At 70.0% G+C, this 57,671-nt stretch carries 48 protein-coding genes (1 of these 48 running past the window's edge); 30 read left to right on the top strand and 18 right to left on the bottom strand.

Features of this window, described 5'->3' with window-relative positions:
- The 7 genes in view from JDV09_RS13110 to JDV09_RS13080 are tightly spaced (at most 3 nt apart) and all read left to right on the top strand, a layout consistent with a single transcriptional unit that may run on beyond the window.
- A protein-coding gene (locus JDV09_RS13110) for a polyprenyl synthetase family protein (protein WP_221369568.1) crosses the window boundary here: on the top strand, positions 1-470 show its end. The gene continues 619 nt to the left of window position 1, outside the view; only the last 470 of its 1,089 coding nucleotides appear in the window; its start codon lies off the left edge, out of view; it ends in the stop codon at positions 468-470.
- On the top strand, positions 470-1,978 hold the full coding sequence (crtI, locus tag JDV09_RS13105; protein WP_221369567.1) for a phytoene desaturase family protein: 1,509 nt from the start codon (positions 470-472) through the stop codon (positions 1,976-1,978). The genes JDV09_RS13110 and crtI overlap by 1 nt, the downstream gene beginning before the upstream one ends.
- Positions 1,975-2,919 (top strand): phytoene/squalene synthase family protein, encoded by a 945-nt coding sequence (locus JDV09_RS13100; RefSeq protein WP_221369566.1) that lies wholly within the window; start codon positions 1,975-1,977, stop codon positions 2,917-2,919. Before crtI ends, JDV09_RS13100 begins: the two co-directional genes overlap by 4 nt.
- A gap of 3 nt (positions 2,920-2,922) precedes the next feature.
- A complete protein-coding gene (locus JDV09_RS13095) occupies positions 2,923-3,288 on the top strand; it encodes a lycopene cyclase domain-containing protein (protein WP_221369565.1) in 366 nt (121 codons plus the stop codon).
- Positions 3,285-3,632, top strand: coding sequence for a lycopene cyclase domain-containing protein (locus tag JDV09_RS13090; RefSeq protein WP_221369564.1), 348 nt, complete (start codon positions 3,285-3,287; stop codon positions 3,630-3,632). The genes JDV09_RS13095 and JDV09_RS13090 overlap by 4 nt, the downstream gene beginning before the upstream one ends.
- Entirely contained in the window at positions 3,629-5,158 is a 1,530-nt protein-coding gene (locus tag JDV09_RS13085; RefSeq protein WP_221369563.1) for an FAD-dependent oxidoreductase, read from the top strand. Before JDV09_RS13090 ends, JDV09_RS13085 begins: the two co-directional genes overlap by 4 nt.
- Positions 5,155-6,168, top strand: a complete 1,014-nt coding sequence (locus JDV09_RS13080) for a DUF5914 domain-containing protein (protein WP_308124115.1) — start codon at positions 5,155-5,157, stop codon at positions 6,166-6,168. The genes JDV09_RS13085 and JDV09_RS13080 overlap by 4 nt, the downstream gene beginning before the upstream one ends.
- On the opposite strand, the gene idi is transcribed toward JDV09_RS13080, so the two are convergent.
- On the bottom strand, positions 6,150-6,710 hold the full coding sequence (gene idi / locus JDV09_RS13075; RefSeq protein WP_221369562.1) for an isopentenyl-diphosphate Delta-isomerase: 561 nt from the start codon (positions 6,708-6,710) through the stop codon (positions 6,150-6,152). The two genes, JDV09_RS13080 and idi, sit on opposite strands and share 19 nt — an antisense overlap.
- A 41-nt stretch (positions 6,711-6,751) precedes the next feature.
- Between idi and JDV09_RS13070 the strand changes: the two genes are divergently transcribed.
- On the top strand, positions 6,752-7,963 hold the full coding sequence (locus JDV09_RS13070) for a nucleotide disphospho-sugar-binding domain-containing protein (RefSeq protein WP_221369561.1): 1,212 nt from the start codon (positions 6,752-6,754) through the stop codon (positions 7,961-7,963).
- Between the two features lie 841 nt (positions 7,964-8,804).
- Here the strand turns inward: JDV09_RS13070 and JDV09_RS13065 are convergent.
- The 4 genes from JDV09_RS13065 to sdhC are packed head-to-tail and all read right to left on the bottom strand — an operon-like array spanning position 8,805 to position 12,328.
- Entirely contained in the window at positions 8,805-9,584 is a 780-nt protein-coding gene (locus JDV09_RS13065; protein WP_221369560.1) for a succinate dehydrogenase iron-sulfur subunit, read from the bottom strand.
- Complete coding sequence (sdhA, locus tag JDV09_RS13060) at positions 9,584-11,377, bottom strand: succinate dehydrogenase flavoprotein subunit (RefSeq protein ID WP_221369559.1); 1,794 nt, start codon at positions 11,375-11,377, stop codon at positions 9,584-9,586. The genes JDV09_RS13065 and sdhA overlap by 1 nt, the downstream gene beginning before the upstream one ends.
- A 22-nt stretch (positions 11,378-11,399) precedes the next feature.
- The gene (locus JDV09_RS13055) at positions 11,400-11,849 is read right to left on the bottom strand and encodes a succinate dehydrogenase hydrophobic membrane anchor subunit (RefSeq protein WP_221369649.1); all 450 of its coding nucleotides are present in this window, start codon (positions 11,847-11,849) and stop codon (positions 11,400-11,402) included.
- 47 nt (positions 11,850-11,896) lie between these two features.
- Positions 11,897-12,328 carry a succinate dehydrogenase, cytochrome b556 subunit gene (gene sdhC, locus JDV09_RS13050; protein ID WP_221369558.1) on the bottom strand — a complete coding sequence of 144 codons (432 nt, stop codon included), beginning with the start codon at positions 12,326-12,328 and terminating at the stop codon, positions 11,897-11,899.
- Between the two features lie 237 nt (positions 12,329-12,565).
- On the opposite strand from sdhC, the gene JDV09_RS13045 reads away from it, so the two are divergent.
- From JDV09_RS13045 to JDV09_RS13035, 3 genes are read left to right on the top strand one after another with little or no spacing between them, the layout of a single operon-like run.
- Entirely contained in the window at positions 12,566-12,973 is a 408-nt protein-coding gene (locus tag JDV09_RS13045) for a cytidine deaminase (protein WP_221369557.1), read from the top strand.
- Positions 12,970-14,367 (top strand): thymidine phosphorylase, encoded by a 1,398-nt coding sequence (locus JDV09_RS13040; RefSeq protein ID WP_221369556.1) that lies wholly within the window; start codon positions 12,970-12,972, stop codon positions 14,365-14,367. Before JDV09_RS13045 ends, JDV09_RS13040 begins: the two co-directional genes overlap by 4 nt.
- A gap of 16 nt (positions 14,368-14,383) precedes the next feature.
- The gene (locus JDV09_RS13035; RefSeq protein WP_221369555.1) at positions 14,384-15,472 is read left to right on the top strand and encodes an adenosine deaminase; all 1,089 of its coding nucleotides are present in this window, start codon (positions 14,384-14,386) and stop codon (positions 15,470-15,472) included.
- Between the two features lie 48 nt (positions 15,473-15,520).
- Here JDV09_RS13035 and satS read toward each other — a convergent pair whose 3' ends face one another.
- Positions 15,521-16,783, bottom strand: a complete 1,263-nt coding sequence (gene satS / locus JDV09_RS13030) for a protein export chaperone SatS (protein WP_221369554.1) — start codon at positions 16,781-16,783, stop codon at positions 15,521-15,523.
- A 197-nt stretch (positions 16,784-16,980) separates the two neighbouring features.
- Between satS and JDV09_RS13025 the strand changes: the two genes are divergently transcribed.
- Together JDV09_RS13025 and JDV09_RS13020 are read left to right on the top strand one after the other, a co-directional pair.
- On the top strand, positions 16,981-20,184 hold the full coding sequence (locus JDV09_RS13025) for an AAA family ATPase (RefSeq protein ID WP_308124114.1): 3,204 nt from the start codon (positions 16,981-16,983) through the stop codon (positions 20,182-20,184).
- Between the two features lie 308 nt (positions 20,185-20,492).
- On the top strand, positions 20,493-23,696 hold the full coding sequence (locus JDV09_RS13020) for an AAA family ATPase (RefSeq protein WP_221369553.1): 3,204 nt from the start codon (positions 20,493-20,495) through the stop codon (positions 23,694-23,696).
- A gap of 95 nt (positions 23,697-23,791) precedes the next feature.
- On the opposite strand, the gene JDV09_RS13015 is transcribed toward JDV09_RS13020, so the two are convergent.
- A complete protein-coding gene (locus JDV09_RS13015) occupies positions 23,792-24,964 on the bottom strand; it encodes a C40 family peptidase (protein ID WP_221369552.1) in 1,173 nt (390 codons plus the stop codon).
- Entirely contained in the window at positions 24,964-25,272 is a 309-nt protein-coding gene (locus JDV09_RS13010) for a type VII secretion target (protein WP_221369551.1), read from the bottom strand. Before JDV09_RS13010 ends, JDV09_RS13015 begins: the two co-directional genes overlap by 1 nt.
- A gap of 51 nt (positions 25,273-25,323) precedes the next feature.
- Between JDV09_RS13010 and upp the strand changes: the two genes are divergently transcribed.
- On the top strand, positions 25,324-25,947 hold the full coding sequence (upp, locus tag JDV09_RS13005; protein WP_221369550.1) for a uracil phosphoribosyltransferase: 624 nt from the start codon (positions 25,324-25,326) through the stop codon (positions 25,945-25,947).
- A 90-nt stretch (positions 25,948-26,037) separates the two neighbouring features.
- A complete protein-coding gene (locus JDV09_RS13000) occupies positions 26,038-27,549 on the top strand; it encodes an MFS transporter (protein ID WP_221369549.1) in 1,512 nt (503 codons plus the stop codon).
- Positions 27,550-27,638: 89 nt separating this feature from the next.
- On the opposite strand, the gene JDV09_RS12995 is transcribed toward JDV09_RS13000, so the two are convergent.
- Positions 27,639-29,246, bottom strand: coding sequence for a phospho-sugar mutase (locus tag JDV09_RS12995; RefSeq protein WP_372452910.1), 1,608 nt, complete (start codon positions 29,244-29,246; stop codon positions 27,639-27,641).
- Positions 29,247-29,426: 180 nt separating this feature from the next.
- On the opposite strand from JDV09_RS12995, the gene JDV09_RS12990 reads away from it, so the two are divergent.
- Positions 29,427-30,548: an AbrB family protein gene (locus JDV09_RS12990; RefSeq protein WP_221369548.1), complete on the top strand. Its 1,122-nt coding sequence runs from the start codon at positions 29,427-29,429 to the stop codon at positions 30,546-30,548.
- Here the strand turns inward: JDV09_RS12990 and JDV09_RS12985 are convergent.
- Positions 30,494-31,291, bottom strand: a complete 798-nt coding sequence (locus tag JDV09_RS12985; protein ID WP_221369547.1) for a purine-nucleoside phosphorylase — start codon at positions 31,289-31,291, stop codon at positions 30,494-30,496. The two genes, JDV09_RS12990 and JDV09_RS12985, sit on opposite strands and share 55 nt — an antisense overlap.
- Before the next feature lie 84 nt (positions 31,292-31,375).
- Between JDV09_RS12985 and JDV09_RS12980 the strand changes: the two genes are divergently transcribed.
- The 4 genes from JDV09_RS12980 (at position 31,376) to JDV09_RS12965 (ending at position 36,303) form a co-directional block, all read left to right on the top strand.
- Entirely contained in the window at positions 31,376-32,560 is a 1,185-nt protein-coding gene (locus tag JDV09_RS12980) for a M20 family metallopeptidase (protein ID WP_221369546.1), read from the top strand.
- Entirely contained in the window at positions 32,557-33,723 is a 1,167-nt protein-coding gene (locus JDV09_RS12975) for a M20 family metallopeptidase (protein WP_221369545.1), read from the top strand. The genes JDV09_RS12980 and JDV09_RS12975 overlap by 4 nt, the downstream gene beginning before the upstream one ends.
- 194 nt (positions 33,724-33,917) lie before the next feature.
- Entirely contained in the window at positions 33,918-34,805 is an 888-nt protein-coding gene (locus JDV09_RS12970; protein WP_221369544.1) for a type IV toxin-antitoxin system AbiEi family antitoxin, read from the top strand.
- Positions 34,806-34,950: 145 nt separating this feature from the next.
- Positions 34,951-36,303: a UDP-glucose dehydrogenase family protein gene (locus tag JDV09_RS12965; RefSeq protein WP_221369543.1), complete on the top strand. Its 1,353-nt coding sequence runs from the start codon at positions 34,951-34,953 to the stop codon at positions 36,301-36,303.
- Positions 36,304-36,307: 4 nt separating this feature from the next.
- Here JDV09_RS12965 and JDV09_RS12960 read toward each other — a convergent pair whose 3' ends face one another.
- Positions 36,308-36,781, bottom strand: a complete 474-nt coding sequence (locus JDV09_RS12960) for a gamma-glutamylcyclotransferase family protein (RefSeq protein ID WP_221369542.1) — start codon at positions 36,779-36,781, stop codon at positions 36,308-36,310.
- Positions 36,782-36,880: 99 nt separating this feature from the next.
- Here JDV09_RS12960 and JDV09_RS12955 point away from each other — a divergent pair, with 99 nt between their 5' ends.
- From JDV09_RS12955 to JDV09_RS12935, 5 genes are all read left to right on the top strand, one after another.
- Positions 36,881-38,296 carry an NAD(P)H-quinone dehydrogenase gene (locus tag JDV09_RS12955; RefSeq protein ID WP_221369541.1) on the top strand — a complete coding sequence of 472 codons (1,416 nt, stop codon included), beginning with the start codon at positions 36,881-36,883 and terminating at the stop codon, positions 38,294-38,296.
- Positions 38,297-38,456: 160 nt separating this feature from the next.
- Positions 38,457-40,202: a glycerol-3-phosphate dehydrogenase/oxidase gene (locus JDV09_RS12950; RefSeq protein ID WP_221369540.1), complete on the top strand. Its 1,746-nt coding sequence runs from the start codon at positions 38,457-38,459 to the stop codon at positions 40,200-40,202.
- A 6-nt stretch (positions 40,203-40,208) separates the two neighbouring features.
- Entirely contained in the window at positions 40,209-41,081 is an 873-nt protein-coding gene (locus JDV09_RS12945; RefSeq protein WP_221369539.1) for a pseudouridine synthase, read from the top strand.
- Positions 41,082-41,475: 394 nt separating this feature from the next.
- On the top strand, positions 41,476-41,850 hold the full coding sequence (locus JDV09_RS12940; protein ID WP_372452909.1) for an RNA-binding protein: 375 nt from the start codon (positions 41,476-41,478) through the stop codon (positions 41,848-41,850).
- Positions 41,850-42,620, top strand: coding sequence for an SDR family NAD(P)-dependent oxidoreductase (locus JDV09_RS12935; RefSeq protein WP_221369538.1), 771 nt, complete (start codon positions 41,850-41,852; stop codon positions 42,618-42,620). Before JDV09_RS12940 ends, JDV09_RS12935 begins: the two co-directional genes overlap by 1 nt.
- Before the next feature lie 133 nt (positions 42,621-42,753).
- On the opposite strand, the gene JDV09_RS12930 is transcribed toward JDV09_RS12935, so the two are convergent.
- Both JDV09_RS12930 and JDV09_RS12925 read right to left on the bottom strand, forming a co-directional pair.
- Complete coding sequence (locus JDV09_RS12930; protein ID WP_221369537.1) at positions 42,754-43,533, bottom strand: enoyl-CoA hydratase/isomerase family protein; 780 nt, start codon at positions 43,531-43,533, stop codon at positions 42,754-42,756.
- Positions 43,534-43,543: 10 nt separating this feature from the next.
- Complete coding sequence (locus tag JDV09_RS12925; RefSeq protein ID WP_221369536.1) at positions 43,544-44,224, bottom strand: TetR family transcriptional regulator; 681 nt, start codon at positions 44,222-44,224, stop codon at positions 43,544-43,546.
- A 69-nt stretch (positions 44,225-44,293) separates the two neighbouring features.
- Between JDV09_RS12925 and JDV09_RS12920 the strand changes: the two genes are divergently transcribed.
- On the top strand, positions 44,294-45,364 hold the full coding sequence (locus tag JDV09_RS12920) for a ferredoxin reductase (protein ID WP_221369535.1): 1,071 nt from the start codon (positions 44,294-44,296) through the stop codon (positions 45,362-45,364).
- 96 nt (positions 45,365-45,460) lie between these two features.
- Positions 45,461-46,567: a fatty acid desaturase family protein gene (locus tag JDV09_RS12915; protein ID WP_255605291.1), complete on the top strand. Its 1,107-nt coding sequence runs from the start codon at positions 45,461-45,463 to the stop codon at positions 46,565-46,567.
- A 152-nt stretch (positions 46,568-46,719) separates the two neighbouring features.
- Here JDV09_RS12915 and JDV09_RS12910 read toward each other — a convergent pair whose 3' ends face one another.
- The 3 genes from JDV09_RS12910 to JDV09_RS12900 all read right to left on the bottom strand — a co-directional run bounded on the left by JDV09_RS12910 (position 46,720) and on the right by JDV09_RS12900 (position 53,093).
- Positions 46,720-47,607, bottom strand: coding sequence for a hypothetical protein (locus tag JDV09_RS12910; protein ID WP_221369534.1), 888 nt, complete (start codon positions 47,605-47,607; stop codon positions 46,720-46,722).
- 144 nt (positions 47,608-47,751) lie between these two features.
- Positions 47,752-48,504, bottom strand: coding sequence for an endonuclease VIII Nei2 (gene nei2 / locus JDV09_RS12905; protein WP_221369533.1), 753 nt, complete (start codon positions 48,502-48,504; stop codon positions 47,752-47,754).
- On the bottom strand, positions 48,504-53,093 hold the full coding sequence (locus JDV09_RS12900; protein ID WP_221369532.1) for an ATP-dependent helicase: 4,590 nt from the start codon (positions 53,091-53,093) through the stop codon (positions 48,504-48,506). Before JDV09_RS12900 ends, nei2 begins: the two co-directional genes overlap by 1 nt.
- Positions 53,094-53,720: 627 nt before the next feature.
- Here JDV09_RS12900 and JDV09_RS12895 point away from each other — a divergent pair.
- Positions 53,721-54,005 (top strand): hypothetical protein, encoded by a 285-nt coding sequence (locus tag JDV09_RS12895; protein ID WP_372452908.1) that lies wholly within the window; start codon positions 53,721-53,723, stop codon positions 54,003-54,005.
- 33 nt (positions 54,006-54,038) lie between these two features.
- Positions 54,039-54,395 carry a heme-binding protein gene (locus JDV09_RS12890; RefSeq protein ID WP_221369531.1) on the top strand — a complete coding sequence of 119 codons (357 nt, stop codon included), beginning with the start codon at positions 54,039-54,041 and terminating at the stop codon, positions 54,393-54,395.
- Between the two features lie 121 nt (positions 54,396-54,516).
- Here the strand turns inward: JDV09_RS12890 and JDV09_RS12885 are convergent, their stop codons facing one another.
- Positions 54,517-55,167 (bottom strand): TetR/AcrR family transcriptional regulator, encoded by a 651-nt coding sequence (locus JDV09_RS12885; protein WP_221369530.1) that lies wholly within the window; start codon positions 55,165-55,167, stop codon positions 54,517-54,519.
- 49 nt (positions 55,168-55,216) lie between these two features.
- Between JDV09_RS12885 and JDV09_RS12880 the strand changes: the two genes are divergently transcribed.
- Positions 55,217-56,599, top strand: a complete 1,383-nt coding sequence (locus JDV09_RS12880) for a cytochrome P450 (RefSeq protein ID WP_221369529.1) — start codon at positions 55,217-55,219, stop codon at positions 56,597-56,599.
- A 107-nt stretch (positions 56,600-56,706) separates the two neighbouring features.
- On the opposite strand, the gene JDV09_RS12875 is transcribed toward JDV09_RS12880, so the two are convergent.
- Entirely contained in the window at positions 56,707-57,516 is an 810-nt protein-coding gene (locus JDV09_RS12875) for an SDR family NAD(P)-dependent oxidoreductase (protein ID WP_221369528.1), read from the bottom strand.
- Between the last annotated feature and the right edge of the window lie 155 nt (positions 57,517-57,671).

Raw genomic sequence — 57,671 nt, 5'->3', positions numbered from 1 at the left:
CCGGCAACTACACCGTGCGCCGGCCACTCGAGCTCGGCGCGGCGATGGCCGGGTGCCCGCGTAGCGTGCTCGACGCGCTGTCGGGTTACGGGTCGGCGATCGGTGAGGCGTTCCAGCTGCGCGACGACATCCTCGGGGTGTTCGGTACCCCGTCGCTGACCGGAAAGTCCGCCGGCACAGACATCGAGGACCGCAAGGCCACCAGTGTCATCGTCGCCGCCTACGAGTTGGCCGACTCCCCGCTGCGCCGCCAGCTCGCCGACCTGATGGCCGCCCCGCAGATCGATGCCGCGGCCGTCGAACACTGGCGCAACCTGATCGTGGCCAGCGGCGCGGTACAGCGCATCGAAGACCTCATCGCCGACCGGCACGCCGAGGCACTGAGCCACCTCGAGCGGGTCGCGCTCGACGACCGGCCCCGCGCCGCGCTGGCCGACATGGCCGTCGCCTGCACCCAGCGGGCCGCCTGATGCGCACCGTCAGCGGAAGAACCGACCGGGTCGTGGTCGTCGGTGCCGGGCTGTCGGGCCTGTCGGCGGCACTGCAGCTGGCCGGTCGCGGTCGTGCGGTCACCGTCGTCGAGCGCGGCGAGCATCCCGGCGGCCGGGTCGGCCGCGCCGATATCGCCGGCTATCGCATCGACACCGGCCCCACCGTGCTGACCATGCCCGACATCATCGATGACGCGTTCGCCGCCGTCGGGCGTTCGTTACCGGATTGTCTGCCGCTGGACCCGGTCGCCCCTGCCTACCACGCCGGCTTCGCCGACGGCAGCGCGCTGACCGTGCACACCGACGCCGCGGCGATGGCCACCGAGATCGAACGGTTCGCCGGACGCGCCGACGCCGACGGCTACCTGCGGCTGCGGGAGTGGCTGACGACGTTGTACCGCACCGAGTTCGACGGCTTCATCGCCGCCAACTTCGACTCCCCGTTGTCGCTGTTGACCCCCCAGCTGGCCCGCCTCGTCGCCCTCGGCGCCTTCCGCCGGTGGGAACCGTTGATGCGCAGGTTCATCCACGACGAAAGGCTGTTGCGGGTATTCACCTTCCAGGCGCTCTACGCCGGGGTGCCGCCCCAGAGCGCGCTGGCGGTGTACGCGGTGATCGCCTACATGGACACCGTGGCCGGCGTGTACTTCCCGCGCGGCGGGATGCGGGCACTGCCGGATGCGATGGCCGCGGCCGCCGCCGATGCCGGCGTCGAGTTCGTCTACGGGGCAACGGTTTCCGATCTGGAGTTCGCCGGATCGCGGGTGAGCGCGGTGCGCACCGTCGACGGGCGGCGAGTGCCCGCCGACGCGGTCGTGCTCACCACCGAGCTGCCCGACACCTACCGGATGCTCGGCCGCACACCGCGGCGGTTGCTGCGGCACCGGGCCGCGCCGTCGGCGGTGGTCGCCCACGTCGGATGCGCACAGGTCGACCCCGGGGTGGGCCACCACACCATCCTGTTCGGACACGCCTGGCACCAGACGTTCTCCGACATCATCGACGACGGCCGGGTGATGGGCGATCCGTCGCTGCTGGTGACCCGCCCGACCGCCGGGGACCCGTCGCTGGCCCCGGCCGGTCGTGACCTGCTCTATGTGCTGGCCCCGGCGCCCAACACCGATGTCGGCACGGTGGACTGGAACACGGCCGAAGCCGGCTATGTGGATCGGATGCTCGGCGTGGTCCGCGCCCGGATGCCCGGGGTCGCCGAGGACGCCGAGATCCTGCACGTGGTCACCCCGGCCGACTGGCGCCGGCAGGGCATGGCGGCCGGGTCACCGTTCGCGCTGGCGCATACTTTCGCCCAGACCGGGCCGTTCCGGCCCGCCAACACCGTCCGCGGCATCGACAATGTCGTGCTCGCAGGCTCCTCGACGGTCCCCGGTGTCGGGGTCCCGACCGCGATCCTGTCCGGCCGGCTGGCCGCCGACCGGGTCACCGGTGTCGTTGCCCCTCGCCCAACATCAGAGGTGAACCGCTCATGATCAGCACCGAGCTCGACGCCGCCGGCGTCCGGGAACCGTCGTTGCGTGCGGCCTACGAGCACTGCCGCTCCGTCAACGCCCGGCACGGCAAGACGTTCTTCCTGGCCACCCGGCTGCTGGCGCCACGGCAGCGTCCCGCGGTGCACGCCCTGTACGGGTTCGCCCGCGGGGCCGACGACATCCTCGACGATTTCGACGCCCGCAGTCCGGAACAGCGCGCCGAGCAGTTGCAGCAGCTGTCCACCCGGCTGTTCAACAGCCTGGTGCAGAATCGGCGCGGCGACGACAACCCGACGCTGACCGCGGTGGTGCACACGGCGCGCAGGTACGACATCGGCTGGGATCTGTTCGACGACTTCCTGGCGTCGATGCGGATGGACCTGACCGTCACCGACTATCCGGACCGAAAGTCGCTGGAGCGCTACATGTATGGCTCGGCCGAGGTGATCGGTCTGCAGCTGCTGCCGGTGCTGGGCACGGCGGGGCCGCGGGAGGAGGCGGCGCCGTATGCGGCGGCGTTGGGAAAAGCGTTCCAGCTGACCAACTTCCTGCGTGACATCGACGAGGACCTGTCCCGTGGCCGGGTTTACCTGCCCGCAGACGAGCTGGCCGCCCACGGGGTGGACCGCGATCTGCTGACGTGGTGTCGGGCCAACCGGCGCACCGACGTGCGGGTGCGCGCGGCACTGGCCGAGCAGCACGCGATCACCCGCGCGGTCTACGACCAGGCCCGGCCCGGTATCCAGGAGCTGGCACCTGCGTCGCGGCCGTGTGTGGCGGCCGCGTTGACGCTGTACTCGGAGATCCTCGACAGCATCGAAGCCGTCGACTTCGAGATCTTCGGCCGGCGGGCCACCGTCGGTAAGCCGCGGCGGCTGGCGGTGGCGGTGACCGGTCTGGCCGGGGCATGGGTCAACCGGATCCGGTACGGGGGTGTGTGAGGGGTGGATCGCTGGCAGTACCTGATCGTTCTCGGGGCGTGTCTGCTCATCACCGCGCCACTGGAATTCTTCGGGGCCGGGGTGTATCGCCGCCCGCGCCTGCTGGCCGCGGCGCTGCTGCCGGTCGCCGCGGTGTTCCTGGTGTGGGACGTCATCGCCGTCGCCGCGGACGTGTGGTGGTACAACCCGCTCTACATCACCGGCGTGATCGCCCCCGGGGACCTGCCGCTCGAGGAGGTGCTGTTCTTCGTGGTGATCCCGCTGTGCGGCCTGCTGACCTACAACGCCGTCGACACCATCCTGTCGGCGCTGCGCCGGCAGCGCGGGAAGGCCGTCCAGAACAACGAAGAGACGAGCGACATCCGATGATCGGCCTGGGCTATACGCTGCCGGTGGTGCTGGCGGTGGTGCTCGTGTGCGTGCTGGAACTTGCCGTGTTGCGTACCGGGCTGTTCCGCCGTCCCGCGTACTGGATCTCGATGGTGATCGTGATGGGCTTCCAGATACCCGTCGACGGGTGGCTGACCAAGCTGTCGGCGCCGCTGGTGCTCTACAGCGACGACCACTTCAGCGGGGTGCGCTTCCCGTGGGATATCCCGGTGGAGGACTTCCTGTTCGGCTTCGCGCTGGTGACTGCGGTGCTCCTGCTCTGGGAGCGCGGCCGGATCCGGGCGGGGGAGCGGGGCCGGATCCGGGCGGGGGAGCGGCAGTGACCGCCGAGCGTCTCGACCGGCGCCGACAGACGATTCCCGGCGCGCCCGGGCTACTGCGGGCGCCCGAGGGCGAACCGCGCCCGCGCGTCGTGGTCGTCGGTGCCGGCATCGCCGGCCTGGCGGCGGCGACCGGGCTGGCCGAACGTGGTGTGGCCGTGGACGTCGTGGAGCAGCACGGCTACCTCGGGGGTCGGGTCGGCGGCTGGCCCGATGTGCTGGCCGACGGCTCGCCCGCGGCGATGAACCGCGGCTTCCACGCCTTCTTCCGGCAGTACTACAACCTGCGGGAGCTGTTGCGGCGCAGCGACAGCCGGCTGAGCGCGCTGACACCGGTCGAGGACTACCCGCTGATCGACGGCGCCGGTCGCACCGACACGTTCCGGGGGCTGCCCACCACGCCGCCGTTGAACGCCCTGGTGTTCGCGCTGCGCAGCCCGACGTTCACGCTGCGCGACCTGCTGGGGTTGGACGCCAGGGCCGCCGCGCCGCTGGCGGCGGTGTCGGTGCCGCAGACCTACGAGCTGCTCGACGACCGCGACGCCGCGACCTTCCTGCGTGACATCAACTTCCCCGACGCGGCCCGGCATCTGGCGTTCGAGGTGTTCGCCCGCAGCTTCTTCGCGCGGCCGGAGGCGCTGTCGGCCGGTGAACTGGTCACGATGTTCCACATCTATTTCCTGGGTTCCAGCGAAGGTTTGATCTTCGACGTTGCGAACGCGAACTTCGATGTCGCACTGTGGAATCCGTTGCGGTCCTATCTGGAGGGGCTGGGTGCGCGGTTCCACACCGGGATCACGGTGCAGACGGTGTCGAGCGGGCGCGGGGTGACCGTCACGACGACGGGTCCGCAGTTCGAGGCAGATGCCGTGGTGCTGGCCACCGATGTCGCGGGGTTGCGCAGCATCGTGGCGTCCTCGCCGTCGCTGGGTGACGGGCCGTGGCGCGATCGGGTCGCCGCGATGGGCACCGCGCCGCCGTTCGTCGTGCTGCGGCTGTGGCTGGACCGTGCCGTGCGCTCCGACCGCGCCCCGTTCGTCGGGACAGGAGGGCGGGAACCCCTGGACAATGTGAGCGTGGTCGACCGTTACGAGGCCCAGGCCGCGCAGTGGGCTGCCCGCACGGGTGGTTCGGTGGTCGAATTGCACGCCTACTCGGTATCCGACGAGGACAGCGACGACATCGTGCGCAAGGCGCTGCTCGAGCGCATGCACGAGCTCTACCCCGAGACCGTCGACGCGACGATCGTCGACGAGCGGCTACTGCGTCACGCCGACTGCCCGCGCTTCGCGCCCGGCGACTTCGCCGGCCGGCCCACGGTGGACACCCCCGACCCGCGGGTCGTGCTGGCCGGCGACGGCATCCGCGTCGACGCGCCGGTGGCGTTGATGGAACGCGCCGCCACCACCGGCTGGAGCGCGGCCAACCAGCTGCTCGGCGGGTTCGGCCTGGCCGGTCACCCGTTGCAGACGGTGCCCAACCGGGGCCGTTCGGCGCTGCTGCGCCGGCTGGCCGGGGCCGCGCGGTGAGCGCGGTCTCGCGCTGGCGGGACAGGCTGGCCGGTTCGCTGTCCAAGGCGTGGCCGTTCGAGGTGCTCGCCCCGATGGACTGGGCGGCCCAGGCCCCGACCTGGCAGGACGCCGATCCCGCGGTGATCGAGGCGGCCTACGCCCGCGCGCAGCACCGGCCGGGCGGCAACTGGTTCGTCTTCGCGGCCAGCTCGGACGTCACCGACGCGGCGTTGGGGACGACGGTGGCGGGCCGCGAGGTGGTGGCGTGGCGGGCCGCAGACGGGGCGTTGCAGGTCGCGCCGCGGGCCTGCCCGCACCTGGGAGCCGATCTCGCGCTGGCCTCCGTGGACTGCGGCGAGCTGGTGTGCCCGTGGCACGGCCTGCGGCTGGGCCGGCGTCGGCACGGTACGTGGAAGCCCTACCCGGCACACGACGACGGCGTGTTGTGCTGGGTGCGCGTCGACGGGCCCGCCGACGTGGCCCCGTCGGCGACGCCGATCGCGCCGGTCCGACCGCCCGCGCCGGCCATTGCAGCGGTCACCCGGCTCGAGGGGGTGTGCGAGCCGCGCGACATCGTGTCCAACCGGCTCGATCCGTGGCACGGCGCCTGGTTCCATCCGCACTCGTTCACCCGGCTGCGGGTGCTCAGCGCGCCGCCCGTCGATGCCGACCTGCCCGAGGAACTCGACAAGTTCGTCGTCGAGGTGACGTTCCGGATCGGCCGGTTGGGGGTGCCGGTCATCGCCGAATTCACCACACCGGGTCCGCGCACCGTGGTGATGCGCATCGTGGAGGGTGAAGGGCGAAGCAGCGTGGTGGAGACCCATGCCACACCCGTCGGTGTCGGTCCTGACGGGCGGCCCCGCACCGCCGTCGTCGAGGCGGTGATCGCGCACTCCGACCGGCCCCACTTCGGCAAGGGGCTGGTGGCTTCGCCACTGACCCGCCCGCTGATGAGTCACGCTGCGACCAGGCTCTGGCGCGACGACCTGGCCTACGCCGAGCGACTCTACGAGCTGAGGTCCTGACAGCCTTGTCCGATCCCTTCTGCAGCCAGCAGCGGAACCTGCTTGACCGCCCACGGGCTGATCGCCCAGCCGAGCCCCGCGGCGGCGCGCAGGTGATCCCACGGCACCCAGGTGTAGTCGGCGACCTCCTCGCGGTCGGCGCGCACCGGCCCGGTGACCCGCGCGCAGAACACCGGGCAGACCTCGTTCTCGACGATCCCGTCAGCGGCCACCGCGACGTAGCGGAAGTCCGGCAGGACGCAGCGCAGGGCGGTGATCCCGACGCCGAGTTCTTCGCTCACCCGGCGCCGTACGGCGGCGTCGATCGATTCGCCGGGGGCGGGATGGCCGCAGCACGAGTTCGTCCAGATCCCCGGGAACGTCTTCTTGCTGACAGCGCGCCGGGTCAGCAGCACCCACCCGGCATCGTCGAACAGGTAGCAGGAGAAGGCGAGGTGCAGCGGCGTCGACCCGTGGTGGATCTCCGATTTCGAGGCGGTGCCGATCGTCGTCCCCGCGTCGTCGAGAAGTACCACCATGTCCCGGGTGTCCATCGATGTCATGACAGTCATTCGGCGCCGCGCCCGGATCGGATGGGTGCGCAATGGCGGTAGTGCTCGCGTATACCGCGCCGGCCATTGGCCACCTGTTCCCGTTCTGCGCCCAGCTGGGCGAGCTGGCCGCCCGCGGCCACGAGATCCACACCCGGACGCTGGCGGACGGTGTCGACCTGTGCCGGGGCTTGGGTTTCAAAGCCGAGCCGGTGGACCGCCGGATCGAGGCCGTGCGGGATGCCGAGTCGCCCAGCGTGTTGCGCTCGGCGAGCAACGCCGTACGGGTGCTCACCGAGCGCGCGGGGCTCGAGATCGGCGACTTCACCCGCGCGGTACAGACGGTCGATCCCGACTTGGTGGTCGTCGACGCCAACTGTTGGGGTGCGATGTCGGCCGCCGAGGCGGGCCGGCGTCCGTGGACGGTGTTCTCCCCGTTCATCCCCTACCTGCGGGCCGCGGGTCTGCCGCCGTTCGGCGCCGGCAAGAAGCCGATGCCCGGGCCGGCGGGCCGGCTGCGCGACTGGGGCGTCGGCAGCGTCACCCGGGTGGTGTTCGACCGGCCGTTCCGCGTCGGGATGGCCCCGGTGCGCGCTTCACTGGGGCTGCCGCCGGTGCACACTGCCGACGCACTGTTGCGCCGCGCCCCGGCGATGCTGGTGACCACCGGAAAGCCGTTCGAGTATCCCGGCACCGATTGGGGAGATTCGGTGGCGATGATCGGGCCGGCGGATTTCGACCCGCCGGCCGATCGCCCGGCCTGGCTCGACGACATCGACGCCCCGATCGTGTTGGTGACCACGTCCTCGGTGCGCCAGGCCGACGAGGCGCTGGTTGGTGCCGCGGTGCAGGCCCTGGCCGGTGAACCCGTGCACGTGGTGGCCACCAGCCCCGCCGGCGGGGGTGCGGAGGTGACCCGGCGTCCCGGTCTCACGCTGGCCCGGTTCGTGCCGCATTCGCTGGTGCTCGACCGGGCGGTGTGTGTGATCACCCATGGCGGCATGGGGATCACCCAGAAGGCGCTGCGGCGCGGGATCCCGGTCTGCGCAGTGCCGTTCGGTCGCGATCAGTTCGAGGTCGCGCGCCGGGTGGAGATGGCCCGGTGCGGTACCCGCCTGCCGGCGCGGCGGCTCACCGTGTCCAGGCTGCGCGCGGCGGCGCAGCAGGCGATGACGATGACCGACGGTGCCGCCGCAGTGTCGGCCGGGTTCGCCGCGACCGGAGGAGTGGCCCGGGGCGCGGATCTGCTGGAGTCGCAGCTGTAGCCCCGCCCGCCTTCGTCAGCGCGCCGGACCCGATGGCGTGCTTCCTCGTCGGGCTCGTGCCTCGCCCGCCTTCGTCAGCGCGCGGGTCTGGATGGCGTGCTTCCTCGTCGGGCTCGTGCCTCGCCCGCCTTCGTCAGCGCGCGGGTCTGGATGGCGTGCTTCCTCGTCGGGCTCGTGCCTCGCCCGCCTTCGTCAGCGCGCGGGTCTGGATGGCGTGCTTCCTCGTCGGGCTCGTGCCTCGCCCGCCTTCGTCAGCGCGCGGGTCTGGATGGCGTGCTTCCTCGTCGGGCTCGTGCCTCGCCCGCCTTCGTCAGCGCGCGGGTCTGGATGGCGTGCTTCCTCGTCGGGCTCGTGCCTCGCCCGCCTTCGTCAGCGCGCGGGTCTGGATGGCGTGCTTCCTCGTCGGGCTCGTGCCTCGCCCGCCTTCGTCAGCGCGCGGGTCTGGATGGCGTGCTTCCTCGTCGGGCTCGTGCCTCGCCCGCCTTCGTCAGCGCGCGGGTCTGGATGGCGTGCTTCCTCGTCGGGCTCGTGCCTCGCCCGCCTTCGTCAGCGCGCGGGTCTGGATGGCGTGCTTCCTCGTCGGGCTCGTGCCTCGCCCGCCTTCGTCAGCGCGCGGGTCTGGATGGCGTGCTTCCTCGTCGGGCTCGTGCCTCGCCCGCCTTCGTCAGCGCGCGGGTCTGGATGGCGTGCTTCCTCGTCGGGCTCGTGCCTCGCCCGCCTTCGTCAGCGCGCGGGTCTGGATGGCGTGCTTCCTCGTCGGGCTCGTGCCTCGCCCGCCTTCGTCAGCGCGCGGGTCTGGATGGCGTGCTTCCTCGTCGGGCTCGTGCCTCGCCCGCCTTCGTCAGCGCGCGAACATCAACGCGCGCTTGACCTCCTGGATCGCCTGGGTGACCTGGATGCCGCGCGGGCAGGCCTCGGTGCAGTTGAACGTGGTCCGGCAGCGCCACACCCCGTCGACGTCGTTGAGGATGTCCAGCCGCTCGGCGGCACCCTCGTCGCGGCTGTCGAAGATGAACCGGTGTGCGTTGACGATCGCGGCCGGGCCGAAGTAGGACCCCTCGTTCCAGTACACCGGGCAGCTGGTGGTGCAGCACGCGCACAGGATGCACTTGGTGGTGTCGTCGTAGCGCGCCCGGTCGGTCTGGCTCTGAATCCGTTCGCGGGTCGGCTGATTGCCGGTGGTAATCAGGTAGGGCTTGATCGCGCGGTAGGCGTCGAAGAACGGCTCCATGTCGACGATCAGGTCCTTCTCCACCGGCAGGCCGCGGATCGGCTCGATCGTGATGGTGAGCTGCTTGCCCGCCTTCTTGGGCAGCATGTCGCGCATCAGCACCTTGCACGCCAATCGGTTGACACCGTTGATGCGCATCGCATCCGAGCCGCACACGCCGTGCGCGCAGGACCGCCGGAACGTCAGCGTCCCGTCCAGGTACCACTTCACGTAGTGCAGCAGGTTCAGCAGCCGGTCGCTGGGCAGGCACGGCACCCGGAAGCTCTGGAAGCCGGCGGCGTCGGGGTTGTCCGGGTTGAACCGGGCGATCTTCAGCGTCACCATCACCGCGCCGTCGGGCACCGGCGGCAGCTCGGGATCCTTGGTCTGGGCCTCGGGAGCGATCGTCATCAGTACTTCCGTTCCATCGGTTCGTACCGGGTCTGCACCACGGGCTTGTAGTCCAGCCGGATGTCGGCCAGCAGGCCCGGGGCTTGACCAGTCCCCCCAGTCGCTTCGCTCCCACCCCCTGGAACCTTGTAGGCCATGGTGTGGCGCATGTAGTTGGTGTCGTCGCGGTTGGGATAGTCCTCGCGGGCGTGCCCGCCGCGGGATTCCTTGCGGTTCAACGCACCCACGACGGTGACCTCGGCCAGCTCCAGCAGGAAGCCGAGCTCGATGGCCTCGAGCAGGTCGCTGTTGTAGCGCTTGCCCTTGTCGTGCACGGTGATTCGGGAGTACCGCTCCTTGAGCGCGTGGATGTCGGTCAGCGCCTGCTTGAGCGTCTCCTCGGTGCGGAACACCGCGGCGTTGTTGTCCATCGACTGCTGCAGCGCGCCGCGGATGTCGGCGACGCGCTCGTTGCCGGCCTCGGAGAGGATGTCGCCGACCCAGTCGATCACCATGCTCGCGGGGTTCTCCGGCAGGTCGACGAAGTCGTGTCCCAGTGCGTAGTTCGCGGCGGCGATGCCGGCGCGGCGCCCGAAGACGTTGATGTCCAGCAGCGAGTTGGTGCCCAGCCGGTTGGCGCCGTGCACCGACACGCACGCGCACTCGCCCGCGGCGTACAGGCCGGGGATGATCGTGGTGTTGTCGGCCAGCACCTGGCCGTTGACCGTCGTCGGGATGCCGCCCATCACGTAGTGGCACGTCGGGTACACCGGGACGAGCTCCTTGACCGGGTCCACGCCCAGATAGGTGCGCGCGAACTCGGTGATGTCGGGCAGCTTGGCCTCCAGCACGTCCTCGCCGAGGTGCCGCACGTCGATGTAGACGTAGTCCTTGTTGGGGCCGGCGCCGCGGCCCTCGAGCACCTCGAGAACCATCGAGCGCGCCACGATGTCACGCGGCGCCAGGTCGACGATCGTCGGCGCGTAGCGCTCCATGAAGCGCTCGCCCTCGCCGTTGAGCAGCCGCCCGCCCTCGCCGCGCACCGCCTCGGAGATGAGGATCCCCAGGCCCGCCAGGCCGGTCGGGTGGAACTGGTGAAACTCCATGTCCTCCAGCGGAAGTCCCTTGCGGAAGATGATGCCCAGCCCGTCGCCGGTCAGCGTGTGGGCGTTGGAGGTGGTCTTGTACATCCGGCCCGAACCGCCGGTGGCGAAGACGATTGCCTTGGCGTGGAAGACATGAATGTCGCCGGTCGCCAGCTCGTAGGCGACGACGCCGGTGGCCACCGGGCCCGACGGCGTCTCGGTCAGCGTGATGTCCAGCGCGTAGAACTCGTTGAAGAACTCGACGTCATGCTTGACGCAGTTCTGGTAGAGCGTCTGCAGGATCATGTGGCCGGTGCGGTCGGCGGCGTAACAGGCCCGGCGCACCGGGGCCTTGCCGTGGTCGCGGGTGTGCCCGCCGAACCGGCGCTGGTCGATGCGGCCCTCCGGGGTGCGGTTGAACGGCATCCCCATCTTCTCCAGGTCGAGCACCGCGTCGATGGCCTCCTTGGCCATGATCTCGACGGCGTCCTGGTCGGCCAGGTAGTCACCGCCCTTGACGGTGTCGAAGGTGTGCCACTCCCAGTTGTCCTCTTCGACGTTGGCCAGCGCGGCGCACATGCCGCCCTGGGCCGCGCCGGTGTGGCTGCGGGTCGGGTAGAGCTTGGTCAGCACCGCGGTGCGGGCGCGGGGGCCAGCCTCCACCGCGGCGCGCATGCCGGCGCCGCCCGCGCCGACGATGACGACGTCGTAGCGATGTTCCTGAATCACTGTCGTGGCTCCCTGGAGAGAATCAAGAGATGGTCGCGTCGAAGGTCAGCAGCACGTAGGTACCCAACACCAGCGTGAACGCCATCGACAGCGCGAGCAACGTGTTGAGCCAGAACTTCGTGGAGTCCTTGCGGCTGTAGTCGGCGATGATGGTGCGCATCCCGTTGCCGCCGTGCAGCTGGGCCAGCCACAGCAGCAGCAGGTCCCAGGTCTGCCAGAACGGCGAGGACCAGCGCTGCGCGACGTAGTTGAAGTCGATGCGGTACACCCCGTCGTCCCACATCAGCATGATGAACAGGTGGCCCAGCGCCAGGAAGACCAGGACGATGCCCGAGAAGCGCATGAACAGCCAGGTGTACTTCTCGAAGTTGGGCATTCCGCCGCCGCGCCGCGGCGCGCGCGGGTTGTCCAGGCTGGCGGGCCGGTCGTAGCTGGTCTGCAGCACCGGCGCGGGGCCGCCGCGATCGCTGATGTGGTCGTACGGGTTCTCGGCCCGTCCTTTCGAATGCTCGGAAGTGGTCACAGGAACCGCTCCACCATGTGCATGCCCAGCACGCCCAGCGCCGGGATCATCACGGCCAGCCAGACGCCGGCGACGATCCACAGCATCAGCTTCTGGTACCTGGGGCCGTGCTGCCAGAAGTCGATCAGGATGACCCGCACCCCGTTCAGCGCGTGGTAGAGCACCGCGGCGACCAGGCCGACCTCCATGAGGCCGACGATCGGGGTCTTGTAGGTGTCGATGACCTCGTTGTAGGCCTCGGGGCTCACCCGCACCAACGCGGTGTCCAGCACGTGGACGAACAGGAAGAAGAAGATCGTGGCGCCGGTGATGCGGTGCAGCACCCAGGACCACATGCCCGGGTCGCCGCGGTAGAAGGTGCGCCGACTCGACCGGGGCGCGGGTGCTTCGCCGCTTCCCGGTGTCAGACTCGGTGTCTGAGTGCTCATCTGGCCTCCAACGCCATCGGTGGACGCTCGCGGCGGGATCACACTGGCCCCAACAGGCACGGCCCGGACCCCTGCCCCAAACCTCGGGGCGACTCTAAACCCCCACGTGCGGGTTATCGAACTAGCGTGGAGCCGATCAGGGTGCTCACGAGGCTTAGTTAGGTCTACCTATCCAGGACCGGGCGGCGACGGACGGGATTTCGGAATGCATTCAGAAGTGTGCTCAGCGAGGTGGAAGTGACGATCGATATCGACTGGAAGTTACTGAGGGACAAGGCAATCGAGGCGTCCCGCAGCGCATATGCACCGTATTCGCGATTTCCGGTGGGGGCGGCGGCGCTGGTCGACGACCATCGACTGGTGGTCGGCTGCAATGTGGAGAATGTCTCATATGGCCTAGGTCTCTGTGCCGAGTGTGCTGTGGCGTGCGCGCTACATTCCACCGGCGGCGGCCGACTGGTCGCGCTGGCGGTGGTCGACGCCACGGGCAATGCGCTGATGCCGTGCGGCCGCTGTCGGCAGGTGCTTCTCGAACACGGGGGACCCGACATGCTCATCGATCATCCCGACGGCCCCAAGCCGCTGGGCGACCTGCTGCCCGACGCGTTCGGCCCCGACGACCTGGCCCGGGTCCGGCCGTCATGACCTCCGACGTCCCCTCGTCCTTCGACGTCCCCTCGTCGTCCGACGCTCCTGGGTCGACTGTCGCGTCCTTCGACGCTCCCGGGCCGGGTGTCGCGTCCTTCGACGCTCCGACGGTCATCCGGACCAAACGTGACGGCGGGGTGCTCTCCGACGCCGCCATCGACTGGGTCATCGACGCCTACACCCACGGCCGGGTCGCCGACGCGCAGATGTCGGCGCTGCTGATGGCGATCTTCCTGAAGGGCATGACCACCGCCGAGATCGCCCGGTGGACTGCCGCGATGGTCGACTCCGGCGAGCGGATGGACTTCACCGACCTGCGTCGCGACGGCCGGCCGCTGGCCCTGGTCGACAAGCACTCCACCGGCGGGGTCGGCGACAAGATCACCATCCCGCTGGTGCCGGTGGTGATGGCCTGCGGCGGGGCGGTGCCGCAGGCCGCCGGGCGCGGGCTCGGCCACACCGGCGGCACGCTGGACAAGCTGGAGTCCATCCCGGGGTTCACCGCCGAGATCTCCCAGGCCCAGATCCGGCAACAGTTGCGCGATCTCGGCGCGGCCATCTTCGCCGCGGGTGAGCTCGCGCCCGCCGACCGCAAGATCTACGCGCTGCGCGACGTCACCGGAACCACCGAGTCGCTGCCGCTGATCGCCAGCTCGGTGATGAGCAAGAAGATCGCCGAGGGCACCCGTGCGCTGGTACTCGACACCAAGGTCGGGTCCGGGGCGTTCCTGGCCACCGAGGCGGAGTCGCGCGAGCTGGCTCGCACGATGGTCGACCTGGGCACCGAGCATGGCCTGGACACCCGGGCGCTGCTGACGGACATGAACGTCCCGCTCGGGCGTACCGTCGGTAACTCGGTGGAGGTCGTCGAGTCGCTCGAGGTGCTGGCCGGCGGTGGGCCGGCCGATGTCGTGGAGCTGACGCTGGCCCTGGCCCGAGAGATGCTCGACGCCGCCGGGCTGGACGCCGTCGACCCGGCGCAGACGCTGCGCGACGGATCGGCGATGGACCGGTTCCGCGACCTCGTCGCCGCCCAGGGCGGGGACGTGGCGGCGCTGTCGGCCGACGGCCTGCCGCTGGGTGCGCACTCCGAGACCATCAGCGCGCCGCGGGGTGGCACGATGGGTGACATCGACGCGATGGCAGTGGGTCTGGCGGTGTGGCGGCTCGGGGCGGGCCGCTCGGCGCCGGGCGAGCGCGTGCAGTTCGGCGCGGGCCTGCGCATCCACCGCAGACCGGGCGAACCGGTCGCGGCCGGCGAGCCGCTGTTCACCCTCTACTCCGACACTCCGGAGCGTTTCGGGGCAGCATTGTCCGAACTCGACGGCGCGTATGACGTCGGGGACGCAGCACCGGCGGAGCGTCCGCTCATCATCGACCGGATCGTCTGACCCAGGGGAGGAATCAGTGACCACACCACTGACACTGGAGAACATCCGGCAGTCCCCCAAGGCGCTGCTGCACGACCACCTCGACGGCGGCCTGCGCCCCGCGACGGTGATCGAGCTGGCCGCCCAGTACGGCTACGACCAGCTGCCCGAGACGGAGGTCGACAAGCTCGCGACGTTCTTCAAGACCGCCGCGCACAGCGGGTCGCTGGAGCGCTACCTGGAGCCGTTCGCGCACACTGTCGGCGTCATGCAGACCCCCGACGCGCTGCACCGGGTGGCCTACGAGTGCGTCGAGGACCTGGCCCGCGACAACGTCGTCTACGCCGAGGTCCGGTTCGCCCCGGAACTGCACATCGACGGCGGTCTGTCGCTGGACGCGGTCGTCGACGCGGTGCTGGCCGGTTTCGCCGACGGCGAGAAGGCGGCCGCCGCCGAGGGGCACAGCATCGTGGTGCGCTGCCTGGTCACCGCGATGCGCCACGCCGCGCGTTCGCTGGAGATCGCCGAGCTGGCGGTCCGGTTCCGGGACAAGGGGGTGGTCGGCTTCGACATCGCCGGCGCCGAGGCGGGCCACCCGCCCACCCGTCACCTCGATGCGTTCGAGTACATGCGCAGCAACAACGAGCGCTTCACCATCCACGCGGGCGAGGCGTTCGGCCTGCCGTCCATCCAGGAGGCGATCGCGTTCTGCGGCGCCGACCGGCTCGGGCACGGGGTGCGCATCGTCGACGACATCGAGATCGACGCGGACGGCACGGCCCACCTCGGTCGGCTGGCAGCGCTGTTGCGGGACAAGCGGATTCCGTTCGAGATGTGCCCGAGCTCCAACGTGCAGACCGGCGCGGTGGCCAGCATCGCCGAGCACCCGTTCGACCTGCTGGCCCGGCTGCGTTTCCGGGTGACCGTCAACACCGACAATCGGCTGATGAGCGACACCACGATGAGCATGGAGATGCTGCGGCTGGTCGAGGCGTTCGGCTACGGCTGGAGCGACCTGGAGCGGTTCACCATCAACGCGATGAAGTCGGCGTTCATCGCGTTCGACGAACGGCTGGCGGTGATCGACGAGGTCATCAAGCCCCGCTACGCCGTCCTGATCGGCTAGGGAGTTCGGTGTCGTTCGTCAACCGCAGCGTGACGAACTACACCCGAATCACTCCTGGCGGAGGCGGGACTCGACGAAGGTCTCCAGGGACTCCCACTGAGCGACCGCATCGGCGAACGGGGCGCTCGGCCGGTCCACCGACGAGGGATCGAGCACGTAGGCGATGACGTGGCCCAACTCGGTGTCCTCGGCGAGCTTGGCGTCCACGCTGGTCTCCTCGGCGTAGTCGCCGATGTCACGGAGCAACTCGACGGCCAGCTCGAGCTGATCGCGGTCCAGCGCGTCGGGCCCTTCGGCAAGGTCGTCGACGATCCCGGTCAGGACGTAGATGTTGTCCTCGGTGACGTCGATGCGCAACGACCCGTCGTTGGCGGCGGTGCGGATGTCGTCGTAGGTCGCCAGGTCCGACAGATCGTGATCGTGCTCGTCGGCCAGATAGCGGGCCAACGCCCGCTCGGACGGGAACACGCTGATACGTCCGTTGCGGCCGAGGAAGATCGGCCGATCGTCGAGGTAGCACCGCAGCGTGAAGAAGCTGCCGCGGCTGGTCATCACCCGGACCGGGTCGATGCCCACCCGCGCCCAGAAGTCCTCGTCGCTGCCGAGCACCTTCTGCTCGGCCGCGGCGGCGAGCTCGTCGGCCTCCTCGTCGGTGTCGACGATGTCGTCGATCACCACCTCGTCGACGATGTCGTCCTCGTCCGGTTCGGGCGCGGGTTCGTCGAGCTCGGCCTGGGCCTTCTCCACGGCCACGGCATCGACCTCGGGTGTGGAGATGATCGCGTCGATGGCCTCGATGACGTTGTCCCAGCCGCGGGCGATCGTCTTCTCGATCTCGGCCCAGCGCTTGCGCCCGGCCCGGCCGGCGAACGCGTCCACCCCGCCGCCGACGGTGCCCAGCACCGGGTTGCCGTTGAAGAACTTGGTGACCGCAGGCAGTTCGCACACCGACCCGATCGAGGACACCAGTGCGAGCGAGCCGTGCAGCTCCTTGACGCCGTCCTCGGTCGGCTTGTCGCTCAGCAGCTCCTCGAAGCCCGCGAGGTCGTGGACGTGCTCCTCGGACGGGACCAGCGTGTGTGCGTTGGCCTCGGTGAGCTTCTCCCAGGCCGGGTGGTCGGCCAGGTCGTTGTCGGTGTTGGTCCGCACGAACGCCGCCAGGTCGGCGACGGACTCGAAGACGTACAGGTCCTCGTCCTTGCCGAGGAAGGCCTCCCACTCGTCTCCGTCGGCGCGCCAGCGCGGCGCCCATAAGGTGTACACGTCGCCCTCGGTCAGCTTGAGCTGGATGGGCACGATGTCAGCAGCCATGCGGCACAGCCTAACGACCTGCCCCGGGCGCTCGACTGCCCCCGCCGCGACCCGCCCGCCATCCCCGCCGAAATGGCATTCCGGTGGGTCCCTACTCGCACTTTTTCTGCTGGAATGCCATTTCGGCGGAGAGGGGCCAGGCGGGTGCAGGTCCGATATCGCAGACACGTCTCACCGGTGGGTGTCACGATGGCTGTGTGACCGGCCCGGGGGACGGGAGCGGCGCGTTGACCGCCGCGGATCGGTCCTGCGCTTCCTGCGGCACAGCGGTGGCGGCGAGCGCGAAGTTCTGCAGCGAGTGTGGTGCGCCGGCGGCCCACCCGGCCCGCCCCGCCGAGTACAAGCAGGTGACGGTGTTGTTCGCCGACGTCGTCGGATCGATGGACATCGCCGCCAGGGTGGGCGCGGAGCGGATGCGCGAGATCATGACCGAGTTGGTGGACCTCGCGAAGACGGTCGTGCAGCGCCTCGGCGGCACGCTGGACAAGTTCACCGGCGACGGCATCATGGCGGTGTTCGGCGCCCCGCTGGCACTCGAGGATCACGCAGTCCGTGCCTGCGTGGCCGCGCTGGATATTCAGCACGCGACGCAGGAACTGGCAGCCGCGGTTCTTCGGCGAGACGGCGTCGAGTTGCGGCTGCGCGTCGGCCTGAATTCCGGCCAGGTGATCGCCGGTGAGATCGGTTCGGTATCGATCGGCTACACCGCGATCGGCGATCAGGTCGGCATGGCACAGCGGATGGAGTCCGTCGCACCGCCGGGTGGGGTGATGCTCAGTGCATCGACGGCTCGGCTCCTCGGCGGTGTCTGTCTGCTGGCCGAGGCCGAGCTGGTGAACATCAAGGGAGCGGCCGCGCCGGTCCCCGCATATCGGTTGCTGGGCTTTGCGCCCGAGTACGAGAAGCCTGCCCCTGTTCGTTCGACCCTGGTCGGGCGCGAGCTCGAACTGCAACTCTTGTCCGGACTCGTGCAGCGTGCCGCGAACGGACGCGGCTCGGTGGTCGCCGTGGTGGGACCGTCCGGAATCGGCAAGAGCCGACTGGTGAGAGAGGCCGTCGAGGTCGCGAAAAGCTCAGGCGTCGAGGTCGTCTCGACGCATTGTGAATCCCACACCAGCCAGATCCCGTTCCACGCGGCGGCGCGACTGTTCCGCGCCGCCGCCCGGGTGACCGGCCTCGATGACGCGGCCGCGCGCTCCCGGCTGCGACGACAGCTTCCCGATGCCGACCCCGATGATCTGCTGCTCCTCGACGATCTGCTCGCAGTGGCCGATCCGAACGTCAGGCTGCCGCGGATCGATCCCGACGCGCGTCGGCGCCGGCTCGCAGCATTGCTCAACACGGCGAATCTGACCCGCACCGAGCCGGTCCTGTACGTGATCGAAGACGTACATTGGATCGACGAGGCGAGCGAATCGATCATCGCCGATGTGCTCGCGACCATCAGCCAGACGCCCGCGATGTCGGTCATCACCTATCGTCCCGAGTACGAGGGAGTGCTCAGCCGTTTGCATGGGACGCACACGATTGCGCTTGCCGCGCTGGCTGAGTCGGAAAGCTCGTCGTTGATCGCCGAGTTGCTCGGGCCGGATCCCTCCAACGACGCGATCGCCGCGGCCATCACCTCCCGGGTGGCCGGCAACCCGTTCTTCGCCGAGGAGATGGTGCGCGAGTTGGCCCAGCGCGGGGTGTTGACGGGTGAGCGCGGCAACTACACCTGTCCCGGCAGTGCCGAGGTGATCGTGCCCGGTACCGTTCAAGCCACCATCGGTGCACGCATCGATCGGCTCGGGCCGTCGGCGAAGCGAACGCTCAGCGCCGCATCCGTGATCGGATTACGCTTCGGGCCAGAGCTTTTGACGAGCCTCGGCATCGACCCGAATCTGGGCGAACTGATCCGGGCGGAGCTGGTCGACCAGGTGAAGTTCATGCCGAGCGCGGAGTTCGCGTTCCACCACCCACTGGTTCGTGCCGTCGCGTACGAATCCCAGCTGAAGGCAGACCGATCCGAATGGCACCGGCGCCTCGCCGCGATCATCGCCGCCGACCAGCCCGGTGCCGAAGACGAGAATGCGGCGTTGATCGCCGAACACCTCGAGGCCGCAGGTGAATTGCGCGACGCCTACCGCTGGCACATGAGGGCGGGGCGGTGGTCGACGACGCGCGATATCTCGGCGGCGCGGGCCAGCTGGGATCGCGCCCGCCAGATTGCGGATGCCCTGCCCGACGACGATCCACAGCGCACCGCGATGCGCATCGCCACCAGGGCCAAGTTGTGTGGCACCGCGTGGCGGCGCAAGGAGCCGATGGTGCCCGCGCTCGTAGCGGAGCTGCGCGAATTGTGCAGAGGCAGCAGTGATAATGCGGCGCTCGCGATCGGAGTGACCGCGTTGGCCCTACAGCAGGGGTTCGGCGGGCACCAACTCGAGGCGTCCAGACTCGCGGCCGAAGCGATGAGCCTGTTGGAGTCCGTCGCAGATCCGGCACTGAGCATCGGCGCGGCATCGGCGGCGGCGTCGATCAGGTTCGAGACTGGCCATGCACAGGACGTCTTGCGCTGGGCGCAAAAGGTCGTCGAGCCGCAGGACGGTGATCCGCATTCGCGCACTGCGGAATCCGAGTCGCCGATGAGGGCCCTGGCATTGGTATTCCGCGGAATGGCCCGGTGGTGGCTGGGTCTCGACGGGTGGCGCCGGGACCTGGACGACGCCGCCGTGGTGGCCGCTCGGACCGGGCCGATCACACGCCCCGCAGTCCTCTCGTGGAAGTACTTCGACGCCGTACCGCATGGCGTCCTTCGCCCCGATGACGACGCCGTCGGCGAGATCGAGGACGCACTGCGGTTCGCCCTGGCGACCGGCGAGGACACGCTGGTCGGAAACTTGAAGTCCACGCTCGGTGTCATGCTGCTGGAACGAGACGCCCGGGGCGACCGGCTGCGTGGCCTGGAAATGGTGGCGGAGGTCCGTGAGATGTCTCGCGAGCGGAGATACATGGTCACCCACCTCCCCGTGCTCGAGATGTGTATCGAAAGAGAAAGGGCCAGAAACGGGAACTACTCCGATGCGATACCTGCAATGCGGAAAGCCTTGGAAAGCCTGTTCTTCGAAGGGCAGGTGGTTCACGTGGTCAGGGCGACCGCGGTGCTGGTCGAGGCCCTGTTGGGACGCGGCGGCCAGGGCGACACAGCGGAAGCCGACGCTGCGATCGAACGGTTGGCGAAGCTGCCCGACGAGGTCGCAGGTGGGGCTGGTGCCGTGTGGCTGCTCCGGATGCGGGCGCTTCTGGCCCGGGCCCGCGGCGACGAAGAGAACTACCTCGAGAACCGGGACCGCTACCGCGTCAGGGCATCCGAGCTCGGATTCGAGGGCCACATGAAGTGGGCCGCTGACCTGCCGTGACCCCCGCCGAAATGGCATTCCGGCAGGTCCCTACTCGCACTTTTCCTGCCGGAATGCCATTTCGGCGAAGGCGGAGACGGCGAAAAGGCCCGGTCACCCCGTCGGGCGCCAGAAGCCCTGAAATCCCTGCCCGGCGTTCGACGTCCGAATGGGCGAGAGCTGCACCGGTCGCCGGCTTCATCCGGGTGTCAATAGAGGTGCCGATCCCCACCGGAGTCGCTGTCGGTGCGCAGTCGGGCGAAACAGGCCGTCAGCGATTCGAGCGCGATATGGCAGCCAGCTCTGACCAGCAGTGACACGATAATGACGTGGACAACGCTGACGGCAGCGGTGCACCGACGGCCGGGGGTACATCCTGTCGTTCGTGTGGCACAGCGTTGAGCGCGGCAGCCAGGTTCTGTAGCGAATGCGGTGCACGAGTCCGGCTGTCTCCCGCTTCGGCGGAGTACAAGCAGGTGACCGTGCTGTTCGCCGATGTGGTCCACTCGATGGACATTGCCGCAGCGGTCGGTCCGGAACGGCTTCGCGAGATCATGGCCAGCCTGGCCGACCGCTGCGCAGCGGTGGTCCAACGCTATGGGGGCATGGTGGACAAGTTCACCGGAGATGGCGTCATGGCGGTGTTCGGCGCGCCGCTTGCATTGGAGGACCATGCCGTTCGGGCGTGTTTGTCGGCGTTGGGCATCCAGGAGGAGGCAAAACGGCTTGCGGTCGACGTCAGGGACCGCGACGGTGTCGAGCTGTCGCTTCGGGTGGGCTTGAACTCCGGTGAGGTGATCGCCGGTGACATCGGTTCTGGTCCCTTCGGCTACACCGCCGTGGGGGAGCAGGTCGGCATGGCACAACGGATGGAGTCGATCGCGCCGCCGGGTGGAGTGATGCTCAGCGCGTCCACCGCGCGACTGGCCGACGGCGCAGCGGTCTTGGGCGAGGCTGAGTTGGTTCGCGTCAAGGGTGCTGACGGGCCGGTGGCCGCCCATCGCCTGTTGGGCGTCGGCGAACGGCATCGCGCTGTCGGTCGTCCGGAGTCGAATCTGGTCGGTAGGCGGTGGGAGATGTCCGCCGTTGACGGCTTGTTGGACCGTGCAATCGATGGCCACGGCGCGGTGGTCGGCGTCGTCGGCTCACCCGGCATCGGCAAGAGCCGTCTGGTGCGCGAGGTGGCGGCGGTGGCGGGTCGGCGTGGCGTGGAGGTGTTCACCTCCTTCTGCGAGTCACACACCAACCAAGTCCCCTTCCACGCCGTCGCACGGTTGTTGCGCGCTGCTACCGGCGCTGAGGGGCTTGACCCGGCTGCCGCCCGAGCGCGGCTACGGGCACAGGCTCCCGAAGCGGAGCCCGAGGACTTGGTGCTGTTCGATGATCTGCTCGGTGTTGCCGATACCGATATCGAGCTGCCGAAGATCGACCCGGATGCGCGTCGGCGGCGGCTGACCGCGCTGGTGAACGCCGCCTTGTTGGCCCGCGATACCCCGGCGCTCTATGTCATCGAGGACGCCCACTGGATGGACGAGGTCAGCGAGTCAATGTTGGCCGAATTCCTCACCGTGATCCCGCAGACGCCCTCGCTGGTGCTGGTCACCTACCGACCCGAGTATCACGGCGCGTTGACCCGAGTGGCCGGTGCTCACACCGTTGCCCTTGCGCCCCTGAGTGATTCAGAAACCGCGGTATTGGTCGCGGGGTTGCTCGGCCCTGACCGCTCGGTTGGTGCGCTGGGCCAGAAGATCGCCGGGAGAGCCGCCGGGAATCCATTCTTTGTCGAGGAGATGGTGTGCGAAATGGCCGAGCGCGGCGTGCTGCGCGGCGAACCGGGTGCATATCTGTCGACGGCCGAGATTGGCGAGGTCAGTGTGCCTGCCACGCTCCAGGCGACGATCGCAGCGCGGATCGATCGGCTCGACCCGGAAGCCAAACGTACGCTGAGCGCGGCGGCAGTGGTCGGCTCGCGGTTCGGTCTGCACGTCCTGACGGCAGTCGGCGTCGAACCCGTAGTCGGTGAATTGCTGGCGGCCCAGCTCATCGATCAGGTCGGTGTTTCCGCGCAAGCCGAATACGTGTTCCTCCACCCGATGATTCGTTCGGTGGCCTATGAGTCACAGCTCAAGTCGGATCGCGCCGAGTTGCACCGGCGCGTCGCGGTTGCAGTCGAATCGAGTGACCCAACCTCCGCCGAGGAGAACGCAGCGCTAATCGCCGAACATCTCGAGGCCGCCGGAGATCTGCACGCCGCCTATAGCTGGCACATGCGCGCGGCAGCGTGGGCGACCAGCCGCGACATCATGGCAGCGCGGCGCAGCTGGGAGCGCGCTCGAACGATCGCCGACAGATTGCCCAAAGATGACCCGAACCAAGAAACGATGCGCATCGCCCCGCGCACCATGTTGTGCGGGACGGCCTATCGAGTTCGTGTGAATCTTGCTGACCCCCACTTTGACGAATTGCGGCAGTTGTGCACTGCGGCAGGGGACAAGGCGTCGCTAGCCATCGCCATGACCGGGATGGTGATGGATCACGCATATCAAGGCCGGGTGCGCAAGGCGTCGAGCCTGGCATCGGAAGCCATGTCTCTCATCGAGTCGCTCGACGATCCGACCTTGATGGTGGGGCTGTCCTACCCGGCCATCTACGCCAAGTTCGAGTGCGGTGAGTGGCCTGTCGTGCTGCGGTGGTCACAACGGGTCATCGACCTGGCCGGCGGTGACCCAGTGAAGGGCAATTTCATTTTCGGGTCCCCCCTTGCGCTCGCCTTCACGTCGCGGGCTATGGCCCGCTGCTACCTAGGTCGTTCAGAATGGCGCGAGGATCTGCGCCATGGCCTGGCCATGGCCCAGGGCACTGACCCACTCACATACGCTGCGGTTGGCGTCCTGGTTTACTTCCCGGGAATCTCGAGTGGCGCGCTGGTTGCCGACGATCGCGCGGTGCGCGAGATTGAGGATGCGCTTCGGATCCCTGAGCGATCTGGCAACGACATGGCGCTGGCTTTCGCCCACATGGCGCTGGGCGTCGCGCTGGTGCACCGTTCATCGGCTGCGGATCGTGACCGGGGACAGAAGCTCTTGGCAGAGGTCTCCGACGTGTTCGAACACCAGCGACATAACCTCGGGGACCGACCACTCGTCAACGTGTACGTGGCGCGGGAAAACGCCCGGCGTGGAGATCGCGATGAGGCCCTGCAGCTCATGCGTGCCTCTGTCGACCATCTCTTCCGTGAGGGACAACCGCTGGGTTGGGGCGTTCCCGCGACTGGTGTTCTGGTGGAGACGCTGCTGGACTGCGGGACCGATGGTGACCGGGCGGAAGCCAACGCCGCGATCGACCGTTTGGCCGCCGCGCCTGCCGACGAGGGTCTGGCCATTCGCGAGATCTGGCTGACGCGCCTGCGGGCGCTAGTGGCGCAGGCGCACGGCGACGACGTCAGCTACCGCGACCATCGAGACCGTTATCGCGCCATCGCCACATCGCACGGTTTCGAGGGCCATATTCAGTGGGCCGAGGAGATGCGCTGACCCCGTCGCCGAAATGGCATTCCGGCAGGTCGCTTCTCACACTTTTTCTGCTGGAATGCCATTTCGGCGGAGACGGCGACGGCGAAAGGGCCCTCTCACGCCGTTGGGCGCCAGAAGCCCTGAAAACCTTCACCCGCGTTGGTGGTCCGAATGGGCGACAGCTTCACCGGGTCACCGGCCTCCACCATGAGGCCGTCGCCGACGATCATCGCCACGTGCCCGTCCCACACCGCGAGGTCGCCGGGCAGCACCGCGCCGGGTGCGACGGCTGCGCCGACGTCCTGTTCCTGCGCCAGCCGCGGAAGGTCCAGGCCCGCTTGGTGATACGCCCACTGGGTCAGCCCGCTGCAGTCCAGCCCCACTCCGGGGGTGGTGCCGCCCCACCGGTAGGGCACGCCGAGCTGGGTCAGCGCATGCCGGACCGCGCTGGCCGCCACGGCGTTCGGAGCCGTCACCAGGGTGCCGTCGGGCAGTCGCACCGCCACCCCGTCGCCGAACGACGCCGCATCCACCGCCGAGGCGTCGTCGGCGCGGGCGAATCCGGCAAGGTCGCCGAGTCCGCCCCAGTCGCTGCCCGCTGCGAAGCCGGGTGAAGCGCCCAAGCCGGAGCCGCCCAAGCCGGAGCCGCTGCCCAAGCCGCCCAAGCCGGACCCGCCTCCCAAGCCCGTCGACCCGCCCCCCAAGCCGGAGCCGCTCCCGGACCCGCCACCCGGGCCCGGTGCGGCTCCGTCAACTCCAGGACCGCCGACCCGCGAAGGCAGCCCAGCGGCACCGTCGCGGTCCAGCGCGCCACCGTGGCGGTCCAGCTCGTCCAGCAGCTCCTCGACGACCCGGATCGCGCGCGCCAGCGCGTCGCGGGCCTCGGTCAGCAGTTCACGGGCGACGCCCAGCTCGTCCACCCGGGGTTCCAATGCGGCCGCACGGGCCTCGAAGTCGTCGACGACGTCCTGCAGCCGCCGGTGGGCCCGGGCCACCGCGCCGGCCGCGTCGCCGGCGATCCCGCCCAGCCCGGCGGTGCGCTGCGCGGCGTCGTCGATCGCGGCGGCCGTGCGGTCGACGAACTCGGCGGCGGCGTCGGCTCCGGCGCCCGACCATCCGGATCCGAGCCCGGCGCGTGCCGACCGGCCCGCGTCGGCGAGGCCGGCCAGCAGGTCACGCACCCCCGCCAGGGCGGCAGCGGGGTCGCCGGCCGCCGACCATCCCGGCCCGACCAGCGACTGCACCTGCCGGATCGGCGCGGTCAGCGCCGCGGTCACCGGACCCGGCATCAGCGCCGGCCGGCGATGCGGTCACCGGCGGCCCCGTCGGCCGCCTCATAGGCCCGCGCGGAGTCCGACGCTGCGCCCCGAGCCGTCTCCAGCGTGTCGCTCAGCGCCCCGACCACCTGTGCTTCACGGCCGGCCGCGCTTCTCAGCGCCGCCAGGAACCGCGCCCCGACCGCCCCGAAGGCGGCCGCGGCGTCGTCGCCCGCACCGGCCAGTGCCGCCGCGGCGTCCCGCAGTTGCACCGCACGGTCCCCGAGCGTGCGGCCGTGGGCGCGGATCAGGTCGGCGTCGGCGCTGAGGCGGGCGAACATACGGATAGGACGCCGCGAGACGCCGGTCGGTTCCCGATAAGGTCGGGATCCATGGACGTGCGCGTTGTCGACCACCCGCTGGCCGCGGCGCGGCTGACCACGCTGCGCGACGAGCGCACCGACAACGCGGCCTTCCGCGCCGCGCTGCGCGACCTCACGATGATGCTGGTCTACGAGGCCACCCGGGACTTGCCGGTCGACACCATCGAGGTGCGCACCCCGCTGGCGAACACCGCCGGCGCGCGGCTGGCCAAGCCCCCGCTGCTGGTGCCGGTGCTGCGGGCCGGGCTGGGCATGGTCGAACAGGCGCACGCGCTGATCCCGGAGGCGCAGGTGGGCTTCGTCGGGGTGGCCCGCGACGAGGAGACCCATCGGCCCACGCCGTATCTGGAGTCGCTGCCCGCCGACCTGAGCACCCAGCCGGTGATGGTGCTCGACCCGATGCTGGCCACCGGCGGCTCGATGGTGTACACCCTGGAGCTGCTCTACGCCCGCGACGCCGTCGACATCACCATCGTCTGTGTGGTGGTCGCACCGGAGGGCATCGCGGCGCTGGACAAGGTGGCGCCCGATCTGACGCTGTACACCGCGACGATCGACGCCGGCCTCAACGACATCGCCTACATCGTGCCGGGGCTCGGGGATGCCGGCGACCGGCAGTTCGGGCCGCGCTAGCTGTAGCTGGGGTCAGGCCGGCTTTGGGCTGGGGTGTCAGAATGTGCCATGCCCGATGGCCCTACCGGCGGGGATGTAGATCGTCCGCCGATGACGGCGGGAATGGTTTTCGCCGCGCTGGGTCTGGCGATTGCCTTCGCGGTCCCGTTTGTGGATCCGGCGCTGCTGACGTTGAATCTTGCGGCGGTCAGTGGGGGGCTTGACGTTCCGCCGGGTCATCTCGGCTTTTTGGCCAGCGTGGCGACGATGGTGGTGGCCGTGGCGGTGTTGGCGGTGGGAAACCTGGGCGACATCTACGGGCTCAAACGCCTACTGGTCTATGGGCTGCTGGCCCACATCGGGGTCGAGTTGTTGGCCGGGCTATCCCCGAACTACCCGTTTCTGCTGGTGCTGCGGGTGGCCGACGGGGTGGCGTTGACCGCGCTGGCGGGGCTGTCGTTGGCCCTGTTGACGGTGTCGGTGCCTTCGACGATCCGGCCGATGGCCATCGGCATTGTCATGGCCGCCGATGCCCTCTTGTACGGGGTGAGCCCGCTGATCGGCGGGTGGGTGGTGGGGATTCTGGGTTGGCGGGGACTGTTTTTGGTGACACCGGGGCTGGCACTGGTCGCATTGGTGCTGATTGCCCGGTATGTGGGCGAGCCGCCGCGCCAGCCGCCGCGCGGGCTCGACATCGTCGGTGTCAGTCTGTTTGGGCTGGCGCTGCTGGGCGTGATCTACGGACTGGGCGCAGCGCAAACCGGGTTCACATCTGCGCAGGCCTGGCTTCCGCTGCTGGGTGCCGGGCTGGCCCTGGCGGTGTTCGTGCGCCATGAACGGCGGGCCCGACACCCGGCTCTGGACCTCGCGCTGTTCGCTCGGCCCGGGTTCGTGGTGGCGGTGCTCTCGGTGTTGACCTTCAACTTTCTTTGCAGTGGGTTCAGTGTCGTGCTGGGCCAGTTCGGCGGGATCATTCTGGGGTTGTCGGCAACGACGATCGGGTTGGTGTATCTGCCGGGCACCGTGCTGTTGGCCGGGGTGAGCATTCTGGCCGGGCATCTGGTCACCAAATACAGCGCCCGCCCGGTGTTGATCACCGGTCTGGGGGTGCTGGCCGCCAGCGGTCTGGTGATGGTGATCAGCGCCACGCCCAGCATGGCGCTGTGGGTGCTGGTACTGGCCACCTTCTTGCTCAACCTCGGCACCTACCTTGCCTCCACCCCGGCCTCCGACACCATCCTGTCTTACGCCACACCCGACACCGCCGGGTCGGTGGCGGCCATGCGCTCGACCTTCGGGACAGCGGGGTACGCGCTGGGACCGACGGTCTACATCGCGTTGTTCAACGTCTTCTTTCATCGGCAATGGCTGGCCGACGCAGAGGCTCGCGGGCTGTCGGCCCAGCAGGCCGAGCATGCCGTGGATGCGGTGCGAAGCTCGCTGGCCCACAGCCCGGGCGTGTCGATATTCGACCCCAACCTCGTCCAGCAGGCCTCGGGATTGACGCTGGACTGGGACTTCACCAACGGTGTCCGGCTCACCATGCTGGCGGTCACCCTCGTGCCGTTGGCCCTGGCGATCGTGACGTACTTCGTCCTGCCACGACGACCCCGACCATTTTGAACACAGATGAGATCCTGGACCCGGTCGACGAGGATTTCGACCGATGCCCGAGCGGCTTCGGCCACGAGGGTGAGAGCGCGGAACGCGGGTCAGAACCCCCGCACCGCCGCGGCCACCGTGTCCCGCACCCGGCGGGCTTGTGCGCGTGCTGCGGCGAGTTCGCCGGCGCAGCGAATCTCGATGTAGGACTTGAGTTTCGGCTCGGTTCCCGACGGCCGCACCACCACCCGCACCGCGACGTCGTCGTCGCCTCCGGCGAAGACGAGGGCATCGGTGCGCGGCGCGAGGTCGGTCACCGTCACCGCGAATCCGGCGAGTTCCGCGGGAGGCGCTGAGCGCAACCGGGCCATCAATGCGGCGGCCGCGGCCGACGAGGCCACCCGGCGGGTCACCGCGACCGTGTCGTGCACGCCGTGGCGGCGGGCCAGCTCGTCGAGTGCGTCGGGGACCGTCAGGCCCCGCCCACGCAACGCGACGACCAGGTCGCCCACCAGCACCGCCGCGCTGATGCCGTCCTTGTCGCGCACCGCCGCGGGGTCCACGCAGTGGCCGATCGCCTCCTCGTAGGCATACAGCAGCGTCGCGCCGGGCACGTCCTCGTCGGCGCGGGACAGCCACTTGAACCCGGTCAGCGTCTCGACGTGGTGGGCCCCGTAGGACGCCGCGATGCGGGCCAGCATCTGCGACGACACCACCGTGCTGGCCACCACCGCGGTCGCCGGATCCGCGCACGTCGACAGCAGGTAATCGCCCAGCAGCCAACCGGTTTCGTCGCCGGAGAGCATCCGCCAGCCGGTGGCCGTCGGCACCCCGACCGCGCACCGGTCGGCGTCGGGGTCCAGTGCGATCGCCACCTCGGCGCCGCACTCGGCGGCCAGCGCCAGCAGTTCGTCGGCCGCGCCCGGTTCCTCGGGGTTCGGGAACGCCACGGTGGGGAAGTCCGGATCGGGCTCGAACTGATCGTGCACCACATAGACGTCGCTGAATCCGGCCAGTGCCAGCGCATCGAGGGCGAACTCGCCGCCGACACCGTGCATCGGCGTCAACGCCACCCGAGCCGACCCGGTGCCGCGGCGCACGGCGGCGGCGCGTTCGACGTAGTCACGTACCTGCGCGACGCCGGAGACGCTCACCGGGGTGCGGGGGATCTCGTCGGCCGGCGGCGCGGCCGCGATGGCCGTTTCGATGTCGGCGTCGGTGGGCGAGACGATCTGCAGGCCGTCGGGGAAGTACACCTTGTAGCCGTTGTCCGACGGCGGATTGTGCGACGCGGTGATCTGCACCCCGGCGGCAGCACCCGTGCCGCGCACCGCGAACGCCACCACCGGCGTGGGTGCGGGGGCGAACATCAGCGTCACCGAGAACCCTTGGGCGGCAAACACCTCCGCGGCGGTGCGGGCGAATTCCTCGGAGCGGTGCCGGGCGTCGTAGCCGACGACGACGTGGCCGCCGGCCAGCGCGCGGTCGGACAGCACCCGCGCGACCCCATGGGTGGCGCGCAGCACCACCGCGAGGTTCATCCCGTTCGGCCCGGCCCGCAGCGGTCCGCGCAGGCCGGCGGTGCCGAACGTCAACGGGCCGGCGAAGCGGTCGGCGAGTTCGTCGTCGCTGCAGGCGGCGAGTTCGGCGGCGGCGCCCGGATCGGGGTCGTGGGCGATCCACTCCTGCACGACGTCGCGCGTGGGCTGCGAGATCACGCCGACCAGTGTGCCCGCTCCCGCGCCGGCGGTCCCGGGCAGGACCGTCCCCACAGATCGCTCCCGAGTCGGCGGGCCGGGGCAGGACCGTCCCCACCGACCGCTCCCGAGTCGGCGGGCCCGGACTGGTCCCGCGCCGGCGGGCCCGGGCAGGAGCCGAGCGACATACTGGGAATCGAGATGATTTGGATGCGACAGCTGTCCCGGTGGGCGGTGCTCCTGGTCGTGACGGTGGCGGTCACCGCCCCGCTGACGATGCTGGGTGTGCCGTCGGCGGCGCTGTTCGCCGCGCTCGTCGTGGGCATCGTGCTGGCGCTGATGTCGCTGGGGCCCGCGCGGGTGCCGCGGCCGCTGGGCCTGGCCGCCCAGGGAGTGCTCGGCGTCTACATCGGCACAATGGTTCAGGACGACGCGTTGGGCGCGCTCGGCGACGACTGGGCGCTGGTGCTGGGCGTCGCGCTGTCCACGCTGGTGCTCAGCGTCGCCGCGGGCGCACTGTTGGGGTTGCGCCGCGACGTCACCCCGTTGACCGGGTCGCTGTCGCTGGTGGCCGGTGGGGCTTCGGGGCTGGTGGCGATCGCCCGTGAACTCGGCGGCGACGTCCGCGTCGTCGCGGTGCTGCAGTACCTGCGGGTCGCGCTGATCACCGCGTCCATGCCGGTCGTCGTCACGCTGGTCTACCACGCCGACAAGACCCGGTCGGCCGAAACGCTGAAGCAGGAGTCCGGCGCCCCCTGGTATCTGAGCCTGGGCATGCTCGTGGTGCTGGTGCTCGTCGGCGGGACAGTCGGCAGGTGGATCAGGCTGCCCGGCGCCGGGCTGCTGGGCCCGCTGGCGCTGACCGTCGCGCTGGAGCTCGGCGGTTTCTCGTTCGGCCTCAGCGTGCCGGTGCTGCTGGTGCAGGCCGGCTACCTGCTGATCGGCTGGCAGGCCGGGCTGGCGTTCACCCGGGACTCGTTGCGCGCGGTGGGCCGGGTGCTGCCCGCCGCGATCGCGCTGATCGTCGTTCTCGGGCTGGTCACCGCCGGGCTCGGGGTGTTGCTGGCCCGCGCCGCCGGGCTGACCCCGCTCGAGGGATACCTGGCGACGAGTCCGGGCGGCGTCTACGCGGTGCTGGCCACCGCCGTCGAGACCGGGTCCAACGTCACGTTCATCATCGCCGCGCAGGTGGTGCGGATCCTGATGATGCTGTTCGCCGCCCCGCTGCTGGCCCGCGCCGTGGTGCGCGCGACGCGGCGGTTCGGCGCTCAGAGCCGCGCGATCACCGAGGACAGCAGGGAACCCATCCGGGTGGCCGACTGACGGCCGGCCTCCAGCACCTCGGCGTGGCTGAGCGGCGCTCCGGTCATCCCGGCGGCCAGATTGGTCACCAGCGACACCCCCAGCACCTCCACCCCGGCGGCGCGGGCGGCGATCGTCTCGTGCACCGTCGACATGCCGACCAGGTCGGCGCCGAGGGTGCGCAGCATCCGGATCTCGGCCGGGGTCTCGTAGTGCGGACCCGGCAGACCGGCGTAGACGCCCTCGGCCAGGGTGGGGTCGATCTCGCGGGCGAGGTGGTGCAGCCGCGGCGAGTAGGCATCGACCAGGTCGACGAACTGGGCTCCCACCAGCGGTGATCGTGCCGTCAGGTTCAGGTGGTCGCTGATCAGCACGGGCTGGCCGACCGAGAGGTCCGCACGCAGGCCACCGGCGGCGTTGGTGAGGATCACCGTGCGCACCCCGGCCGCACACGCCGTGCGCACCGGGTGCACGACGTGACCCAGATCGTGTCCCTCGTAGGCGTGGATGCGGCCGAGCAGCACCAGCACCCGGTGCGGCCCGACGTGCAGCGACAGCATCTGGCCGCCGTGGCCGTCGGCGGACGGCGGGGTGAAGCCGGGCAGTTCGGCCATCGGGACGGCCGCGGTGGGGTCGCCGAGTTGCGCGGCGGCGGGAGCCCATCCCGACCCGAGCACCACCGCGACGTCGTGGCTGTCCACACCGGTGCGCGCACGGAGTTCGGCGGCCGCCTCGGCGGCGCGAACCTGCGGGTCGTCGCTCACAGAAAGGCAGCGTAGTTGGGGTACCGAAACCGGCCAAGCGCCGTCGTTTGGATGCCCCGATGCCGACGGTGAGATACTGCGAGGATGCCCCTAGCCACCGCGTCCGCCGCAGTCGAGGAGGCGGTGTTGCGCCGGAGCGCCGATCTGATCGCGTTGTCGCACTCCATCCACGCCGAGCCCGAACTGGCCTTCGACGAGCATCGCAGCTGCGCGAAGACCCAGGCACTGGTCGCCGAGCGCGGCTTCGACGTCACCGCCGCACCGGCGGGTCTGGACACCGCGTTTCGCGCCGTCTACGGCAGCGGGTCGCTGGTCATCGGGGTGTGCGCGGAGTACGACGCGCTACCCGAGATCGGCCACGCGTGCGGGCACAACATCATCGCCGCCTCCGCGGTGGGGACCGCGCTGGCGCTGGCCGAGGTGGCCGACGACCTCGACCTGACCGTCGTGCTGCTGGGCACCCCGGCCGAGGAGGCCGGCGGGGGCAAGGTGCTGATGCTCGACGCCGGCGTGTTCGACGACATCGCCGCCACCGTGATGTTGCACGCCGGCCCGCTGGACATCGCGCGGGCCCGGTCGCTGGCGCTGTCCCAGGTCGCGGTCACCTACCTGGGCCGGGAGGCGCACGCGGCGGTGGCCCCGTACCTGGGGGTCAACGCCGCCGACGCGGTGACCGTCACCCAGGTGGCCATCGGGGTGTTGCGCCAGCAGATGGCGCCGGGGCAGATGGTGCACGGGATCGTCACCGACGGGGGGCAGGCCACCAACATCATCCCGAAACGGGCGCAGTTGCACTACACGATGCGGGCCAACGACACCGAAGGCCTGCGCAGCCTGGAACGGCGGATGGCGGACTGCTTCCTGGCCGGCGCGATCGCCACCGGCTGCGACTACGAGGTCGCCGAGACCGAGCCGCCCTATCTGGAGTTGACCCCCGACGGCTGGCTGGCCGAGACGTTCCGCACCGAGATGGTGCGGGTCGGCCGCACCCCGGTCGGGGTCGACGTGGAGGCGGCGCTGCCGCTGGGCAGCACGGACATGGGCAACGTCACCCACGCGATGCCCGGCATCCATCCGATCGTCGGGATCGACGCCGGCGGCGCGTCGGTGCATCAGCCGGCGTTTGCGGCGGCCGCGGCCGGTCCCAGTGCCGACAAGGCCGTCGTCGAGGGGTCGATCATGCTGGCCCGCACCGTGGTGGAGCTGGCGCAGACCCCCGCGCAGCGGGACCGGGTGCTCGAGGCGCAGCGGCGGAGGCGGGCGTCATGAGCGATGCGTTGTCGCATGCCGCCGCGCGCTGGCTGTCCGCGCATTTCGACGACCTGGTGGGCTGGCGCCGGCACATCCACATGCATCCCGAACTCGGCCACCAGGAGTTCGCCACCACCCAGTTTGTGGCCTCGCTGCTGGCCGACGCCGGGCTCAACCCCAAGGTGCTGCCCGGGGGAACGGGCCTGACCTGCGATATCGGTCCCGACGACGGTCCCCGGGTGGCGTTGCGGGCCGACATGGACGCGTTGCCGCTGGCCGAGCGGACCGGCGCACCGTACGCGTCGACGGTGCCCAACGTCGCCCACGCCTGCGGTCACGACGCGCACACCGCGGTGCTGCTCGGCGCCGCGTCGGCGCTGGCGTCGGTGCCCGAGCTGCCCGTCGGTGTGCGGCTGATCTTCCAGCCGGCCGAGGAACTGATGCCCGGCGGTGCGATCGACGCGATCGCCGCCGGCGTGCTGACCGGGGTGTCGCGGATCTACGCGCTGCACTGCGACCCGCACCTGGCGGCGGGCAAGGTTGCGGTGAAGGCGGGCCCGATCACGTCGGCGGCCGACCACATCGAGGTGACGCTGCACTCGCCGGGCGGCCACACGTCGCGTCCGCATCTGACCGGCGACCTAGTCTACGGGATGGGCACGCTGATCACCGGGGTGCCCGGGGTGCTGTCGCGGCGCCTCGACCCCCGGCACAGCACGGTGATGGTGTGGGGCGCGGTCAACGCCGGGGTGGCCGCCAACGCGATCCCGCAGACCGGCACGATGGCCGGCACCATCCGCACCGCCAGCCGGGAAGCCTGGCTGACGCTGGAAGCCATTGTGCAGGAAGCAGTCTCGTCGCTGCTGGCGCCGCTGGGCATCGAGTACGTGCTGCACTACCGGCGTGGGGTGCCGCCGGTGGTCAACGAAGAGGTGTCCACCCGCATCCTGACCCACGCGATCGAGGCGATCGGCCCCGACGTGCTCGCCGAGACGCTGCAGTCCGGCGGCGGTGAGGACTTTTCCTGGTACCTCGAAGAGGTGCCGGGCGCGATGGCCCGCCTCGGCGTGTGGAGCGGTCACGGGCGTCAACTCGACCTGCACCAGCCGACGTTCGATCTCGACGAGCGCGCCCTGGGCGTCGGGGTCCGCCTGCTGGTCAACCTGGTCGCCCACGCCTAGGGTTTCCCTCGTTCGGCGAGCGTTCCCTCGTTCGGCGAACGCGCGCGTCTGTACGACGACGCGCCGCTCGCGCCGGCATTTTGCGCGCGCTCGCGCCGCCCGAGCTATCCCCAATTGCCACCTGATCCCCAGATCTCGCCCGACCTGTTCTACGCCGAGTCGAACTGACGTCCCGCGGCCCCAGCATGGCCGTCATGAACGACGAACTCATCCGACTGCTCGACACCCAGGGCGGCGTGGCGACCAGCGGTCAGATCCTGCAGCACCTGTCCCGGCGTGGACTGGAGCGGGCCGCGAACTACGGTGTGCTGGAACGCATGTGGCAGGGCATCTACTGCCTGGGTGAACCCACCGACGAACTGCGGCTGCGCGGCCTGGACCTGGCGGCCGGCACCCGGGTGGCGGTCTGCCTGGGCACCGCGGCCGCGATGCACGGCTTCGACACCGAGCAGCCGCCGGATCTGCACGTGCTCAACCCGGTCCGCCACGCCCTGCGCAGCGTCGACGGGCTGGTCGTGCACCGCCGCGATGGCGCACCGCTGATCATGGTCGACGGCCGGCGGGCCACCACGCCGGCCTGGACCGCCGTTGAGGGGGCCCGGAGCCTGCGCCGGCCCCGAGCGCTGGCCACTCTCGACGCGGCGCTGCGCAGTGGCACCTGCGGTCTGCCCGACCTGTGGCGCGCAGCGGTCGAGCAGCAGGGCCGCCGCGGGATCGTCGCGGTACGTGACCTGTTGGCGTTGGCCGACGCCCGCGCCGAGTCGCCGATGGAGAGCGAGGCCCGGTTGGTCATGCTCGACGGTGGGCTGGCGGTCCCGCAGTTGCAGTACGAGATCGTCGACGGCAACGGTGACCTGCGGCGACTGGACTTCGCCTGGCCGGAGTTCCGGGTCGCCGCCGAGTACGACGGGGTGGCCTGGCATTCGGGTGCCGACGCGTTGCTGGCCGACCGTCGGCGGCAGAACGCGCTGATGGATGTCGGCTGGGCGGTGGTGCCGATTGTGTTCGAGGACGTCCGGCAGCGCAGCCGGGAGCTGGTGGCCCGCATCGACGGGCAACTTCGTCACGCTCGGGCAGCGTGAACGCGCGCGAAATGCCGGCGCGGGCGGCGCGTCGTCGTACAGACGCGCGCGCTCGCGCCGAAGAAGCCCTGAGCCTCGGCGGGTGCGGCGCAGGGCTGCGTTGTAGGGTGCGGTGGTCCGGTCGCGCAGGTTTGCGGAGCGACCGATGGGGTGGAAGGAATTCGGGCGGGTGAAGATCTCGGTTGTCGGTACCGGATATCTGGGCGCGACCCATGCCGCGTGCATGGCGAGGCTGGGGCACGACGTTCTCGGGGTCGACGTCGACGAGGCCAAGGTGAGCAAGCTGCGCTCGGGGGAGATGCCCTTCTACGAGCCGGGTCTCGAGGAGCTGACCCGGGAGATGATCGGTGCGGGCAAGCTGCAGTTCAGCTCGTCGTTTGCGGAGGCCGCCGAATTCGCCGACGTGCATTTCATCGCGGTCGGCACGCCGCAGCGGCGCGGGGAGTTCGCCGCGGACACATCGGCCCTCGATTCGGTGATCGCGTCGCTGGCTCCCGTGATCACCCGTCCGTCGGTGATTCTGGGGAAGTCCACGGTGCCGGTGGGTACCGCCGCGGATCTGCGCAGCCGCGCGCAATCGCTCTCACCCGCGGGAGATCAGCTCGAGCTGGGTTGGAACCCTGAGTTCCTGCGTGAGGGGCACGCGATCAAGGACACACTGGAACCGGATCGGCTGGTGCTCGGGGTGGCCGATGGCGCCGACCCGCGGGTGGAGGCCGCCGCCCGGGAGGTCTACGGAGATCTTCTCGAGCGAGGTGTGCCGTTCCTGGTCACCGACCTGGCCACCGCCGAGTTGACCAAGATCTCGGCCAACGCCTTTCTGGCCACGAAGATCTCCTTCATCAATGCCATCGCCGAAGTGTGTGACGCCGCGGGCGCCGACGTGGTGACGTTGGCCGACGCGATGGGATACGACACACGTATCGGTCGCGCGTTCCTCAACGCCGGTCTGGGTTTCGGGGGCGGCTGCCTGCCCAAGGACATCCGGGCCTTCATGGCCCGTGCCGGTGAATTGGGCGCGGCCCAGGCCCTGACGTTCCTGCGCGAGGTCGACAACATCAACATGCGCCGGCGGACACAGATGGTCGAGATGGCCAAACAGAGCTGCGGAACGCTGCTCGGGTCCCGTGTGGCCGTCCTCGGAGCGGCGTTCAAGCCCAATTCGGACGACGTGCGCGATTCACCGGCGTTGAATGTTGCAGGCCAGCTCCAACTGCGGGGCGCAGCCGTCAGCGTCTACGACCCCAAGGCGATGGAGAACTCGCGGATGTTGTTCCCGACCCTGGGCTACTCCGCATCGGTCCTCGACGCGTGCGAGAACGCCGACGTCGTGCTCGTGCTGACCGAGTGGGACGAGTTCCGCAATCTCGACCCCGACAGTCTGGCCGGCGTCGTGCGGCAACGTCAGATCATCGACGGCCGCAACTGCCTCGACCCCGCGACGTGGACCGATGCCGGATGGAAGTATCGCGGCTTCGGGCGCGCCGCGTCGCGCTGAGGACCTACGCGCCGGGGCCGATGTTGCTGGCCGGGCGGGTCCGCAGATCGTGCACGTAACTGGCTGGGGCGCCCGCGATCTCCGCCGCATCGGCCATCACCCCGAGGTAGCGGGCCGACGGGACCCCGCCCTCCCAGGCATCGAGCACATACAGCCAGGCGAGTACGGGGTCGGTGTCGGTGTCCGACGAGGTGCGATCCACCCGGCACCGGATCTTCTTGTGGATGCCCAGCTCGGAGCCCTCCCAGCGGTCCAGGTTGAGCTCGTCGTCCTTGGTCATGTCGTAGAGCACCACGAACACCCGCGAGTCGGGATCCTCGACGACGGTGGCCAGCGCGCCCTCCCAGCCGATGTCCTCGCCGCCGAACGTCAACCGCCAGCCGTGCAACCAGCCGGTTCCCGCCATCGGGGAGTGCGGGGCCCGCTCCAGCATCTGGTCGGGATGCATGTTCGACCCGTAGGCGGCGTAGATCGGCACGCGAGAAGCTTAGACGGCATCGTGTGGTGATGGCTGACATGTCCGCCTCTCCGCGGCATCCGAACGCCGCAGCCGCGCCGGTGCAATAGGTTTGACACCGTGGCAACTCGCATCGTGATCATCGGCGGAGGGCCGGCGGGCTACGAGGCGGCGCTGGTGGCGGCCGCCCACGGACGCGACGTCGTGCAGGTGACGGTCGTCGACCCGGACGGGCTGGGTGGGGCCTGCGTGCTCTACGACTGCGTGCCGTCGAAGACCCTGATCGCCTCCACCGGGGTGCGCACCGAGCTGCGCCGCGCCGGCGGGCTGGGCTTCGACATCGGCATCGACGCCGCGCCGATCTCGCTGGCGGAGATCAACAACCGGGTCAAGACGCTGGCCCGGTCGCAGTCCGCCGACATCGGCAGCCAGCTGCTCAACGCGGGTGTGACGATCCTCGGCGGCCGCGGTGAGTTGGTCGACGACACCTCGGGGATGGCCCATCACCGGGTGCGGGTCACCACCCCGGACGGCAAGGTCGGGGTGCTCAAGGCCGACATCGTGCTGATCGCCACCGGCGCCAGCCCTCGGGTGCTGCCCAACGCGGTGCCCGACGGCGAGCGGATCCTGACCTGGCGCCAGGTCTACGACATGCCCGAGCTGCCCGAGCACCTGATCATCGTCGGCTCGGGCGTGACCGGTGCGGAGTTCTGCAACGCCTACACCGAGCTGGGGGTGACGGTCACCGTGGTCGCCAGCCGCGACCAGATCCTGCCGCACGAGGACTCCGACGCGGCCGCGGTGCTCGAGCAGGTGTTCGCCGAGCGCGGTGTCACGCTGGTGAAGAACGCCCGCGCCGAGTCGGTCACCCGTTCCGACACCGGTGTGCGGGTGGCCATGGCCGACGGCCGCGTCGTCGAGGGCAGCCACGCGCTGATGACGGTCGGATCGGTTCCCAACACCGCCGACCTGGGGCTGGAGCGGGTCGGCATCGAGCTCAAACCCGGCGGCTACATCCCGGTGGACCGGGTGTCGCGGACCCCGGCGCCGGGGATCTACGCCGCCGGGGACTGCACCGGCCTGCTGCCGCTGGCCTCGGTGGCCGCGATGCAGGGCCGGATCGCGATGTACCACGCGCTCGGCGAGGGGGTCGCCCCAATCCGGCTGCGCACGGTGGCCTCGGCGACGTTCACCCGCCCGGAGATCGCCGCGGTCGGGATCCCGCAGACGGCGATCGACAGCGGCGAGGTGCCCGCCCGCACCCTGACGCTGCCGCTGAACACCAACGCCCGCGCCAAGATGAGCCTGCTGCGGCACGGTTTCGTGAAGATCTTCTGCCGCCCGGCCACCGGGGTGGTGATCGGCGGCGTGGTGGTCGCGCCGATCGCCTCGGAGCTCATCCTGCCGATCGCGCTGGCCGTGCAGACCCGTATCTCGGTGTCGGAGCTGGCCCAGACGTTGTCGGTGTATCCGTCGCTGTCGGGCTCGATCGTCGAGGCGTCGCGGCGGCTGATGGCACGCGACGATCTCGACTGACTGCGCACGCGGGGAGTACGCGGGACGCGCGTACGCGAGGAGCAGGCGGGACGTGCGCACGCGGGGAGCGAGTAGGACGTGCGCACGCGAGGAGCGGGACGGACACGTAACCTGGGACCGACAGCCGTACTGACGAGTAACAAACGAGGAGTCGGTAAGCGTGAGTGACCCGATCCCCGCGCCGGGCAACGGCCAGACATTCCTGGGCCCCGAGCAGCGCAGCCGGGCCTGGGAGCGGCTCGGCAGCGAGCAGTTCGACATCGTCGTGATCGGCGGCGGCGTGGTCGGCGCGGGTGCCGCGCTGGACGCCGCGACGCGTGGGCTCAAGGTGGCCCTCGTCGAGGCCCGTGACTTCGCGTCGGGCACCTCGAGCCGCAGCAGCAAGATGTTCCACGGCGGCCTGCGCTATCTCGAACAGCTGGAGTTCGGCCTGGTGCGCGAGGCGCTGCACGAGCGCGAGCTGTCGCTGACGACGCTGGCCCCGCATCTGGTCAAGCCGCTGCCGTTTCTGTTCCCGCTGACCAACCGGTGGTGGGAACGGCCGTATGTGGCGGCCGGCATCATGCTCTACGACCAGCTCGGCGGCGCCAAATCGGTTCCGGCGCAAAAGCATCTGACCCGCGCCGGGGCGCTGCGGCTGTCGCCGGGGTTGAAGCGCTCGGCGCTGATCGGCGGCATCCGCTACTACGACACCGTCGTCGACGACGCCAGGCACACGATGACGGTGGCGCGCACCGCGGCCCACTACGGTGCGGTGGTGCGCACGTCGTCGCAGGTGGTGGACCTGCTGCGGGAGGGCGACCGGGTCACCGGGGTACGGGTGCGCGACTCCGAGGACGGCGCGGTCACCGACGTGTGCGGCCACGTCGTCGTCAACGCGACCGGGGTGTGGACCGACGAGATCCAGGCGCTGTCCAGGCAGCGCGGCCGGTTCCGGGTCCGCGCCTCCAAGGGAGTGCACATCGTGGTGCCGCGCGACCGGATCGTCAGCGAGGTCGCGATCATCCTGCGTACCGAGAAGTCGGTGCTGTTCGTCATCCCGTGGGGCACGCACTGGATCATCGGCACCACCGACACCGACTGGAACCTCGACCTCGCGCACCCGGCCGCGACGAAAGCCGACATCGACTACATCCTGGGCCACGTCAACACCGTGCTGGCGACGCCGCTGACCCACGACGACATCGACGGCGTGTACGCGGGTCTGCGTCCGTTGTTGGCCGGCGAGAGCGAGGAGACCTCCAAGCTGTCCCGCGAGCACGCGGTGGCGGTGCCCGCGCCGGGGCTGGTCGCGATCGCGGGCGGAAAGTACACCACCTACCGGGTGATGGCCGAGGACGCGATCGACGCCGCGGCCGAGTTCGTCCCCACCCGGGTGGCGCGTTCGATCACCGAGAAGGTGCCGCTGATGGGTGCCGACGGATACTTCGCGTTGGTCAATCAAACCCAAAGCGTGGGAGCGTATTACGGTCTGCACCCGTACCGGGTGCGCCACCTGCTCGACCGTTACGGTTCGCTCATCGGCGAGGTGTTGCAGCTGGCCGAGGACCGTCCGGAACTGCTGGCGCCGATCACCGACGCGCCGGTCTACCTCAAGGTCGAGGCGGCCTACGCCGCGGCGGCCGAGGGGGCGCTGCACCTGGAGGACATCCTGGCCCGCCGGATGCGGATCTCGATCGAGTACCCGCACCGTGGGGTGGACTGTGCCCGTGAGGTCGCCGAAGTCGTTGCGCCCGTGCTGGGCTGGAGCGCACAGGACATCGACCGCGAGGTGGCGACCTACCTGGCCCGGGTGGAGGCCGAGGTGCTCTCGCAACGGCAGCCCGACGACGCTTCCGCCGACGCGTTGCGAGCGGCCGCGCCGGAGGCCCGCGCGGAGATCCTCGAACCCGTGCCGCTGAACTGAGCCCGGATGGACCGCCCCGCCGATGCGTTGCCGATTCGCCCGGGCTTCGAGGGCATCGGGCCGTCCCGGGTGCGGATGCACGGTGGCAATGTTCACCAGGAATTCCAGCGCCGGTGGGGTGCCGGTTCGAAAGTTCTTGCCGGCGAAGTGTTCTGCGCCGATGGCGCGGTGGCCGATGCGACGACCGTGCTGCCCGCCGGGGCGGTGGTGTACCTCTACCGTGACCTGCCCGACGAGGTGGAGGTACCCTTCGACGTTCCGGTGATCCACCGCGACGACGACATCCTGGTGGTGGACAAGCCGCACTTCCTGGCCACCATGCCACGCGGCGGTCACGTCGTTCAGACCGCGCTGGTACGGCTGCGCCGCGACCTGGGATTGCCGGAGCTGAGCCCGGCGCACCGGCTGGACCGGCTCACCGCCGGGGTGCTGCTGTTCACGGTGCGTCCGCAGGTGCGCGGCGCCTATCAGAGCATGTTCGCGGCGGGGCGCGTGCGCAAGACGTACCTGGCGCACTCGAGTTCGGCTGCCGACCTCGCTTTCCCCCGCACCGTGGTCAGCCGAATCATCAAGCGGCGCGGCTCGTTACAGGCGATCGAGGAGCCGGGGGAGCCGAACGCCGAGACGCTGGTCGAACAGCTGGGCGCCGGACTCTACCGGCTCACACCGCGGACCGGACGGACCCACCAGTTGCGGGTCCACATGGCGTCGCTGGGTCTTCCGATCACCGGAGATCCGTTGTACCCGAAGGTTGTGGAGGTGGCGGCGGACGACTTCTCCTGCCCACTGAGACTTCTGGCCAAGACGCTGGAGTTCGTCGACCCGTTGACCGGGACGCGGCGCCGGTTCGACAGCTCCCGGCGGCTCGCGTCGGGCTAGTCTGCGCTCAGATCGCAAATCCCCTCGGCGCACGCTTTGCGATCTGAGCGCACACTGCGCACAAAAATCTACGACATCGGCCGGCGGTTCGCTGACCGAGTCGCCGGGCTGCTGGGGGTGCTGCCGGGCAGGCGATCTGCCGGGCAGCCGACTTTGCCGGGGTACGGCTGATACCGCTACGAAGTGGGTTCCCGAGCCGGCCGTAGTGGTGGCGCCGCCGTGCTGTGGCGATACCCGCACCGCGGGCTCGCACGTCCAGAACTGGCAAACTCGCCGAGGCCGCGGAGTCCGCCGGGTATATGGGCACGGGGGACGCGTTCAGCCCCCGGATCGGCCGCCGGCTGCGACAATCGTGGTCGGCGGCGAGGGCCGCCGGATAGCCGAAGGAGCAGAGTTGCGCGAGACATGGCTCGTCGCGGCGGTGGCGGTCGTACTGGGCGGGTTCGGCCCCGCCGTGGTGTCCGCCCCGCCCGCGCACGCGATATGCGGATCCATCGGCGGCGTGCACGTCGACGTCACCGGGTGTTCGGATCCGCTGTGGGAGATGAACTACGTGCCGCCCCCGCCTCCTCCGCCGCCCCCACCACCGCCGCCGCCGCCCCCACCGCCACCCGGGGCGCCGCCACCACCGCCCCCGCCCCCTCCGCCTCCGCCTCCGCCTCCGCCGCCGCCGCCGGCGTATGACTACGGCTACGGCTACGGCTATCGGCCCGACGTCGCCGTCTGCGCCGATGTCGGGCGCCGGATCAGTGTCGGCGGTTGCATCTGATGGACCGCACACAGTTCGATCGGCTGTTCGACATGTCGGGCCGGACCGTCATCGTCACCGGCGGTACGCGCGGCATCGGGTTGGCGCTGGCTGAGGGCTATGTGCTGGCCGGTGCGCATGTCGTGGTGGCCAGCCGCAAGCCCGATGCGTGCGCGTGGGCGGCGCAGCACCTGCGTGACCTGGGCGGACAGGCGATCGGGGTGCCCACGCACCTCGGGGACGTCGACGACCTCGCCGCGCTGGTCGAGCGCACGGTCGCCGTGTTCGGCGGGATCGACGTGCTGGTGAACAACGCAGCCAACCCGTTGGCCCAGCCGTTGGGGCACATCACCGTCGACGCGCTCACCAAGTCTTTCGAGGTGAACCTGCGCGGGCCGGTGATGCTGGTGCAGGAGGCGCTGCCGCACCTGAAGGCCAGCCCGCACGCGTCGATTCTGAACATGGTCAGCGTCGGGGCGTTCATCTTCGCGCCGATGCTGTCCATCTACGCGTCGATGAAGGCCGCGTTGATGTCGTTCACCCGCTCGATGGCCGCCGAGCTCGTCGGTGACGGAATCCGGGTCAACGCGCTGGCGCCGGGGCCGGTCGACACCGACATGATGCGCAAGAACCCGCGGGAGGCAATCGACGGCATGGTGGGCGACACGTTGCTGGGCCGGCTGGCCAACGCCGACGAAATGGTCGGCGCGGCACTGCTGTTGACGTCCAACGCCGGCAGCTATATGACCGGCCAGGTGATCATGGTCGACGGCGGCGGAACCCCCCGCTGAAAGCCCGGGCTACCCCCCGCCGAAAGCCCAGGCTACCGCCCGGCCTTTCGGCCCGGCCTTTCGCCGAACTGGCATTCCAGCAGGCGCCTTCTCGCACTTTTTCTGCTGGAATGCCATTTCGGCACAGGGTCGGTCAGGTCTTGCGCAGCACGGCCGAGGCGGCTTCGCGCATCTCCCCGCTCGTCGACGCCAGGATCTGGCTGCGGTTCTCCAGGTGCAGCGCCGACTCGAGGCTGGTTGCGTCGAGGTTGGCCCACAGCACCTGCTTGGTCGACTCCACGCCGAACTTGCCGTAGCCGCAGAGGGTTTCGGCGACGTCCAGCGCCTCCTGAACGGGGTCGTCGACCAGCCGGGACACCAGCCCGAGCCGCAGCGCCTCCTGGGCGTCGACGGCGCGCGCGGTCAGGATCAGGTCGAACGCCGGCCCGGCGCCGACGATGCGGGGCAGGGTGTAGCTGACGCCGATGTCGCACCCGCCGAGCCCGAGCTTGATGAACTGCGTGCAGAACTTCGCCGAGGGTCCCGCGATGCGCAGGTCGCAGGCCAGCGCGATGCCGAACCCGCCGCCGTAGGCGACGCCGTTGACCGCGGCGATAACCGGCTGACGCAGCCGGTGGATCTTGGCGGTGAGGTCGGCGATGCGCTCCTGCCAGCGCATGCCCGAGCGGGGGAATTCGGTGCCGCCGCCGGCCTCCGGCGGGCTGGGCGCCGACAGGTCCAGCCCCGAGCAGAACCCGCGTCCCGCGCCGGTCAGCACGACGACCCGGCAGACGTTGTCGGCGGCGACCGCGTCGAGCGTGCGGTGCAGGTCCTCGACGAGTTCGTAGGACAGCGCGTTGAGCTTGTCCGGCCGGTTGAGGGCCAGGACCGCGATCTCGGGCCGCGGATGTGTCATTTCCAGAACGGGCGCCATGCCCGTCACGCTAGCTGCTGCGCCAGCCCGCCACGCCGATGGTGATCATCCGGAGTTGTTTGACGGCGATCCGCTTGATCTCGGCGACCGCGGCGGGATCGGTCGCGTCCTCCAAGGATTCGGCGATGACGATCATCGAGTTGACGAACACCCCGGCCAGGATGTTGAGGTCCTCGGTGCTCCAGGTGTTCAGGCCGGGGAAGCGGGCCAGGTCGATGGCCAACTCGGAGGTGATCAAACGGATCTCGGTGCGGATCGCGTAGCGCAGCACGGTCACGCCGCTGAAGCGTTCGCGGCCGATGAAGCGCCAGTGTTCACGGCGTGCCTGCACACCGTCGACCAGGATGTCGACCGAGGACTCGATGACGCGGGTCGGATCGAGCTTGCCGGCGCGCGCACCGCGCAGCATGTCGCGCAGGGTGCGAAACGACTCGTCGATCAGCACCAGCCCGAGCGCCTCCATCGACTCGAAGTGGCGGTAGAACGCCGCCGGGGAGATGCCCGCCTCCCGGGTGACCTCTCGCAGGCTCAGCGCGCTGAAACTCTGCTCGGCGAGCAGGTGCAGCGCGGCGGCGACGATCGCGCGCCGGGTGGCCTCCTTGCGCTCCTCGCGGGACAGCCGCTCGTCGGAATCCCTCGACCTGGACCGGCTGGACCGGCCCGAACGTGAGCTGGGCGTACGACTGTTCACTATGTGAAACCTACCACAACCTGGATCGATCCGTTGACGTGCTGGGCAATCGCGGCGCACGGTATACACATGTTCACTCAAACATTGACCAAGCGGCGGTCCGCGTTGCTGGACCTGCTGACCGGTCCGCACGGCGTCGACCGCTACACCGAGCTGGTCGACCCCACCTGGACGCGCGGCGAGGCCCGCGCCCGGGTGGTGGGGGTGCGACGCGCCACGCCGCGCAGCGTCACGCTGACGCTGGCACCCAACCGCGCCTTCACCGGTTTTCGCGCCGGCCAGCACATCAACCTGTCCGTCGAGATCGACGGGCGTCGCCGCACCCGGCCGTACTCACCGGCCAACGCCGAGGACAGCCGGTTCATCGAGCTCACGATCGGCCGCCACGACGGCGGGCTGGTCTCGACCTACCTCGTCGAGCACGCCCGGGTCGGCATGGTCGTCGGCCTCGACTCCGTCGGCGGCGACTTCACCCTGCCCGACTTGGCTCTGCCCGACGCACCGGCCGGCCGGATCCTGCTGATCTCCGGCGGCAGCGGGATCACCCCGGTGATGTCGATGCTGCGCACCCTGCAGGCGCGGCGGCACACCGGGGAGATCGTCTTCGTGCACTACGCGCGCTCCGCGCAGGAGGCCTGCTACCGCGAGGAGCTCGCCGAGATCGCCGCCGCCATGCCCAATGTGACGGTGCTGCACGGATACACCCGATCGCCCGAGGGCTCCGACCTGCCCGGCCGCTTCGGTCCGGAACTGGGACCTGCGCGGTACGCCGGACAGACCCGGGTCGATGTGTGCGGGCCGCCCGCACTGGTCGACGCCGTCCGGGCGGTGTACCCCGACGCGGCGGCCGAGAGCTTCGTGCCACCTGTCTTCTCCGGTGAAACATCCGGCGGGCGGGTCACTTTCACCGACAGCGGCCTCGAGGTCACCGACGACGGGACGACGCTGCTCGCCCAGGCCGAAGCGGCCGGCCTGGCCCCGGAGAGCGGATGCCGGATGGGTATCTGCTTCTCCTGCACGCGCCGCAAGACCAGCGGTGCGGTGCGCAACGTGATCACCGGCTCGGTGTCGTCCACCGATGCCGAGGACGTGCAGATCTGCGTGTCCGCACCCGTCGGCGACGTCGACGTCGCCCTCTGAATCCATCCCCCCGATGCGCCGAAATGGCATTCCAGCAGCGGAATCACGAGTGATGCCCAGCCTGGCTGCCATCTCGGCGGAAGAGAGGTAACCACCATGACCACCACCATTCCCGCCCCGGCCCGCACGATCACCAAGACCGTCGCCGGCAAGACCGTCACACTGACCCCCGAGCAGGCCGAGGCGTTCGGCCGTGAACTCGATGAGCTCAAGGACCGCGTCATCGCCGACCTCGGCGAGCGCGACGCCGCCTACATCCGCCGGATGATCAAGGCGCAGCGCACCCTCGAGGTTGGCGGCCGGGCCCTGCTGTTCGGCGGCATCTTCCCGCCGTTCTGGCTGGCCGGCACCGCGATGCTGGGCCTGAGCAAGATCATCGACAACATGGAGATCGGCCACAACGTCATGCACGGCCAGTACGACTGGATGGGCGATCCGGCCATCTCCAGCCGCGGATTCGAGTGGGACACCGCGTGTCCCGCCGAGCAATGGCGGCACTCGCACAACTACATGCACCACACCTACACCAACATCGTCGGGCTCGACCGCGACATCGGCTACGGCATCCTGCGAATGAGCGCAGACCAGAAGTGGCGGCCGTACTTCCTCGGCAACCCGGTGTACGCGTTCCTGTTGATGGTGCTGTTCCAGTACGGCGTCGCGCTGCACGAACTCGAGACCGAGCGCATCCGCAACGGCGAGATCTCGCTGGCCGACAAGCGTGAGGTGCTGCGGGGCATCTGGGACAAGACGAAGACGCAGACGCTCAAGGACTACGTCGCCTTCCCGCTGCTGGCCGGGCCGTTCGCACTGTGGGTGTTCGCCGGCAATCTGACCGCCAATCTGATGCGCAACGTGTGGTCGTACATGATCATCTTCTGTGGCCACTTCCCCGAGGACGTGCAGGAGTTCTCCATCGAGGAGACCAAGGCCGAATCACGGGGGCAGTGGTACTTCCGGCAGATCCTCGGCTCGGCGAACCTGACCGGCGGCCGGTTGTTCCACATCCTGTCGGGCAACCTGTCCTTCCAGATCGAGCACCACCTGTTCCCGGACATCCCCGCGCATCGGCACGCGGAGATCTCGGTGCAGGTGCGCGACATCTGCGGCCGCTACGGCGTGCCCTACAACACCGGGCCGCTGCCGCGACAGTTCGCGACCGTGGTGCGCAAGATCGTCCGGCTGGCACTGCCGGGTCGGTAGGCCCGGGTCGCTAGCGCCCGATTGCGCGAACTGGCATTCCGGCAGGTATCTACTCGAACTTTGGCTGCTGGAATGCCATTTCGGCGCTTAGGGCGGGCCGGTGCTCGGGCGGGCCGGCGCTCAGGGCGGGCCGGTGCTCGGCGGGGTGGGCGTCAGGACCAGTCGTGGCGCCGGTAGGCGTAGCGAGGGATCTGCACCGTGCCGCGCCAGCCACGGGCGGTCATCGCGCGGTGGAGTCGTTGCAGGGCGGTGACGGGGTCGTCTTCTTTGACGACGCCGATGACGTTCCAGCCCAGCCGGGCCAAAGCGGGCAGGGCCCAACGGTCTTTGAGGTACTGCCCGCGATCGGATTGGTGCTGCTCGCCGTCGTATTCGACCGCGACTCTGAACTTCTCCCAGCCGAAGTCGAGTGTGCGTACGTGCTGGCCGAATTCGTCGAACACCGGAATCTGGGTAGTCGGCGGGGGAAATCCTGCATCGGTGACGAGCAGCCGCCAGAACGTCTCCATCGGTGACTGGGCCCCGCCATCGACCAGGGGTAGGGCCGCCTTCAGCAGTGCCACGCCTCGCGCACCACGGTAGCGCTTTGCCAGCAGCATGACGTCCTCGGTCGAGAACGGACGCGCCTGCATCAGTGCATCGAGACGTGCCACCCGGTCGGGCTGGAACCGTCCGAGGTCGAATGCGGTGCGTGCCGGCGTGGCTACCGGCAGACCGTCGACCTCCGCCCACTCGTCGCCGCCGATCCGATCGTTGCGGGTAACGATGCCTCGGGGCTGCCGGGGATAGGCGTGGATCAATTCGATGTCGACGTCGTCATCGATCCACCGCGATCCGTAGAGCGCCGCCGCGGCGAGCCCCGTGACGACGGCATTGCGTGACGACCACAGCCACGCGGCTTCGGTGCGGTCCCGCAGCGTGAGCGGATGGTCAACGGGCGCGTGAACGTTGCGGAAGACCGGCCGATACCAGCGCTGAAGTTGGTGGCGGGTCACCACGCCGTTCGCGACCGCCTCGGTGCCGATGAGAATTTCGTCCATGACCGGATCGTGGGCACGGGCACCGACATAAACCGCCTCGGCTGCCGAGATCGCAGCTAGGCTGTGGATAACTCGAAAATTCCCTGCTGGAATGCCATTTCGGCGAGAAGGCGGGCGTGCCGTTTCGGCGAGAAGGCGGGAGTGTCAGCGCTGGCAGGACGGGCACCAGAAGGTGACCCGGTCGCCTGAGCGGTCCGTCTCGACGACGGTGCCGCAGCGCCGGCAGGGCAGCCCGGCCCGCCCGTAGACCCATACGTCGCGGCCCGGCCGGGTGTCGCCGGTGGTGGTGCGATTGAGACGTAACCGGTTGGCCCACAACATCTGCTGCGCGCGGCTGACGAGCCGGTGCGGGTCGGCCACCTCGGCGACGGCGGTGCCGGGGCGCAGCCCGAACACGAAACACAGTTCGTTGGCATAGACATTGCCGACTCCGGCCATCACCCGCTGGTCCAGCAGCGTCTCGGCCAGCGGGCGGTCGGGATCGGCCATCAGATTGGCGGTGGCGGTTTCGGCCGACCAGTCCGGGCCGAGCAGGTCCGGGCCGAGGTGGGCCACGACGTCGGTGTCGGTGGCCCGGTCGAGGATCTCCAGCACGCCGAGGTCGACGCCGGACGCGCGGGCGCCGTCGGTCTCCAGCACGATCCGCACCTTGTGCGGCGCCGAGCGCACCCGCCCGATCACCCATGCCCCGTCCATCTTCAGGTGTGAGTGGATGCTGGCCGGCCCGACCCGGATGAACAGGTGCTTGCCGCGGGTGAGCACCTCGTCGACGGTGTGTCCGGTCAGGTCGACGGTCGCGTAGCGCGGCACCCGGACGTCGCAGCGGGTCAGGGTCTTGCCGACCAGCGCCTCACGCAGCTTGGCCGCGGTGCGGAAGACGGTGTCGCCCTCGGGCATCAGCGCAGTCGCAGCCCGCGTGGCGTGCGGGCGAATCCCGCCGCCACCAGTGCTTCGGCCACTGCCGAGTCCCGGTTCTCGAGCACCGGGACTCCGTCGATGCGCTCCACCAGCAGCGCCGGAACCCGTTGCCGGGTTACCAGTTCGGCCAGCGCGGCCGCGGCGGCGTTCAGTGTCTCGGAGTCGTCGGTGAAGCTCAGCAGTGACCGTCCGCCGCGCTCGACGAACCACGCCAACGCCCCGTCGACGAGCACCACCAACGCCCCAGCCTTACGGCCGGGCCGATGCGCGGTGTCGGCGTCCTCGCGGGTCGGCCACGCCAGCGCGGCACCGAACGGGTTGGCCGGGTCGGTGGCCGCCAGGGCGACTGCACGCAGTGCGCCACGCTGGTCGTCGATGCTGTCGGCGTGGGCCCGCAGCCGGTCCACGGTGCTGGCCGTCGCGAACTGCGCCCCGCCCAGCGATTCGACGAAATAGCCACGCTGACAACGGCCGGCCTCTTCCATCGCGGTCAGCACCTTGTACAGCGACGCGAACCCGCCCGGCACGTTCTCGGCGGCCGCCGCGCCCTTGGTCAGCACGCCGTGGCGGGCCAGCAGCTGATCGGCCAGGAACGACGCCCGCACCGTGGTGTCGGTTTCGGCCGAAGGCAAGGCCGACCACCGGCCCGACACCGTCGGGTCGGTGTCACGGTGCGACAGCGCGCTGGAGCTCAGGCTGTAGCGGCTCAGCCGCGGCGCACGCCGGTGCCGATGTGATGGTGCCGACGGCCGGCGTGAGCCCTGCCCCCGCGCCCCCGTCAGCAGGGCACGCACCGGGGCGAACGTGTCCCCACTCACGTAACCGGCCCAGATCAGTTGCCACAATGCCTCTTTGAGCTCATCACCAGCCACGCCGTCGACGGCCAGCTGGCGGAAGAAGTAGGCCCCACCACCGCCCAACGCGTCCAAGACCGCCCGGTGTACGTCCGCCAACTCCAGACCATCGGGCGCAGACAGCGACAGCGGCGCGGTATCGGTCGGATGGAAGGCCACCCAGCCGTCGGAGGCCGACAGCGCCCCCGCCCCAGACCACAGCACCTCGCCGGAGGCGAGCAGTTCGTCGAGCATCCCGGGCTGGTAGTCGCGAACCCGCTGGCCGAAGATCAGCGGCTCCACCGCCGAGGCGGGCATCGGCACCCCGGCCAGCTGGTCGATCACCGCGGCCAGGCCGTCGACCCCGGATACCGCATCGGTGCCCAGCATCTGCCAGGACGGCAGGAACCGGCCCAGCGCCGCGGTGGACACCGGCTCGATCTGCGCGCGCAACGCAGCCAGCGAGCGGCGCCGCAGGATGCGCAGCACCTCGGCGTCGCACCATTGCTCGACCCCGGCGACATCGGTGGGCACATCGGTGAACTCGCCGCGCACCAGCTTCCCGTCGACCGTCAGCCGGGCCAGCAGGTCACCGGCCACCCGCAGCCCCAGCCCGAACCGGGCGGCGGCGTCGGCGGTGGTGAACGGCCCGCGGGTGCGGGCGTACCGCGAAAGCAGTTCGCCCAGCGGGTCGACGACCGGCTCCAGGAAGGCCATCGGCACCCCGACGGGCACCGCGACGCCGACCCCGTCGCGTAACCGGCCGATGTCCTCCACCGCCGCCCACCACGTCTGTCCGGCGAACGACACCGGCAGCGCGCGCTTGGCCGACAGCAGCCCCTCGAGCCAGCCGCCGACATCGGCGGCCGTGCAACGCAAAGCGACCTCACCGGCGGTCAGCGGGCCGAGCATGCGCAGTAGGTCGGCCACCCCCTCCGCATCGCGAACCAACCGGTCCGGCGCCAGGTGCTGCAGCTGCCGCTCGGTTGAGGCGATCACCTCGGCGTCGAGCAGCTCACGCAGTTCGACCCGGCCCAGCAGCTCGGCCAGCAGCGTGGGATCCAAAGCCAGTGCGGCCGCACGCCGTTCGGCCAGTGGGCTGTCGCCCTCGTACATGAACGCGCCGACGTAGCCGAACAGCAGCGATGCCGCGAACGGCGACGGCGTCGCGGTCTCGACCTCGAGCAACCGAACCCGGCGCGAGGCGATACGGCCCATCAGCGCGGTCAGCGTCGGCACGTCGTAGACGTCCTGCAGGCACTCGCGCACCGCCTCCAGGACGATCGGGAAGTCGGGGTAGTGGCGCGCCACGTCGAGCAGTTGCGCGGCGCGTTGGCGCTGATGCCACAGCGGTGAGCGCTTGCCGGGATGGCGGCGCGGCAGCAGCAGCGCCCGGGCGGCGCACTCGCGGAACCGGGATGCGAACAGCGCCGAGCCGCTGACCTCGGTGGTGACCAGCGGCTCGATCTCGTCGGGATCGAAGACGAAGATGTCGGCTCCCGGCGCGGATTCGTCGGTGTCGGGCAGCCGCACGATGATGCCGTCGTCGGACGCGGTGGGCTTCTCGTCGATCCCGTAGCGGTCGTAGAGCCGCTTGCCGACCGCCAGCGCCAGCGGCCCGTGCACCCGCAACCCGTAGGGCGAGTGCAGAATGATCCGCCAGTCGCCGAGCTCGTCGCGGAAGCGTTCCACCACCAGGGTGGTGTCCGACGGCACCGACGAGGTCGCGGCACGCTGCTCGTCGATGAGCTGCCACAGGTTGTCGGTGGCGAACGCGTCGAAACCAACCTCCTGGCAGCGCGTTTCGAATGACGGACGGTCCAGCCGGGCCAGGGCGCCGGTGAACGCGCCGATCGCCGCGCCCAGCTCGGCGGGCCGTCCGACGCCGTCGCCGCGCCAGAACGGCAGCCGGGCCGGCTCGCCGGGGGCGGGTACGACCAGCACCCGGTCGTGGGTGATCTCGGTGATCCGCCAGCTCGTCGCGCCCAGCGAGATCACGTCGCCGGGCCGCGACTCGTAGACCATCTCTTCGTCGAGTTCACCCACCCGCGAGGGGTTCTCGGAATCCGAGGCCAGGAAGACGGTGAACAGTCCGCGGTCGGGGATCGCGCCGCCGGAGGTGACCGCCAGTCGCTGCGCGCCGGGCCGGGCGGTCAGGGTTCCGGTGTCGCGGTCGTAGACGATGCGCGGTCGCAGCTCGGCGAACTCGGTCGACGGGTACTTGCCCGACAGCAGATCCAGCGTCGCCTCGAATGCGCTGCGCGGCAACGTCGCAAACGGGGCGCTGCGCCGCACGACGTCGAACCAGGCATCGGCGTTGACCGGCTCCAGCGCACACGCCGCGACGGTGTGCTGGGCCAGCACGTCGAGCGGATTGGCCGGCACCTTCATGGTCTCGATCTGGCCGGCCAGCATGCGCTGCACACTGACCGCGCAGCCGATCAGGTCGGTGCGGTGCTTGGGGAACAGCACACCCTGGCTGATCTCGCCGACCTGGTGTCCGGCCCGACCGATGCGCTGCAGGCCGCTGGCCACCGACGGCGGCGTCTCCACCTGGATCACCAGGTCGACCGCGCCCATGTCGATGCCCAGCTCCAGGCTCGACGTCGCGACGACAGCGCGCAGGCGTCCGCTCTTGAGCGCGTCCTCGACCTCGGCGCGGGCCTCCTTGGACACCGAGCCGTGGTGCGCGCGGGCCAGCACGGGTTCGGCGCCATAGGTCTGGCCGCTGGCCATGATGTGCGCGGGCGCGCCGCCGGCCACGGTCGGGTTGCGCGCCCCGAGCTCGACGCCGGTGCGTTCGGCGTGGATCTCGTTGAGCCGGGCGGTGAGCCGCTCCGCCAGCCGCCGGGAATTGGCGAACACGATCGAGGACCGGTGCGCCTCGATCAGGTTGACGATGCGCTCCTCGACGTCGGGCCAGATCGAGTTGTCCTCGAGGTTGGCCATGTCGGGGACCGGGACCTGCACGGCCAGGTCGAACGTCTTGGCCGCCGGCGGCGCGACGATGGTCGCCGGCCGGATTGCCCCTGGGCTCGATGTCGCCGGCCCGCCGGCTCCTGGCCTGGATGTCGCCGGCCCGCCGGCTCCGGTGAGAAACCGGGCCACCTCTTCGGGTGGACGCACCGTCGCCGACAGCCCGATGCGCTGCGCGGGCTTCTCCAACATCGCGTCCAGCCGCTCCAACGACAGCGCCAGGTGCGCGCCCCGCTTGGTGGCCGCCACCGCGTGCACCTCGTCGACGATGACGGTCTGCACGCCGGCCAGAGTGTCGCGGGCCGCCGAGGTCAGCATCAGGAACAGCGACTCCGGGGTGGTGATCAGGATGTCGGGTGGTTTGGTGATCAGCTCGCGTCGCTTGGCGGGTGTGGTGTCGCCCGAGCGCACGCCGACGCTGATCTTCGGCGGCTGCTGGCCGGTGCGCTCGGCGATGCGGGAAATCCCGGTCAACGGCGTGCGCAGGTTGCGTTCCACGTCGACGGCCAGCGCCTTGAGCGGGGAGATGTAGAGCACCCGGGTGCCCGAGGCGTCCGCGCCCGCGAGTCGGTCGATCGCCCACAGAAACGCCGCCAGCGTCTTGCCCGACCCGGTCGGGGCGATGACCAGCGTGTTGTCCCCGTCGGCGATGGCGTTCCAGGCCTGCGCCTGGGCGGGCGTCGGCGCGACGAAGGTGCCGGTGAACCACTCGCGGGTGAGCGCGCTGAAGCGGCTCAGCGGGTCGGTGGTGCCGGACATCCCTCCATGGTGCCAACCCGGTCCGACACCTGGGTACCAGCCGCCGGGTACCTGCCGCTGATTACCTACCACTGGGAACCTGGCGCGAGCGCGCGTGTTGGCACCGCGGCGCGCCGCGCCAGCCGTGCAACAGCGCGCGCTCGCGCCGGACCAGCGCGCGATCGTGTCACCCCGGCACGCGCTCGGCCACCCCGGCGCGCGTGCGGCGCCGGTTCCAGCGGGCGTGACCTAAGCAAGGCTTCGCTTCGTGAGCTGTAGCCCATTCCTGGCAGCCGACTCCGTACAGGCTGTGAACAGGTTGTCCCGATCCGACGCCGCGGGCGTACGAGCATTGAAAAGTCTCTTGGGCGAACGATTTTCGCCGGACGGTCCGCTTGAGACGAGAAGCGCCCGAGGTCACGCGGTGGCCGACCGCTAGGGTGGCCGACCACGGTGGCCCCGGGCACCTTGAACATTACGCTCATCCGGCGCGGCAGGGTTCGAAATGCCGGACCATTGACCCGGGGTAGGCGATATCGGCTCGCCAGACGGAATATCGGTCGTCACGACGGGGGTTCATACCACGGTGCCGGGTCTAGGATCGAGGGGACGGAGAACAACCCGCCACACCGAAGCAGGATGGAGTGAATGATGCGGTTGGCGTATGCACTTCTGGCGCCCGTCCTGATCCTCCCCGCGCTGGCCTTTGCGCCGACGGCTGCCGCCGACTGCACCAGTTCGGGTGGGACGACCATCTGTTCGCAGGGCGAGGTCCGCGGAGCGGACACCGGAGAGGGGCCCAGCGGGTCGAGCGGGCCGTATGTGCCCTACCCGTGCAGCAATGACTGGTACGGCTGCAACAACGTGTGGGGTATCGGCTTCGGCATCGATCTGGGACGCCCGGGAATCGGCCACCGGCCGGGACGCGGCTGACGACGGCACTGAACTGATCTGAAGGAGAACGACATGGGTGATTGGATCTCTGCGCGCCGTGCGATCGCGGTGGCACTCGGTGCCGGTGCCGTGCTGCTGGGCGCCGCCGCGCCGGCCGGCGCACAGCCTGCGGAGCCGCCGAACTGTACGTCGGCGGACTTGGCGGGAGTCATGACGGGGGTGATGGCCGGGATGACGGCGTACCTGTACACCCATCCCCCGGTCAACGCCTTCTTCAGCACCATCCAGGACCTCGAGCCCGATCAGCGTAAGGTCGCCCTGGCGGAGTTCCTGGAACAGAATCCTCAGGTCAAGGGCGAGCTGCAGGCCATCCGGCAGCCCACCATGGACTTCCGCAACCGGTGTAACCGCCCCGTCCCGGAGATGTGACCCTCACCCGGGTGCGCGTGTTTGCACGGCGGCGCGCCGCGCCAACCGTGCAACAGCGCGCGCTCGCGCTCCATCACGGCGCGTCCCTGCCACCGCGCGCCCCTGCCGCCGCGCGCCCCGGTCACCGCGCGTCGGGTGACACCGCGGCGGCCAGTGCCGCCGGGATGCCCGGCACCCGCCCGACCGCGTCGAGCAGGCCGTGCGCGCACATATCGGCGATCAGGTCCGCGTTCAGCGACGGGTCGATCAGCCGCTGCCGGCACATCTCGAAGGTGAACGCCAGCCACCCGTAGACGGTGGCCCGCAGGTCCCGCTCGACCTTGGCGTCCAGCGCCTCGCCGACCGCGGCACCCACGCGGTCGATGATCCGGTTGGCCTGCCGGTCGTTGTCGATGTCCTCGATGCCGCGCAGCACCGGGTCCGCGCGACCCATCCCCATGTAGGCCGCCCACGCGCCGTGCGGATGCTCCTCGTCGTAGCGCAGGTAGGCGAGCACACCGGCGCGGATCTGCCCGAACAGCGTCTGACCCGGTAGGCGCGGAGGGTTGGTGGCCTCGAACAGCCGTTCGCCCTCGGCGCGCACGACCGCGGCGAAGAACGCCCGCTTGTCGGGGAAGTAGTGATACATCAGCGCCCGGGAGACACCGGCGCGCTCGGCGATCTCGTCGATGCGCACCTCGTCGTAGGGGCGCTGGCCGAACACCTCGGCGCCCAACGCCAGCAGCTCGTTGCGGCGGTCGTCGGGCGAGAGCCGCCGTCGGGAGTCGGTCATGCGGGGGATACTACTTGACACATGTATAACAGCGGCGGAGGCTGGGGACATGACCGGCACGACCGCCGATCGCCTGCGCTCGTTGCCTCCGCTGCCGCATCCGGGACGGCGCATCCCGGTGCTCGGCGACGTGCTGGCGTTCAAGGCCGACAGCCCGTCACAGTCGATGACGGCCCTGGTCGACCTCGGGCCGGTGTTCGAGTTCCGCTTTCTGGGAGCACAGTACGTCGTCGCCGCCGGCCCGGACGCGGTGGTCGAACTCTGTGACGAGTCCCGGTTCCGCAAGCACGTCGGCCCCGACATCGAGGCGTTGCGACTGCTCGGCGGCGACGGCCTGTTCACCGCCTACAACGACGAACCGAACTGGCAGAAGGCCCACGACATCCTGATGCCCGCCTTCAGCCAACAGGCGATGCGGCGCTACCACTCGATCATGTTCGACGTCGCCGATGAACTCACCGCGCGGTGGGACGACCGGGCCGCCCGCGGCGAGACGGTCGACGTCTCCGCCGACGCCACCCGCACCACGTTGGAGACCATCGGGCGGTGCGCCGCCGGACATCCGTTCGGCTGCTTTCAATCCGAGCAGACGCACCCGTTCGTCGAGCACATGGTGGCCGGGCTGAAGGGCTGCGACCAGGTCGGCGCGCTGCGCCAGACGTTCCTGCCGAAGTTCGTGGCCCGGCGCGCCGAACGTAAGGTCCGTGGGCATGCCGCGGCGATGCACGCGGTGGCCGACCAGATCGTCGCCGAGCGGATGCGCGGGGGTCTCGGCCACCACGACGACCTGCTCGAGCTGATGCTGGTCTCCGACCTGGACCCGTCCAACATCCGCTACCAGCTGATCAACTTCCTCGTCGCCGGACATGAAACCACTTCGGGCGCATTGTCTTTCGCGCTCTACTTCCTGTCGCAGCATCCCGGTGCGGCCGAGCGGGCACGCGCCGAGGTCGACGAGGTATGGGGCGATGCCGAGCGGCCTGACTTCGAGCACATCGCCAAGCTGCGTTACGTGCGGCGGGTGTTCGACGAGGCGCTGCGGCTACACCCGACCGTGCCGGCGTTCTACCGGGAGGCGCGGGAGGACACCGTCCTCGCCGGTGTACACCTGATGCGCAAAGGGGACTGGGCGCTGGCGCTGACGATGACGCTGCACCGCGATCCGCGCTGGGGCCCGGAGCCGGCCGCGTTCGACCCCGACCGGTTCGCGCCGGAGAACGTGCGGGCCAGGCCGGCCGGACTGTACAAACCGTTCGGTACCGGGCCGAGATCCTGCATCGGGCGGCAGTTCGCGCTACACGAGGCGGTGCTGCTGCTCGCGGTGCTGCTCCGCCGTTACGAGATGACCGCGGATCCCGACTACCAGTTGCAGGTCGCCGAGCGGCTCACGTTGATGCCCAAGGACTTCCACCTTGCGCTCAGGCCTCTCTAGCGCGTGCCTCCGTTGCGCGGGGCCCCTGTGGCCTCTGTTGCGCGAGCGCGCGGGTCTGTACGCCGACACGCCGTGCCGCGCGGCAGATCCCGCGCGCTCGTCGCCGCTCAGCGCTGCCGCAGTGTCCGCTGGTAGCGGCGCATGCCGTCGATCCACCGGTCGTAATCGGCGCCCTTGTGCCGGTACATCTCCAGCAGCTCGGGGTGCGGCATCACCATGAACGTCCCCGAGCGCACCGCCTCGATCGTGGCGGCCGCGACGTCGGCCGCGCTGATCACCCCGGCCGACTGCTCGATCGACGATGCCCCCAGCCGCGCGTCCGGATCGTCGGTCTCGCGGATGGTCTGCATCATCTGCGTCTCCACCCCGAGCGGGCACACGCAGCTGACCCCGATCCCGTCGTCTCCGTAGGTGATGGCCAGCCACTCGGCGAACCCCACGGCGGCGTGCTTGCTGACCGAGTACCCGGCCGCGCCCAAGGTGGTCAACAGGCCTGCCGCCGAGGCCACCGACACGAAATAGCCGGATCCGGTCGATTGCCAATGCGGGATCAGCAGCCGGGCCGCCCGGATGTGGGCGCGCAGGTTGACGTTGAGCACGAAGTCCCAGTCGGCCTCGCCGCCCAGCGACGGCGCGCCCATGACGCCGGCGTTGGCGACGTAGATGTCGACCGGATCGAACTCGCTGGCGGCCAGCGTGAGCAGTCCTTCGATGTCCTCGGTGTCGGCCGCATCGGCGCGCAGCGCCATCGCCTGACCGCCGGACTCCCGGATCGACGTCGCGGTTGCGTGGGCGCCTGCCTCGTCGAGGTCGCCGACGACGACGCGCACGCCATCGGCGGCCAGCGCGTATGCCAGGGCCTGTCCGATTCCCGACGCACCACCGGTGACGACGGCGGCCTTGCCGTGTAAGTCCATGTGCAGAAGTGTGCTCTCGTCGGCGACGAACGCGCGCAAAATGCCCGCACTTCGCGGCGTGTCGGCGTACAGACCCGCGCGCTAATGGGTCTTGATCGGTGTTTCGTTGCCGGGTTTGGAGGCCTTGTCGCGCGACGCTGATTGTGAGCGGCTGG

Origin of the sequence: Mycolicibacterium xanthum (assembly GCF_019710635.1) — a bacterium.
GTDB classification, from domain to species: Bacteria; Actinomycetota; Actinomycetes; order Mycobacteriales; family Mycobacteriaceae; genus Mycobacterium; species Mycobacterium xanthum.
The sequence above is the reverse complement of the archived record's forward strand: the minus strand, read 5'-3'. Positions and strand labels throughout refer to the sequence as shown.

Coding starts and splice junctions, on each gene's coding strand:
- JDV09_RS12930 (WP_221369537.1), bottom strand. CDS start 43,533: ATGGCGCCCGTTCTGGAAATGACACATCCGCGGCCCGAGATCGCGGTC.
- JDV09_RS13090 (WP_221369564.1), top strand. CDS start 3,285: ATGATCGGCCTGGGCTATACGCTGCCGGTGGTGCTGGCGGTGGTGCTC.
- JDV09_RS12975 (WP_221369545.1), top strand. CDS start 32,557: ATGAGCGATGCGTTGTCGCATGCCGCCGCGCGCTGGCTGTCCGCGCAT.
- JDV09_RS13040 (WP_221369556.1), top strand. CDS start 12,970: ATGACCTCCGACGTCCCCTCGTCCTTCGACGTCCCCTCGTCGTCCGAC.
- JDV09_RS13010 (WP_221369551.1), bottom strand. CDS start 25,272: ATGTTCGCCCGCCTCAGCGCCGACGCCGACCTGATCCGCGCCCACGGC.
- nei2 (WP_221369533.1), bottom strand. CDS start 48,504: ATGCCCGAGGGCGACACCGTCTTCCGCACCGCGGCCAAGCTGCGTGAG.
- JDV09_RS12935 (WP_221369538.1), top strand. CDS start 41,850: ATGGACCGCACACAGTTCGATCGGCTGTTCGACATGTCGGGCCGGACC.
- JDV09_RS12965 (WP_221369543.1), top strand. CDS start 34,951: ATGGGGTGGAAGGAATTCGGGCGGGTGAAGATCTCGGTTGTCGGTACC.
- JDV09_RS12885 (WP_221369530.1), bottom strand. CDS start 55,167: ATGACCGACTCCCGACGGCGGCTCTCGCCCGACGACCGCCGCAACGAG.
- JDV09_RS12920 (WP_221369535.1), top strand. CDS start 44,294: ATGTTCACTCAAACATTGACCAAGCGGCGGTCCGCGTTGCTGGACCTG.
- JDV09_RS13065 (WP_221369560.1), bottom strand. CDS start 9,584: ATGACGATCGCTCCCGAGGCCCAGACCAAGGATCCCGAGCTGCCGCCG.
- JDV09_RS12980 (WP_221369546.1), top strand. CDS start 31,376: ATGCCCCTAGCCACCGCGTCCGCCGCAGTCGAGGAGGCGGTGTTGCGC.
- crtI (WP_221369567.1), top strand. CDS start 470: ATGCGCACCGTCAGCGGAAGAACCGACCGGGTCGTGGTCGTCGGTGCC.
- JDV09_RS12900 (WP_221369532.1), bottom strand. CDS start 53,093: ATGTCCGGCACCACCGACCCGCTGAGCCGCTTCAGCGCGCTCACCCGC.
- upp (WP_221369550.1), top strand. CDS start 25,324: ATGGACGTGCGCGTTGTCGACCACCCGCTGGCCGCGGCGCGGCTGACC.
- JDV09_RS13000 (WP_221369549.1), top strand. CDS start 26,038: ATGACGGCGGGAATGGTTTTCGCCGCGCTGGGTCTGGCGATTGCCTTC.
- satS (WP_221369554.1), bottom strand. CDS start 16,783: ATGGCTGCTGACATCGTGCCCATCCAGCTCAAGCTGACCGAGGGCGAC.
- JDV09_RS12880 (WP_221369529.1), top strand. CDS start 55,217: ATGACCGGCACGACCGCCGATCGCCTGCGCTCGTTGCCTCCGCTGCCG.
- JDV09_RS12945 (WP_221369539.1), top strand. CDS start 40,209: ATGGACCGCCCCGCCGATGCGTTGCCGATTCGCCCGGGCTTCGAGGGC.
- JDV09_RS12915 (WP_255605291.1), top strand. CDS start 45,461: ATGACCACCACCATTCCCGCCCCGGCCCGCACGATCACCAAGACCGTC.
- idi (WP_221369562.1), bottom strand. CDS start 6,710: ATGACATCGATGGACACCCGGGACATGGTGGTACTTCTCGACGACGCG.
- JDV09_RS13100 (WP_221369566.1), top strand. CDS start 1,975: ATGATCAGCACCGAGCTCGACGCCGCCGGCGTCCGGGAACCGTCGTTG.
- JDV09_RS12970 (WP_221369544.1), top strand. CDS start 33,918: ATGAACGACGAACTCATCCGACTGCTCGACACCCAGGGCGGCGTGGCG.
- JDV09_RS12895 (WP_372452908.1), top strand. CDS start 53,721: ATGATGCGGTTGGCGTATGCACTTCTGGCGCCCGTCCTGATCCTCCCC.
- JDV09_RS13015 (WP_221369552.1), bottom strand. CDS start 24,964: ATGCCGGGTCCGGTGACCGCGGCGCTGACCGCGCCGATCCGGCAGGTG.
- JDV09_RS13070 (WP_221369561.1), top strand. CDS start 6,752: ATGGCGGTAGTGCTCGCGTATACCGCGCCGGCCATTGGCCACCTGTTC.
- JDV09_RS12990 (WP_221369548.1), top strand. CDS start 29,427: ATGATTTGGATGCGACAGCTGTCCCGGTGGGCGGTGCTCCTGGTCGTG.
- sdhC (WP_221369558.1), bottom strand. CDS start 12,328: ATGAGCACTCAGACACCGAGTCTGACACCGGGAAGCGGCGAAGCACCC.
- JDV09_RS12890 (WP_221369531.1), top strand. CDS start 54,039: ATGGGTGATTGGATCTCTGCGCGCCGTGCGATCGCGGTGGCACTCGGT.
- JDV09_RS12875 (WP_221369528.1), bottom strand. CDS start 57,516: ATGGACTTACACGGCAAGGCCGCCGTCGTCACCGGTGGTGCGTCGGGA.
- JDV09_RS12910 (WP_221369534.1), bottom strand. CDS start 47,607: ATGGACGAAATTCTCATCGGCACCGAGGCGGTCGCGAACGGCGTGGTG.